This is a genomic window from Kribbella sp. NPDC051718 (assembly GCF_040681515.1).
GTDB lineage: Bacteria > Actinomycetota > Actinomycetes > Propionibacteriales > Kribbellaceae > Kribbella.
On record NZ_JBFAYZ010000005.1, the window covers coordinates 276565 to 334235 of the forward strand.

Genomic DNA, 57671 nt, shown 5'->3' on the forward strand with positions numbered 1-57671 from the left:
CGCGCTGGACCCGTCTGTCGCGGTCGTCGTCCCGGACGCGGCCGACGACACCTGGGCGAAGATCCGGTTCGACGCGCAGAGCCTGGGCAAGCTGCCGGCGGTGATGCCGAGGATCGAGGACGGCGTGACCCGCGCCGTCATCCTGAACAGCCTGCGCGACTCGACCGCCGACGCCGAGCTCGACCCGCGGCTCGGCTTCGACATCGTGCTCGCCGCGCTGGCGACCGAGACCAGTGACATCGCCCTCGGCGCCATGGCCGGATGGGCACGGCTGATGCTGGGCCGGTACCTCCCGGTCGAGCCGTATCGCGCGCGGCTGGCGGCGGTACTGACCGAGCGCCTTCAGTCCCTACCGGCCGGGAGCAGCCTGCAACTCGCCGTCGTGCGTGGCGTGGTCGGGGTCACCGATGACGTCGACCTGCTCAGCGGGTGGCTCGCGGGCAACGGCGTACCGGACGGTCTGGCCGTCGATGCCGACCTGCGCTGGGTCATCACCCTGCGGCTGGCGGCGCTGGGAGCCATCGACGACGCCGGGATCGACGCGGAACTCGCGCGCGACACCTCGTCGGAGGGCATCGTCCACGCGACCCGGTGCCGGGCGGCCCTGCCGACCGCCGAGGCCAAGGAACGGACCTGGGCGCAGATCACCACCGACGCGGAGATCGCCAACTACGAGCTGTACGCGGCCTGCGAGGGCTTCTGGCAGTACGGCCAGCTCGAGCTGACGGCGCCGTACGTGGACCGGTACTTCGCGGAGATCGCGGGCACCGAGAAGCTGCGGTCGGGCTGGGTGGTGGCGCAGAGCGCGGCGCTGGCCTTCCCGGTCTACGCGATCGACGAGCGGGTCGTCGGGCTGGCGGCCGGCCTGGTCGCGGACGAGGATGTCCCGGCGGGAATCCGGCGCAATGTCGGGGACCGGCACGACGACCTGGTACGCACGCTCGCGGTGCGGGCCGCCTACCCGGTGAACTGACCGGTTTCCGTCACGCCGGTGTCGTGATCACTCGCGGTTGTGACTAGTGTGACTGATGTGACGACAAGGACCCTTCTGAGCAGGCAGAATGGGGTTTTGTGACGCAACCTCCACACTGATCGGCGGGCACGGCGCGCCGGTCTTGGTCGAGGCGCAGGTATCGGGAGAGACTGTTCAGAACCGCACAGGAGAACATAGGCAATGCGCGAGGCGAGGCTCGTCGGTCTGAGCCAGGATGGCAAGCAGCTCATCCTGGCGCTGGCAGAGACGGGTGAGGAGTTCGCCGTCCCGGTCGACGACCGGTTGCGTGCGGCCCTGCGCGGCGACCGTGCCCGACTCGGCCAGCTGGAGATTCAAATGGAGAGCGCGCTCCGCCCACGAGACATCCAGGCCCGGATTCGGGCCGGCGAGAGTCCCGAGGCGGTCGCTGCCGTCGCGCAGATGCCGATGGAGCGGGTGATGGCGTTCGCCGGTCCCGTGCTGGCCGAGCGCGACCACGTCGCGAGCCTCGCCCAGCGCGCGTCCGTCCGCCGTCGTGGCGGTGGCGACGCTCCGACCCGCAACCTCGGTGCGTGGGTGACCGAGCGGCTGCGGATCCGCGGCGTCGACCCGGCGACGGCCGAGTGGGACGCCTGGCGGCGCGACGACGGCCGCTGGGCCGTTCGCGTCTCGTACTTCGTCGAGGAGAACGACGAGAAGGTCGCCATGTTCGCCTACGACGCTCCGGGCCGCTATGCGGTCCCGGACGACGACGAGGCGCGCTGGCTGGTCGGTGAGCAGGCGCAGGTGATCGCGCCGCAGCCGACGTCGGAGCGCCGGCTCACCGCGGTGGCCGACTTCGATCTGAGTCTGGCGCCCGATCACGGCGCGGACAGCTATGAGGCCGGCTTCGAGGACACGATCAGTCTCCCGCGCGGTCGCGCGGCCCAGGCGGATCGCGACGCGAACCGGGACACCGGACGTGGGTTCGGACGCGACCCGGAGTACGGGACCGCCCGCGACGTCGAGCGCGGCCCGCGACGGGTGCACTCGGTCCCCAGCCCCGACGAAGAGCCCACCCTGATCGACGTACCGATCGAGCCCCCACCAACCCTGCGCCCCGCCGTCCGCGCAGTAGAACGCCCCGCCCAACTCCCCGTCGAAGCCCCACCCCTGTCCCCACCGGAAGAACGCGCCGCCGCCCCGGAGAACCGCTTCACCGAACGCCGCATGCCACCTCCGGACCGTCAGCCGGAGCGCCAGGCACCCGTCGAGCAACGACCGGCTGCTCGCGAGCCAGGCGCGGCCGAAGGCCACGGCCCAGGCCAAGGCGCTGCGCGCACGGCTGAGCCTCGGCGCGAAGCGCCTCGCCCTGCGGACCCGCGGCAGGTTGCGCGCGAGTCTGGGCCGGCCGAAGGCCACGGCCCAGGTGGTGCGCGGCCGGCGGCTCCGAAGCCAGCGGATCCCCGGCGTTCAGCCGAGCCCGCGGGCGGGCAAGCACCCGGCAGTCAGGCGCCGGGCGGGCAAGCACCCGGCAGTCAGGCGCCGGGCGTGCAAGCCCCGGGCGGGCCGGCTGGGCAGGTGCCCGCGGCTGCCGAGCCGGCCGGTGCAGCTCCGGCTGGAGAAGCTGCTCCGGCGGCTGAGGAGAAGAAGAAGCCGGCCAAGCGGGGGTCCAAGCGGGCGAGCGTGCCGAGCTGGGACGAGATCATGTTCGGCAAGAAGGCTGACTAGTAGCTAGTAGAGGTGGAAGCCTCTGTAGTTGTCGGCTACGACGTCTGCGCAGAGTTGGCGGTATTGGGGTACGCCACCGAGGTAGACCAGGCAGACGCGTGGCTTGCTTTCGATGTTTGCGCCCATCCACCAGGAGTCGGTCCGAGGTAGCAGCGTCTGGCCGGCGATCGCGGCGGAGTGCTGACCGAACAGCCGGTGGGTCTGCCCGCCCGGATCTGCCTCACCAGGCAGATCCGGGCCGCCCTGCGGTGACACCAGGCGGACAGCTGTCTCAGATGGCGGGCGATGTTTGGCAGCGCCGGGTGCGGTCTGCCATAGTCTCCGCATGCGAATCCCGCTGTGTTGTCGCTGTTGTTGTCGCTGACGCGCGCCGTCTGAGGCGCACGAGGCCCTGCCCTTTTCCCAGGCCCGCCCGCCGACACCAGCCACACAGGATTCTTGCGATGAACCTCTCCGCTCTGTCCGATCTCCTTGCCGCCCGCGGTCTGCGACTGCTGCCCGGCTCCCACCCGGTGCCCGTCGAGCTGCTCGTTCAGTTGCCTGATGCAACGATCGCGCGGTTCACCGCCCGCGGTACGACGCTGCGGTTGCGGCACTACTCCCCCGACGCGCTGCGGTCGATCGTGATCGCGGCTGAGTGCGGCTGCGGTGACCACCACCCGCAGACCGGCCCGGATCGCGTCACCCTGAGCGCCTTCGCGAAGCCGTTGTCCGAGCACGTGCTGGACGGCGAACTGGTGTTCGGCTGGACCGGCTACGAGGCCGGCAGCCTTCGCCTGGCCGACGCGCTCCCCCACTTCTTCACTCTGCTGCCGCTGCTGGAGCCGACCCGCACCCTCGTCAGCGTCGCCTGAGCCTGGCCGACTACAGCGCCTTCTCGAACCAGTGGTCCTGGAACTTGCCCGGTGAGGCAGTCGGCGGCGCGATCTCGGTGAAGCCGGCGGAGGCGTAGAAGGCGCGCGCCTCGACGAGGTCATGGCGGGTATCCAGGAAGAGTCGCTTCAGACCTTGTGAGCGAGCCCAGTCTTCCGCGGCGGCGAGGAGTACCCGGCCGCCACCTCCGCGACGGTGATCGGGGTGGACGTAGAACCGGGTGAGCTCGCCGGTCGGGTAGACGCCGAGGTGGCCGGCTGCGACGCCGTCGGCGCGGAGTACGAGGAAGATGCCCAGGCCGGTGGTGGGGTACTCGGCGAGGGTGAGGTCGATCTCGGCCTCGTCGGTCGGGCGGTGGAAGTACCGGACCGTGAGCTCGGCGAAGTAGTCGCGGAGGAGCGCGTTGACGTCGGCGCGCTCAGGTTCCTCGCCTTGGACGGTCCACATCAGATTCGGTCCGAGATGGCTTGGGCGAGTTCGAGGCGCGCCTGCTCGTAGGGGTTGGCTTGTTGGGGGAAGGAGACGCTGGGACCGGCTTCGTCGAGGGCGGCGGGGACGAGTTGGGCGACTGTTCGGTCGACGAGGTGGTGGAGGCCGAGGTTGCGGGCCATGGTCAGGTACAGGTGGTCTTGGATGCCTCGGCGGAAGCTGGCCAGCTGGATGGTGGAGATGGGGCCGGCGATGCCTCGGGTCTGGTCGGGGTAGATGAGGTCTTCGCCGGGGTACATCAGGACGCCGTCCCCGTTGGCCCACCAGCCGCGCTTGTTGTAGAAGGTGACCGGGTCCACCCAGACGTTCTGGTTGCGCTCGCGCCCTGGCAGGGCCTGGCGGTTGTGGCGCCAGTGGTTGGTGTGCCAGTAAAAGTACGTCGAGACGTTGTGCTTGAACGCCGCCCAGAGGTTGGCGCGTGGATCGGTGGCCGGCGATTCGATCACCACTGAGCCGACGTTCGGGCGCTGGCCGTTGTAGAACCACATGTCCCGGCTTTCCTCGCGGAGCGCAGCAGCAGCCTTCGAGTCGTAGAGATCGGCGACTGTCGCCCAGATGTCGATCGCCTTGTCCGGCCCGTCCAGTACGGCGTCATAGGCGTGGGTGGCGAAGATCGGCAGGGGTGCGCCCGATGCACGCACCGCGGCCGACAATGAGCGGATGTATTCGTAATCCTCGGCGCTGGGTTCGTCGGGCATGTAGAGGAAGGTCTTCTTGCCCGGCAGGTTCTTGGTGAGCCAGTCGGTCCACAGCGGAGCGTTCGCCCTCGCCTTGTCGGGGGTGTCGAAGTCCGGCTCCGGGCCGTAGAAGGTGCGCGGGATCAGTCTGTTCCCGACGCCCTCGCCAGGGCCTTCGTACCCGTTCGCCTTGGTGAAGTCCGCGCCGGTGAAACGCGGCCGGGCGGCCGTGGCAGTCGCGATGTCGTAGGCGTCCACGAACTCGACCCGGTTGCGGTGGGCGAAGCGGTGGAACACCGGGTCGAGGTTGCGGCCGAACCGCAGTTCGACCTGTGAGCTCTCGTAGTAGAACATCGCGTTGATGCTGTTCTCGTCGGGCAGCATGAAGGGAAAGACCTTCAGCTCGACCGGCACCATCCGGACCTGATCATCGGCCCGTACCTCGATCCGCCCGCGATAGACGCCCGCCGGCGCATGCCGCGGAATGTAGATGTCGAACCAGAACGCCTGGTTGCGAGCGGCCGGTACGGCGAGCGGGAATCCACCCTGCGCCGCGTTCTCCGGGACGAGCTGGACCGGCTTGGGTCCGAGCGGGTCAGGTGGTTCGGCCGGTGAGTCGCGCAGGTAGATCCAGTCCGCGTTCGACCGCTCGGCGATGGTCATGTAGCGCTCGGAGAAGACCTGGATCTGACGACCGATCGTGTACGTCGGATCCGCGGCCGGCGGCGCATACCGGATCACTCCCGGCCCGCCGACCTGCCGTAGTACAGGCAGCCGCACCGACAGAGCGCCGATGCCAGCCGAACCGGCCTCCGCGACGAGCTGAAACGCGACCACCTCGTTGCCCGCGCCGAAAACGTGGACAGTCTGGCCGTCCCACGCGGAGTTGTGCCGCTTGTGCGGATTCGCGAGGTCGTCGGCGTCGACCTTCTCGCCGTCGTTCACCGCCCACAAGGCTGCAAGAGGCTTGGTGTGTGGCTTCACCACCAGTGGCACCGCCGCCGAGAGACCCGCTGCGAACAGCGACCGGCGGGACAGCGTCACTGGGCCGGCACTGTCTCGGGCAACGGCACCGACGGAGTAGAGGTCGCCACGTAGATCAGGCCGTCGTACTCCCGAGTCAGCAACGTCGGCGTGAACTGCATCCGGTACGTCCACCGCTGCACGTATGCGCCGAAGCTCCGGAACATCTGCGGCTCGGCCAGCCACCGCTTCACCGGCTCCGGCGCGTCCTCGGAGCCGCGCAGGTTCAGCCAGTGGTCGCCCGGACTCGCCGCCGCCAGCTGACCTTCGAGGGCGTTGAAGCCACCACGATCGATGCTGTTGGCAACGACCGGTCCGTCCATCGGCCCCGGCCACGGACCGGGCCGCAGCCGGCGAGCACGAAACGCACCGGACCCGAACAGCAACGCCAACGCGTAGTACTCCGCCCCGAACCGCTCCCTCAAGTGCTGTCCCATCGGCCGCAGCTCAGCAGACTGCCGACTGGCTGCGAGATGACCGTTGTGCGCCCAGACAGCGATCCGCCGCTTCGGGTCCTCGTCGGCCAGCCGCCCGATCGCCTCGGCCATGTAGGCATCGCGGACGGCGAACAGGGTCTCGGCCGGATCCTTGTTCTCCTTCGGCCGGCTCACCAGATCGCCGGCCCGCTCGAGGATCCGCGCATGGTTCAGCACTTCCGCTGATGCGCCCTTGGCCTCCAGGAACGGAATCAGCTGCTGAGCCTCCCGCACCACCAGCCGATCCTTGTCCGGCACCGAGCCCGGCTGCGCATCGGACAGATACCCGAAGCCCTCATCGAACGCGGCCAGCCGGTCAGGCACCGACGAGGCCAGAAACTCACGTACCGCCGCCACCGACGCCGAGCACCGCTGCGGATCGATCCCCGCGAAGCGAACCTGCTCAGCCGCCGGCCGTCCGGAGTTGTAGCTGCGCATCCACTCGACCAGCGCGACGACCTCCTCGGTCCGCCAGGTCCAGAAGCCGAGCCCGGCCACCGCGGTCGCCGCATCGCCGACGCCGTCGCGCACGTACGCATCGACGGCCGGCGCGGCCGATTCGCTCGCCTCCATCGCCAGCACCGTGTACCCGAGTTCGGTGACCAGGTACTCGAACAGCCGGTGCTTCAGTTGGAAGAACTCGCGTGTGCCGTGGGTGGCCTCCCCCAGTCCGAGCACCCTCACGTCAGCCAGCGCTTCGCCCAGTGGGGCCAGATCCTCGACGGGCGACCCCGCGACCAGGCTCGTCAGCGGGCGCGCAGTACCGGACAGCCACTGCTGGATCTCGGGGAAGCTTTCGTTGGGCACGGAAAAAGCCTATCCAGCCGACCGGAGTCACGGACTCTTGAATAAGTAACACGCATGGTTTAACTTACACGCACCCTTACTCCTGGGCCCGCCACCTGGAGGTTCCTGTCATGTCTTCTAGACGCCTGCTAGCGGGTCTGTTGCCCGCTCTTCTGCTGGGCGGAGCGCTTGTCGCGACCCCCGCACACGCGGCAACCATGTATCCGAGCGGTGTCGGCGCCGACCTCGGCGCGACACCCACCACGCTGGGCGTGAAGCCGTCCGCCGGTGCGGATCCGGCTGGTCTCAGGACCGGCACGGAGCAAGGCCGCACCTTCTGGCGTACCAACCAGGCCGCCGACACCAGCTACTTCACCTTCGATGTCGACGGCGACTACGTCGGCGAGCTGAACACCGACGACGTCGTGGTCACCGTGACCTACCTCGACAGCGGCACGGGCACCCTGCAGCTCCAGTACGACGCGGCCGCCGACCCGGCAGCGCGCGCCGACAACGTCCAGCTGAAGAACACCGGCACCTGGCAGACCGGCACCTTCGCCCTGAACGACATCGAGTTCGCCAACCGCCTCGGCGGCGGTGACCTGCGACTGCAGGGCAGCGAGGACATCACCGTCGCGGGCCTGCGGATCAGCACCGCGGGAGCAACCGTCAACCTCGGCGCATCGCCGGCCCAGAACGGCATCACCCCGCGGCCTGGTGACCGTGGGGAGAACCTGATCACCGGCGTCCAGGACGGCCGCGCCTACTGGCAGACCGACCGGACCGCGCCGTCGCCGGGCATGAACTTCTTCTACATGAACGTGTCCGACACGTACCTCTACGACAACCGCAACCTGGTGCTGATCAGCATCGACTACTTCGACGAGGGCAACGGCCAGTTCGGGCTGCACTACGACTCCCCCGGCACGACGATCCCGGAGATGTTCAAGAACTCGCCGGTCGTCACCTACGGCAACACCAAGACCTGGAAGACCTACACGTTCGCACTCACCGACGCCGTGATGACGAACCGGTCCAACGGGTCGGACTTCCGGATCCACATCGGTGACGGTGCGGTCGACCTCAAGGTCGCGGCGGTCCGGGTGGCGAAGGTGGCCACCGTCCTCGACGTCACCGAAGGGCTGAACGACCTGATCGACGAGGCGGCCCGGGTGCAGAAGGCCGCGCGGGAAGGGTCGCGCGACGGCCAGTTCCCGGTCGGCAGCCGCGCGAGCTTCCTGCGGGCGATCAACGATGCCCGTACGGTCGCGACGACGCCGGGCGTCACCGACGTACAGGTGAAGGCGGCGCTGCAGACTCTGCAGGCGAAGCTCACCGCCTTCAACGCCTCGATCGTCGACACCAACTTCACTGCAACCGGTACTGCGAGTGCCAGCAGCGGCGCCAATCCGGGCAACGCCAACGACGGCAACCACCAGAGCACCTGGACGAGCGGACCCGGAGACTCCTGGCTGCAGCTGGATCTGGGGCAGAAGCGTGCGGTCAACGACGTCCGGGTCGAATGGGGTCCGGTCTCGTCGCCCGACTACACGGTGCAGGTCTCGGATGACGGCTCGACCTTCACCACGGTCGGCCGGACAGGTTCGCCAGGTGCCAACCAGTTCAGCAAGACCCGGTTCGCGACCGTCCAGGCACGGTACGTCCGGGTCGCCCTGACCGGTGCCGACAACTACACGGTCAAGGAACTGCAGCTGCGTGAGTCGCCGGTCGTGGTGCCCAAGCCCAAGCTGATCAACACCGACAACCCGACGGAAGACCTGGTCGTCGCCGACTTCGACGCGACCGAGTTCGGCGCGGACCGTACCGGCGTGAAGGACTCGACCAAGGCGATCCAGAACGCGATCTACGCCTGCGTCGACGCCGGTGGCGGCACCGTCTGGCTCCCTGCGGGCAAGTACCGGGTGACCGACACCGTCGAGGTCCACGCGTTCTGCACCCTGCGCGGCGACCGTCGCGACCCGGACAAGCCCGGCAACCACCACGGGGACTACGGCACCACCGTCATCGCGGACCTTGCCTCAGGCAACGACGGTCCGGCGTTGTTCCGGATCGGCGGCTCGGCCGGCGTGATCGGCGTGACGACGTACTACCCGCGTCAGAGCGCGACGACGCCGATCCCGTACGGCTACACCTTCGAGATCCCCGGCGGCGCCTGGATCGGCAACGAGAACTACATGATGTCGACCGTCTCCGACGTCACGATGCTCAACTCGTACCGCGGGATCGGGATCAGCACCTTCCCCAACGACCACGGCAACGCACCGAGCTCCGGCCAGGTGCACGAGTCCACGACGATCCGGAACATCCGGGGTACCGCTCTCTTCGAAGGCGCCCGCGCCTACAACGGCGCCGACGTCGGTACCTGGGAGAACGTGACCTTCTGCAACGCGTACTGGGCGGCGGCGCGCGACTTCAATCCGCCGGCCCGCGCGACGCTCGACGCCTGGACCCGGGCCAACGGCACCGGCCTGGTGCTCGGTGACCTCGAGTGGGACCAGTTCCACAAGATCACGCTCTCCGACTACAAGGTCGGGATCCACGTCGTCGCCGGGCAGCGGGCGCAGTTCACCGGGAGCTTCCTGCAGCCCGATGTCCAGCGCACCGGCACTGCTTTGAAAGTCGATGTGATGGACGACCGGTGGGGTCTCACCCTGGCGGGCGGCCGTCTGGAGGGCGACCAGGCCATCCAGAACGACTCCCGTGGCTATGTGAAGGTCACTGGCACCACTCTCACCGGAACCGTTGCGGGCATCGTGCACCGGATGGCCGGGGTCGCTCCGACCTACACGTCGCGAGCATTGCCCAGTCCGGCTGAGGGGGTTCTGTACGTCGCTGACGCACCGCATGGAGTCGGCTACCTCCCGACGGCGGACGCGACGAGCGCCGTACAGAAGACGCTCGACAAGGCCGGGCGCGCCGGTGGCGGAATCGTGTATCTCCCGGCTGGCTGGTATCGGATCACCACGCATCTCACCGTCCCCGCCAAGGTCGAGCTGCGCGGCGCATCCGCTGTCCCGAACCGCGATCAGGGCGGGAACAGCGGCGGTACCGTCCTGCACGCCTTCGAGGGACGCGGCACCGCTGCTCCGGATACCGCGCCCGCGCTCGTGACGCTGGGTAAGAAGTCCGGGTTGCGCGGGCTCCGGGTGTTCTATCCCGAGCAGAATCCGGGCAAGGCCGAAGGTGTCGTTCCTTACCCGTATGCCGTTCGTGGCAACGGCGCCGGGACCTACGTGATCAACGCGGGCTTCCCGAACGCATGGAACGGCGTCGACTTCACCACCTTCCGCAACGACGGGTTCGTGGTCCGTAAGATCGCCGGCGCCTTCTTCGACCACGCGATCGCGGTCGGCCGTAGTACCGGCGGGCGGATCGAGGGCGTGCTGTCCAACGGCAACGCGGTCACCCGGATCGGCTATCAGCAGCCGAACTGGATGAACGAGGGCAGCATCTTCGAGCTGGTGATCGACAAGTACATGCGCAAGACGGCCAAGATCGTCACCGTCGACGGCGCGACCGAGCTGACGCTCTTCAACGTGTTCGCCTACGGCTTCCACGACGGGCTGGTCGTCAACGACGGCCAGGTGGATGCGTTCAACCTGGGCACCGACAACCTCGGTGGCGACGGCTTCACGGTCAAGGTGGTCAAGGGTGACGTCGAGGCGACCAACCTGGCCCGCTACAACGGCGCGACCAGCACCGGGCCGGTGACACTGCACAACGTGATGGTGATCAACGTCGTCCAGCGGCACGTCTCGGTCGCGGCGGCCGGGAACGGCACCGTACAGATCGCCGGGAACGAGTCCGAACCGGGAACGTACGAGGTCGGCGCGCAGGTGACCGTGACAGCCACTGCTGCGTCGGATAGCGTTTTCCAGAACTGGACCGTGGGCGGCGTGGTGGTCTCCACCGACGCGTCGTACTCCTTCGCCGTGGGCGCGGACCAGATACTGACCGCGAACTTCACAGCTAGGTAGCTTTGAAAGGGCGAGATGTCTGACTCGACGAACACACACCAGGTCGCCATCGTGGGCTGCGGGATCATCGGCCGCACCCACGCCGACACCATCGCGGCGCGACCGGACGCCATCGTGACCGCTTTGGTCGACGGTGACTCCGCGGCCGCCGAGGCCTTGGCCGCCCGGTTGCAAGAGGCCGGGCAGCCGGAGCCGAAGGTGTACGGCGATCTCGGTGCGGCCCTGTCGGGATCAGACATCTCGCTCGTCGCGATCTGCACGCCGAGCGGCACGCACGCCGCGCTCGCCGAGCAGGCGCTCAACGAGAAGAAGCACGTCGTGATCGAGAAGCCACTCGATGTCGACCTCACCCGGGCCCGCCGCCTCGGCGCGGCGGCCACCCGGGCGGCCGGCCACGGCGTCGTCTCGTCGGTGATCAGCCAGCACCGGTTCGACCCGGGCAGCGCCCAGGTCTCCGAGGCGATCAAGGCCGGCCGCTTCGGCCAGCTCACCTCTGCCGTCGCGACGGTCGCCTGGTGGCGGAGCGACGAGTACTACGCCTCCGCCGGCTGGCGTGGCACCTGGGCCCAGGACGGCGGCGGCGCCCTGATGAACCAAGGCGTCCACACAGTCGACCTGTTGCTGTGGTTCATGGGCCGCCCGGTGAACATCCAGGCCCAGGCGCTTCGCGCGGCTCACCACGAGATCGAGGTCGAGGACACGGTCGTCGCAACCCTGACCTTCGAGAACGGCTCGGTCGCCACCCTGCACGCGACGACGGCAGCCTTCCCGGGCGGTCGCACCCGAGTCTCGGTCCACGGCACCGAAGGCGGCGCCGAACTGGAAGACGACCAACTCCACCGCCTCAACGTAGACGGCTCACCCGACGACCAACCGCTGGACACCGACCGCCCATCCGGCCACGTAGCCCAGTACGAAGACATCCTCACCGCCATCACCAACGGCGCCCAGCCCGGTATCACCGTCCACGACGCCATCGACGCCCTGGCCACCGTCCGCGCGGTCTACATCGCCTCCACCCTCCAACGCCCGGTCAAATTCCTCGACGTCCTCGAAGGCCGCTACGACGACGTAGACGTCAGCCGCGGAATCCGGCTGCCACCGGCCTGACTGTCACACTTTCGGCGTCGGCACAGTCAGACAGGTGACTGTGCCGACGAGCTGAGGATGCTGATGAACGACGACGAGTGGCTGGCCGAGCGGTTCGAGGAGAAGCGGTCGCAACTGCGGGGTGTGGCCTATCGGATGCTGGGGTCGGGGGCCGAGGCGGATGACGCCGTGCAGGAGGCTTGGCTTCGGCTGAACCGCGCCGGTGCCGATGGGATCGACAACCTCGGCGGCTGGTTGACGACTGTGGTGTCGCGGATCTGCCTCGATCAGTTGCAGGCTCGGCGGGTGCGGCACGAGCGGTCGCTCGAGGAGGCGCCGCCGGCGCTCAGCGTGGTCGATCCGGAGCGGGAGGCGTTGCTGGCCGACTCCGTCGGGGTCGCGCTGCTGGTCGTACTGGAGACGCTGACTCCGGCTGAGCGGCTGACGTTCGTGTTGCATGACCTGTTCGCGGTGCCGTTCGAGGACATCGCGCCGATCGTGGACCGTACGCCGGTAGCAGCGAGGCAACTCGCCAGCCGGGCTCGCCGCCGGGTCCAGGGCCGGACGGCTGTAGCCGAGCCCGATCAGGTGGCGCAGCGAGAGGTCATCGAAGCGTTTCTGGCTGCTGCTCGCGAAGGGGACTTCGAGGCATTGCTCGAGGTGCTCGATCCTGAGGTAGTCGTGCGCACCGATCTCGGTGGAGTCACCCGTGCCATCCGCGGTGCGGCTAGTGCCGCCAATGGTGCGCTCGCTGCGGCCGCGGCCAGCGTCCCATCAGCTCACCTGGCACTGGTGAACGGCACGGTCGGCTTCGTGGTCGCGCCCGCGGGTCGGCTCGAGCGGGTCATCCGCTTCACCATCGAGGCGGGCACGATCCTCGAGATCGACATCGTGACCGAGCCCGCCCGGCTGGAGAAGCTGGAACTGGCGGTGCTGGCCGACTGATCAGGGCTTGGTGCCGGGGAGGCGCGTGTTGAGGATGCGCTGGAAGAGATGGCAGTCGCGCCAGGCGCCGTCGATGTGGAGGTAGTCGGGGGCGGTGCCGATCTGGTTGAAGCCGGCCTTCTTCAGCACCTTCTGGGACGGCAGGTTGTGGGTGAGGGTGCTGGCCTCGATCCGGTGCAGGAGGAGTTCCTTGTCGGCAGCCTCGGCCGCCGCCTGCACAGCGATCGTCGCGAGCCCCTTGCCCAGCAGCTCAGCATCGATCCAGTAGCCGAGGCTCGCGCTGCGGAAGGGTCCGGGCACGATGTCGGTCAGCGTCATCGCGCCCACCACGCGCGTGCCCTGGAACAGGAACCAGGGCACGACCTCGCTGCGCTGGTACCGCTCGAGCTGCTGGCTGAGCCGGTCCGCCTGCCCGGCGGTGGTGAACCAGCGGTCCGAACGGACCGGCTCCCACGGCTTCAGGTGCTCGCGATTGCGGACCTGTGCTTCGGCGAAGGCAGCGGCGTCGTCGAGCGTCGCCACCCGCATCTCGATGTCGTCTGTGAGGGGTCTGTCCAGGGTCACTTCGGCAGCCTACGAGCCTGGCTGGAGCCTCCGACCCGCGGGGTGAAGGCATCGTGGAAGATCGTCGAGGCGGCGCCGACCGCGGCCGCATCGGCCTGCAGCATCGACTCCTCCACCGCGACCGTCCGGGTGCCTTTCGCGATCGGGTGCGAATTCACCGCCCGGCTGATTTCGGAAAGCAGCACCTCGGCGATTTCCTTTTCGAACGCCGGGCCACCGAGCACGATCAAATCGATATCGAGCAGATCGACCAGGCCGACCGCACCCTGCGCAATCACCGATGCGACTTGCGTGACCGCCTTCTGGGCCGCTTCGTCGCCGTTCGCGGCGGCTTTGCAGACCGCTTTGTAGCGCTTTGCCTCGTCGTTCGCGGCCGGGTCGGTCTCGACATATCCGAAGCCGGCCGCGATCACCGGCAGCCCGGCGGTCGGATTGCATTCGGCCATCATCTTCGGGCCGGTCTGCTCGTCCCACTCCCCCATCTTCAGGGCGCACAGCTGACCGAACTCACCGGCGTTCGCGGTCAGCCCGCGGTAGATCGAGCCGTTCAGGATCAGCCCGCTGCCGACACCGGTACCGAGGTACAGATAAGCGAAGTCGCGGGCCCGCGCGGAGCGGCCGATCCAGCGCTCGCCGATCGCCGCGGCGGTGCCGTCCTTCTCGACCAGCACGGGGTGGTTCAGCTTGCCCTGCAGGAGGTGGCGGATCTCCAGTCCACGCCAGGCCGGCTGCAGCGGCAGGTCGAGCAACGTGCCATCGGCATTGATCGGCCCCGGCACCGCGACTCCCACGCCCAGCATGGAATTCGGGTCCACCTGGCTGATACTCAACGCCGCCGTCACGGTCGCCGCGGTCAGGTCGACCAGCCGCACCGCGTCGAGATCGGCAGGCAGGTCGACGGTCTCCCGTCGCACGATCGTGCCGTCCAGATCGACCACCGCGACGGTGAGCAGTTCGGGGTCGATATGGATGCCGACGGCATGGGCCGCGTTCGAGCGCAGCCGCACCGGAGTACGGGGTTTGCCGAGGCGTTCGGCGCGCTCCTGCGCCTCCTCGACGAGCAGTCCCTGCTGCAGCAGGACGCGCAGGATCCGCGACACCGACTGCTGGGTCAGCCCGGTCCGCCGGGAGATCTCCGTCCGGCTGATGATGCCGGCCAGCCGGATCGTCTCGATGATCACGGCCTCGTTGAAGGAGCCGAGGTCGTACTGGTTCGCGCCGGAACGCGTCGGCTCGTCGAGCACCGCCGAGTCAGTCTCTGGCGTGACCATCGCCCACCTCCTCTGTCTGCATTACTTTCCCCGTTCACCGAATTCCGCCCCGAACTAGCCGAGATCGTACCCCGCAGCCCTCGCCAGGCCGGTCAGGTATTCGAGGTTCGCCGCCGTTCTTTCGGCCAGTGGCAACGCGAGGGAGAAATCCTCGACCGTCACCCAGCCGTCATAGCCGGCCGCGGCCAGTGCCAGGAAGAATTCCGGCAACTGCGCCCGGCCTTCGCGCAGCGGCACCCATTTCGGCTCCCATCGCAGAGTGCCGTCGTTTTGCACTCCGGAGAGGTGAAATGCCACGTTTTTGACGTGTACGTGCGCAAGGTACTCACCCAGCAGGTCCAGCGCGTGGGCCGGCTCCTCCCAGCCCTCGATCACCGTGTTGCCGATGTCGTGCAGCACCCCGACGTACCGCGGATCGAGCCCCTCCACCAACCGCCGGGCCGCAGACGCGCTCGCGGTCAGGCTCTCGTGATGCAACTCGAGCAACGCCCGTACGCCGTGCTGCCGGGCCCGGTCCTCGAGCCACTCCCAATCAGCCCGGTACGCCGCGAACGCCTCCCGATACGACTGGCCCTTCTCCGTGTTCACCCCGAGAAACCGGACCTGCCCGGCGTCGAGCGCAGCGGCCGCAGCCAGCAGTCGCTCAGCGTCGTCCCGCTGCTTCGGCGTCACGTACCCACCGAGCGCGGGCATCGCCAACCCGGCCGACCGCGTGACCGCGCGAATGTCGTCCAGCCGGGACTCGAGCCCGGTCAGCGGCCAGGTCGCCCGGTTCCCGGCCCAGAATGTCGGCCGCGACGACTCCACCGGCTCGGTGATCCGCCACTCGATCCCCTGCCAGCCCTGCTCGGCCAGAATCTTCGCGGCCTCCTCAGGAGCCCACTCCGGCGTCGAATCGGTGAACACGGCGAACTTCACGGCGCCTCCAGGGCCCCGTCGATACGCCGTACGCCGGCCGCCCACTCGTCATGCCCGGACAGCTCCGCCGGGTACTTCGCCGCCGCCTCCAGATTGATGTCGATGCCCCAACCGGGCGTCTCGTTCGGCCGCAGCCAGCCGTCCTTGATCCGCAGCGTGCCCGGGAACACCTCGTGCGTGGCGTCGTTGTAGATGTGCCCCTCTTGGATGCCGAAGGCAACGGAACTGACGTCGAGCGCGACATTGGCGGCGGCACCGATCGGCGAGGTGTCCCCTGGCCCGTGCCAGGCCGTCTTGACCCCGCACAGCTCGACGAGATCCGCGACCTTGCGCGCTGCGGTGAGGCCGCCGATGTCGGAGACGTGCGAGCGGATGAAGTCGACGCCACCGTCGCGGACCAGGCGTACCGCGTCGCCCATCGACGTCGTCAGCTCACCGACGGCCAGTGGCACCGGCGACGCGGCGCGGACCTCCGGCAGCCGATCCCAGTGCTCGGGCGGGAGGACGTCTTCGAGGAAGAACAGCCGGTACGGTTCGAGCGACCGGGCCAGCAACACGGCTTCTTTGGGCGTCAGCCGCGAGTGCACGTCGTGCAGCAACTCGATGTTGTCCGGCAGCGACTGCCGAGCCGCCGCGAACAGGTCGGGCGTCGTACGGAGGTAGTCGCGGGCGCTCCAGCCGTTCCGGTAGGGCGCCTCCGGGTAGAGCGTTGCGAGTCGCGGAGCGCCGTACCCGCCGCCACCCGGCGTCGACACCTGCAGCCGGATGTGCCGCCAGCCCTGCGCGACGAACTCCTTCGCCTGCTCCAGCGTCTGCTCGATGGTGATGCCACCGGCATGGATGTAGGTGTCGGCAGCGGCGCGGACCTTGCCGCCGAGTAGCTCGTAGACGGGCATGCCGGCGCGCTTGCCCGCGATGTCCCACAGTGCTTGGTCGATACCGGAGATGGCGTTGTTGGTGACCGGCCCGCCACGCCAGTAGCCGGAGAACCCGGCCAGCCGGACCAAGTCGCCGATGTCACCGGGGTACCGGCCGATCAGCAGCCGGGCGAGGTGGTCGTCGACGAAGGTCTTGACGGCCTTCCAGCGTTGCGTGAAGGTCGCGCAGCCGAGTCCGTACAGGCCTGGCTCGGTGGTGTCGATCTTCACCACCACCAGCGGGATGCCCTGCGGCGCGGTGACGATCGCCTGCACCGCGCGGATCCGGAGGTCGTCGCGGACCGGCCAGGGCTGGGCGAAGGTGGCTGGGGTCTCTCGCGCCATTCAGATCTCCAGAGTTTTCGTGGGCAGGTCGAGCTCGTGGCGAGCCTGGAAGCCGAGCACGGTCCGGATCGCCGTGAGGTCGATCGGTACTTCACGCCCGACGAACCGCCGCAACCGCGGTACGCCGGGCGCGTACTTGTCGAGCAGAGCTTCGGTCTCGTAGGGCGCGTTGGTGGTGCTCGCCGCCGCGAAGAAGGTGTGGGCGCCGGACAGCTTCGCCGTCAGCCCCAGCTCGATCGCGTACGCCGCGTCGCGGGTGTCGAGATAGGACCAGCCTTCCCGTACTCCGCCCGATGGGTCCTGGACGAAGTCGTTCGCGACCCGCTCGATCACCTCGGGCGAGTTCACGTGCGGGAAGCGGAACGCCACCACGTCGATCCCCCAGCGGCGCCAGGCCATCCGGCAGGTGTTCTCGTCGTTCTGCTTCGACAACGAGTACCAGTCGGCCACATCGGCGGGGATCTTCTCGTCGAGCGGGTAGTACGCCGGCCGGATGTCAGCCGGGTTGAAAGGCACCCCGAACGCGTTGATGCTGCTCGCGACGACCGCCCGCTTGATGCCGAGCGCTCCCGCCTGGGCGAGCACGTTGAAGGTGGAGACGACGTTGATCGAGTAGACGTCGTACGGCGTACCGGCCGACGGGTGCGCCAGCGCGGCCAGGTGGACGACGGCGTCGACGCCCTCGAGCGCCTTCGCCACATCGCCCTCCGACCTGGTGTCCCCGATCACGATCCGGTCCGCCTTCAGGTCGTCGTTCTCGGCGATCTCCATCGCCGTCACCAACGCGCCTTGCTCCGTCAGATGGCGGGTCGCGACCAGACCGATCCTTCCGGCCGCACCCGTCACCAGCACCCGGCGCCCACTCAGTGATCCACTCACTCCTTGATTCCTCCCGACATCCCGACCCCACGCAGGAACTGCTTCTGGAAGATCAAGAACAGCACTACGGGGATGAGGACCGCCAGGAACAAAGCACTCATCTGCAAGGACAGATCAGTCGTCTTCTGTACTCTCGGCAGTGCGACCGAGATCGGCTGCAGCTTCGGGTCCGGCAGCACCAGCAGCGGCCAGAGATAGTCCTTCCACGAACCGATCACGGTGAGCAGCGCGACCACCCCGATGATCGGCTTCGACATCGGCAGGACCAGCGCCGTGAAGAGCCGCAGGTTGCTCGCCCCGTCGATCCGCGCCGCCTCGATCAGCTCGCGCGGGATCGCGTCGAAGTACCGCTTCATCACCAAGATGTTGAACGCTCCGGCCGCCTGTGGCAGCCAGACCGCCCAGAACGTGTTCTGCAGGTTCCAGCCGAACACCGGCATCTTGAGGATGGTCAGATACAACGGCACCAGCGAGATCACGCCGGGCAGGAACAAGGTGGCCAGCACCAGGCCGGTGATCACCGGTCCCCACTTCGGGCGCAGGACGCTGAGCACGAAGGCGCCCGTCGTACAGACGAACAACGTCGACAGCAGCGAGCCGATCGCGATGATCGCGGTGTTGCCGAGGTACGAGCCGATCTGCACCTGGTTCCAGGCATCCGGCACGTTGTGCCACTGGATCCCGCTCGGCCACAGTTGCATCGGTCCGCGCAGGATGTCCTGGCTGGTCGACAGCCCGGACTTCAGCAGCCACAGCAACGGGCCGACGCCGGCGATCACCACGCCGATGAACAACAGCACCTGGATGATCGGCAGCCCGTACCGGACCAGCGGCCGGCGCCGGTCCATGGACGAGATGATGCCGCGTTCCGGAGCCTCCGCCGTCATGTCGTGCTCCAACGTCTGGTGAGGAAGTGGTAGACGACCGACAGCACGCACAGCACCAGCGCGAGCAGCACGCTGAGCGCGGTGGCGGCACCGAAGTCGCCGTTGATGAACGCGTACCGGTAGATCAGCAGCAGGATCGTGGTGGTCGCGTTGTCCGGGCCGCCGCCGGTGAACAGGAACGGCTCGGTGAAGACCTGGAAGGTCCCGATCAGCTGCAGCAGCATCATGATCAGGATGATTCCGCGGATCTGCGGGATCGTGACGTGCCCGACCCGGCGCCAGATCCCGGCCCCGTCCAGCTCCGCCGCCTCGTACAGCTCGTTGCGTACGCCGGTGAGCGCGGCCAGGTAGATGATCGAGGTCGCCCCGGCCCCGGCCCAGGTCGCTTCCAGCACGATCGCCGGCATCGCCAGGTTCGGCGAGTTCAGCCAGGCGTACGGGCCGAGGCCGAACCAGCCGAGGATCGCGTTGAAGACGCCCGAGCCGGGGTCGTAGAAGTACTTCCACAGCAGGATCGCGACCACCGGCGGGACGACCGCCGGCAGGTACGAGATCACGTTGTAAAGCCACCCGGTCTTGCGCAGCTCGCTGATGAAGACCGCCAGGAACAGCGGCACCGGGAAGCCGAAGATCAACGCCAGCAACGCGAAGTACAGGGTGTTGATCGTTGCTTGCGGCAACTGCGGGTCGGTCAGCACGTAGCTGAAGTTGGACATCCCGACCCACTCGGCCGGGGTGACCAGGTTGGTCTTCTGGAACGACAGGACCAGCCCGCGCACGATCGGGCCCCAGGAGAAGTACAGGAAGGTCAGCACCAGGGGCAGGGCGAAGACGATGCTGCTCAGCCCGCCGGAGCGAAACCAGGTGGTCAGGCTCCGGCCGGACTGCGCGGTCGTCCGCGGGGCGACGGGGGTTCTCGTCAGGACAGCCATCGGACTACCTGGACAGGCGGGCGTCGATCTTCGAGGAGGCTTCGGAGAGTAACTTGTCGATGTCCGCGTCCTTCTTGGTCAGTACCTGCTGGACGACCGGGTCGAGCAGCGCGTAGACCTCCTGGCCCTTGTTCGACGGCTCCGGCAGCAGCTTGAGCGTCTTGGTCGAGTCGATGTAGCCCTGGAACTGCTGCACCGGCACGTTGTTGTAGGGCTCGCGCCACTTGTTGTACTGGTCGTAGGTCGCCTGGCTCAGCGGGGTCACCCCGGGCCGGCCGACGAAGCCCTTGTCGGCGATGGCGTTCTTGGCGTCCTGCACGGCCAGCGCCTCGGACGTGTACTTGTCGAACTCCTGCGACTTGATCCACTTCAGCGCGGCGACGATCTCGTTCTTGGTCGACTTCGGGTTGATCATCTTGATCGAGCCACCGGTCAGCGTGCCGAACGGGCCACCGTCCTGCGGCAGCGCGCCCTCACCGAAGTCGGCGGGCTTCATGCCGAAGTTCTTGACCGCCATGTCGTAGGCGTCCGGCGCCTGCATGATCATCCCGATCTTGCCGGCCGCGAAGTCCTGCCGCGCCTCCTCCTGGTTGTAGAGGAAGTTCGTGCCCATCGTGTTGTCGGTCCAGCGCATGTCCTTCAGCAGCTGCAGCGCCTTCTTGGTCGGGACGTCGTTGAAGACGCTCTTCTTGCCGTCGTCGCTCTGGACCTTGCCGCCCATGCTGTAGGTCATCGTGGTGAGCATCCAGCCACCGGTGTTGTCCTTGGTCAGCTGCGCGTAGCCGGCCTTACCGGTCTTCTCGGTGATCTGCTTGGCGTACTGACGAACCTCGTCCCAGGTCGTCGGCGGCTTGTCCGGGTCCAGACCGGCCTGCTTGAACAGTGCGCGGTTGTAGGCCAGGCCGACCGAGAAGGCCTCGAACGGGACACCGTAGATCCGGCCCTTGTCGTCCTGGACCAGCTTCAGCGTCTCGGGGTTGAGGTCCTTGGTCATGTCGACGAGCTTGAGCGCGTCGGTGATGTCGGGCAGCTGCTTGTTCGGGATCATGTTCAGCGGTTCGGTGAAGCTGATACTCATCACGGTCGGGAGCGAGCCACCTGCCACCTGAGCTTGGAAGGTCTGCGGATCCCACGACGTCTCGGTCGACTTCACCGTGATGTTCGGGTGTGCGTCGGTGAACTTCTTGACGTTGCGCTCGAAGGCGGCGACGTCGGCCGGCTTGTCCGGCTTGGGCTTGTTCCCCACCGTGATGGTGACGGGTGCGTTCTCGTCGATCGCGCCGCCGCTACTACTCGCCGACGGGTCGGTGCCGTCCGCGCAGGCTGCCGTCGCCAGCACCAGTGCGGCCGACGTCAGGGTCACGACAAACCGTGCCGTTCTCGTCATCGGAACTCCTCAGGTTTCCGGGTCACCCCCGTCCACCGGGCGGTTCAGGGGTGTGGTCTGGGCCACAGAAGCCCAATTCCGAGTAAGTTAAACCATGCGTGTTACTTTATCAATGCTCCGCTCGATCACGGTTCGGGAAAAGATGGCGAGGTGTTGATCAGACCAGCTACAGCCGAGGGTTCCTCGAGCGAATGCTGCTCGAGGCCTACAACTGGGACGGGCAGCCGCGCTTCACCCTCGAGCAACTGACAGCCGAAGACCACGCCTGGCGGTACGTCGACGGTTGGCCCCGGCCCGGTGACATCGGTGTCGTCGCCGAGGACGGACAACCGATCGGTGCCGCCTGGGCACGCTTGCTGACCGCAGACCGCCCGGGCAAGGCTCAGCCGGCGTCCCGGTCGACAGGACGTAGTCGGCCGCTCGACCGAGTTGCACGCTCGGCTCGGTGACAGCCGGCTGCGATGCGGGCACTATGTCCTGTCGAGCGGGACACGCTCCGCCGCACAGGCCAGATCGGGCACTGGCGTCGACCGGCGGCGGGGGCGTGGGGCTGTTAGGCGATGGGGCGGGTTGGGTCGGTGATCCATTCGGACCAGGAGCCGACGTAGACGGGGGCTTCGATGCCGGCTATCTGGAGAGCCAGGGCTTCGTGGGCTGCGGTTACGCCGGAGCCGCAGTACGCGCCGACCGGCGTGGAGCCGTCGGCGCCTAGGGTGGCGAAGCGGGCTTTCAGGTCGGCGGCGGGGAGGAAGTGGCCGTCGGGGGTGACGTTGGCGGTAGTGGGCGCGTTGACGGCGCCGGGGATGTGGCCGGCGACCTTGTCGATCGGTTCGACCTCGCCGGCGAAGCGTTCGGGGGCCCGGGCGTCGAGGAGGACGCCGGTGGAGGCCAGTTTGGCGGCGCTCTCGGCGTCCAGCATCGGCACATGGCCGGGTGAGGCGGTGAAGGAGCCGTCGCCATCCGACGGGACGTCGGTGCTCACCTCTCCCCCGGCCGCCCGCCAGGCCGCGAAGCCGCCGTCGAGGACGCGGACGTCGCGCACACCGAAGTACCGGAAGATCCACCAGGCGCGGGCGGCGGCCATCGAGTTGGCGGCGTCGTAGACGACCACCGGGGTGTCCTCGGAGACGCCGGCCCGGCGCAGCGCCGCCTCGACAGTTGTTGCTGAGGGCAACGGATGGCGCCCGCCTTCACCGGGCGGGCCGGCCAGTTCGGCGTCGAGGTCGACGTAGTGCGCGCCGGGGAGGTGACCAGCAGCGTAGGCGTCGCGGCCGGGAGGCGCGGGCGGTCCGGACGGTACCGAGAGATTCCAGGTGACGTCGATCAGCACTGGCCTGGTGGTAGCCGCGAGCAACGAGTCGGCAGAGATCAGCGGATTCACAGTGCGCCTCCGAACGGGAGTACCTCGGGTGACAGGGTGGCACGAGCGCGGGCGGCGGTCAGCCGGCGCCGGTGATGGCGACGGCAGAGCACCTCGTAGGCGACCTGGGCCGCGTTGGTGACCATGTCGCCGACGACCAGTTGCTCGCCTTCGGTGACCATCTCACCACCGACCGTACGGGCGTTGTGGGTGGCGCGCTCACCGCACCAGCACAACGCTTCGACCTGCAGCAGCTCCATCCGGTCCGCCAGCTCGACCAGCCGGGCCGAGCCCGGGAAGAGCGTCGCCCGGAAGTCGGTCAGGATGCCGAAGCAGAAGACATCGATCTGCAGTTCGTCGACCAGCCGGGCAAGCTGATCCACCTGCTCGGCCTGGTAGAACTGCGCCTCGTCGGCGACCACGTAGTCGATCCGGCCGCCCTGGGTCAGCTCGTCGACGACGTACTGCCAGAAGTCGAAGTCCGGCTTGACCTCGATCGCCTCGGCCTCCAGACCCAGTCGCGACGACAGGACGGACTCCCCCGCCCGGTCGTTGCTGGTGAAGATCTTCCCCAGCCGCCCACGCGCCGCATGGTTGTGATCCATCTGCAGCGCCAGCGTCGACTTGCCGCAGTCCATGGTCCCGGTGAAGTAGAGCAGCTCAGCCACGAGCGCCCATCCTGCCAAAGTCGTCTCCCCCGCAGGTATGCCGGGGTGCGTCGGCTTTTGTTCTGCGGCGTCGGCGGGGTCTACTTGGGCGTGCGCAAAGCTCTGGTTCTGGTTCTGACGGTGTTGCTGACTCTCGCTGCGACGAGTGTGCAGTCGGTGGCGGCTCCGGTGCGGGTCGAGGCGGGCCTGCGCGCGTACTTCGTGATCACCGCGCCCAAGCAGACCGCGGCGGTGGCGGCCGGGGTCGCGGCCAACGCGGGGACCATCTATGCGGCGTACGACGCCATCGGTGTGCTGGTCGTGCACTCGGCCAACGCCGGATTCGCCGGCGCGATGCGGACGGTGAAGGGTGTGCAGAAGGTCGGCGCGACCCGTACCTCCGACCTCCCGCCTGCGATCGCCAATCCGGCGATCCCGCCGGCACCGGTAGAGCATCCGGACAGCTCGCCTGACCAGGTCCGGCCGGATATGGCGATGATCGGCGCCGACAAGGCCTGGGCGGTGAACCCTGGATCGAAGTCGATCACGGTCGGCGTGCTGGATACCGGCGTCGACGATCAGCACCAGGATCTGAAGGCGAACTTCGACGCGAGCAAGTCGGCGTCCTGCGCGTACGGCAAGGCCGACACCAGACCAGGTGCCTGGCGGCCGGTCGCCGAGCACGGCACCCACGTGGCCGGCACGATCGCCGCGGCCAAGGACGGCAAGGGCATGACCGGCGTCGCGCCGGGCGTGAAGGTCTCGTCGATCCGGGTCGCCGAGCCCGAGGGCGACCAACTGTTCTTCCCCGAGAACACCGTCTGCGCGTTCGTTTTCGCCGCCGACAAAGGCGTCTCGGTCACCAACAACAGCTACTACGTCGACCCGTGGATGTTCCTCTGCCCGACCGACCCCGACCAGGACGCGATCCAGGAGGCCATAGGCCGCGCTGTCGCGTACGCCGACTCCAAGGGCGTCGTCAACGTGGCCGCCGCCGGCAACGAGAACACCGACCTCGCCAACAAGACCAGCGACTCGAGCAGCCCGAACGACTCGACCCCTGCCGCCCGCTCGGTCACCACACAGTGCATCAGCCTGCCGACCGAGCTGCCGAACGTAATCGTCGTCTCGGCGCTCAGCCCCCAGGGCACCAAGGCGGCCTTCTCCAACTACGGCGAAGGCAAGATCAAGATCGCGGCGCCCGGCCAGGACGTCTACTCGACCGTCCCGGGTGGCGGCTACCAATCCCTGGACGGTACGTCGATGGCGTCACCGCACGTCGCCGGCGTGGCCGCGTTGCTCCGCAGCGCGAATCCCAAGCTGACCCCCGAGCAGGTCCGCGCCAGACTCGCGGCGCAGGCCAACGACATTCCTTGCCCTGCGGCGGCAGCAGCTGTCTGCAAGGGGTCGGAGTCAGTCAACTCGTTCTACGGCGAAGGAGTCGTCGACGCGGCCGAGGCGGTCGGCGCGGCCACGAAGGCTCCGTCGTCCGGCGTGACCATCACCAAGCCCGGCGAGCAGATCGGGTTCGGCGGCGCACCGGCAGTTCCCTTGTTGCTCAAGGGGATGAGCAGCAAGGGCTCGATCAGCTACACCGCGACCGGGCTGCCGCCGGGGTTGAGCATCGACAGGGAACGCGGCTGGATCGTCGGCGTTCTCACCCCGGGCGCAGGGCGGTACAAGGTCACCGTGACCGCTCGGGACGCCGAGGCGAAGACGGCGCAGGCGAGCTTCTACTGGAACGTGTGGAGCTTCTAGCCCGCGTCGATGAGCAGCGGGATCAGCATCTCGTCGTCGGTGAGCGATCCGTGCAGGCCGATCAGGCCGGCCTCCTGTGGATAGCGTCGGCTGGCGACCAGCGCGACCGGTCCCAGCGAGGCGACGATGACGTCGCCGAGCCGTGGCTCGACGCGCTCCTCGACGGCGCCGAACCAGCCGCGTCCGACGGCTTCGTCCCGGCTGAGCACGAGGGCTTTGTCCCCCACGCGCTCCCGGTACGTCGCCAGTACGTCGTCGGCCGCGCCGTCGACGCAGTACAGGTGTCTGAACCGCGACTCCCCACCGATCACGCGCACGCCATCGGTCAGCGCCGGCTCGGCGTCGAGATCGACCCGGTTCTCGGGAGCGACGTCGATCATGCCGTGATCAGCGACGACGATCAGTACTGCGTCGCGCGGCAACGCCGACCTGACCTGGCTGGCGAAGGCGTCCGCCGCAGCGAGCTCCTTGCGCCACTGCCACGACTCACTCCCCTGCCCGTGGCCGGTGTAATCGAGTTGTGAGTCGTAGACGTAGACGAGTGAGGAAGAACCTTCGCGGCTGGCGAATCTGGTCGCGTCGAGGCGATCCTCGACGGTGTCTGCCCCGCGATGCTTGCTACCACGGAAGGCTGCCGCGGTCAGCCCGGAGCTGTCGAACCGCGCCTTGCTGACATTGCGGGTGGCGACACCGGCGGCCGCGACTCGCTCGAACACGGTCTGATGCGGTTGCCAGCGGCGTGGATCGACCGGAGCGTCCCATTGCAAGGCGTTCAGCAGGGCGCCCGTCTCGGGCACGATCGACGTGTAGCCGACGATTCCGTGCGCGCCGGGTGGGAGTCCGGTGCCGAGGCTGGTCAGGCTCGCGGCCGTTGTCGACGGGACTCCAGCGGTCAGGCTGCGGGAGGTCAGCGACGACAGGTAGGGAGCCGTCTCCGCGTTGCGGCGGAGGAGGTTCCAGCCGAGGCCGTCGAGGAGCAATACGGCGTACCGGGGTGCGGGTGGCAGGTCGAGCAGGTTCTGCTCGCCGGGGACCGCGAGGGCACCGGCGACTGAGGGCAGTACGTCTGCGAGCGACCCGCCGCCGTATGCAGGGAGGACGGGCGTCGGGTCGGCCACGGCTCTACCTGCTGGTCGTCGCGAACGAGAGCGCCGAGGCAAAGTCGAGCACCTGCTGGATTCCGGCCGGACCGTCCGCGGCGGCCGAGATCCGCAGCGAGATGTCGTCGGCGGCGACGGAACCGGTGTAGCCGTGGTCGGCCTCGCAGTTCGGGTCGGCGCAGACGGCCGGCTCGAGGTCGATCCGGTTCACCATGCCCCAGCCGATGGTCAGCACAACCTCGCCGCCGGCTGCCGGGTCACCCTTGCCGCCGGAGGCTCCGTAGCCGGCCGGATTCGGCACCACTCGGTTCACCACGACGGCGTTCACCCGGTTGAGTGGGATCGCCTCGGTCGAGGTGGACGCGTACGGCGCCCGGATCAGGTCGTCGGCGGCGTGCTCGTCGGTATGCCCGACGATCAGCCGGCTCGGGGTCAGCGCCAGGATGGTGATGTGGCGCCGGACCTCGTCGCGGTCGAAGGTCGGCTCGTGTTGCAGCACAAAAGCCCGGATCGGTTCGCCGGCGATGGCCACGGCGAGAGAGTCCGTCACAACGTCTGGGTAGTAGCCGCACCGGTCGATCGCGTCGCGAAGGTCGGACGCGACGTCCGCGAGCTCCGGGACCGGCGCATTCAGGTCACGCATGACCTCATCCTTGCATGCGCCGGGCCCGGAGCCCGATTGGTGCCTGTGGACAGCTGTGCGTTCGGGCTCAGCCGACGCTGGCTTTGCGCAGTACCGGCGCGCCGGCAGCTCCGGCGACGGCGACCAGAACGAGGCCGATGATCACCTGCGCACCGAGCAGGATCACGCCCGAGCTGCCCTTGGTGAGCACCTCGCCGCCGCTCAGCGCCAACCCGGTCAACGCTCCGAAACCGACGACCGGGAGACCGACGCCGACGACCGGTACCACGGCCGCGAGGCGGGCGGATCGCTCGATCACCTTGAGCGGTACTCCGGAGCGGCGCAACGCCTTCGCCGGGCCGGCCTGGTCCAGCGCCGTACCGACTGCACCAGCGGCCGTCGAGGCCGCGCCGGTGACGAACACCAGACCGAGCAGCAGTGCGACGCCGAGTCGGAGGTCCTTGTACATGCCGGCGTCCTGCTGGTCGCGCTCGGCGTTGGTCAGCGGGACCTTGCCGGGTACGAGGTTGTAGAGGGCTGTGCGGGCCTTCTCGTGGTCAGCAGCTGGAATGGAGATGATCACTGAGTGGTCGTCGGTGGTGACCTGACCGTTGATCTTCGCCTCGGACAGCAGTTGTTTGGCGTCGTTGGCGACGACGGCCACCTGGCCTTGCTTGGGGTTGAACTCGAACGCTTGGTCCGCGGCGGTGCTGTTCATCCCGTACGGCATGAACAGCGCCAGGAATCCGGTGACGAAGCCACTCAGGACCAGCGCGGCGACCGGGCGGAAGGCAGCTTTGGGGTCGTCGGCGAGGCGTCGGCCGGCCAGGAGGGCGACCGGGCCTCTCGCAGTACGGGCCATGAATCTGCCGATGACCTGTACTGCGAACGGGCCGACGATGCGGACCGCGAGAGCGGCCAGGCCGATGCCGATGAGCAGCGGGATGATCGCGCCGCCGGTACCGAGGATGGCGAGCATGATCGGGCCGATGACCAGCAGGCCTAGGCGGAGGGCGCTGGTTGCCTTTCGCGTCTGACCGCGGACTACGCCGAGCGGGGTGATGCTGACGCGGCCGAGGCCGATTAGCGCACTGATCACACTTAGCACTGGTACTGCGATGAGGACGATCAGGGCGACCCACCAGCTCGGGGTGAGGTCGTGGACGTACCAGCGGCCGCCGCCTAGTGGGATGCGGGCGATGAGTGGGGTGAGCAGGGTGTAGCCGATCAGGCCGGCGACGGCACCCAGCAGGCCGAGGACTGCTTGCTCGACTGCGCTCAGCCAGAGCACCTGGCTGCGGGTTGCGCCGGCGAGTCGGAGTGCGGCTAGGCGGTGTTCGCGACGCTTGGCGGCGACGCCGGCTGCTTGGCCGACCAGGCTGAGGAGTGGGAAGAGGACCAGGGTGATGCCGAAGGCGACGAGGACCAGCAGTACGGCCATCCGCTCGTCGAGAGCCTTGCCGTTCCAGCTGTCGAGGTACTTCGGGTGGTCGGCTGGGGCGACGCCGGGTGAGTTCTTCTCGACGCCGTGGATGATCACCCACTCGTCGGGTGAGGAGAGGCCTTTGTCGGTGATGACTCCGGTTGGCTTTGCTGTGTTGTAGCGCTTGGCCAGGTCGTCGGACCAGTGCTTGGCGACCTCTGGTGAGACGAAGACCTCGCCGGGCTTCGGCGCGGCGGCCAGGCCGGGTGGGGGCGGGACGTCCTTCTGCGGGTTGTTGACGGCGACGTCGTACCGGGTGATCGGTACGCCTCCGGCCATGTCGTCGATCTCGTTGACCACGCCGACGGCCGTCTTCTGATCACCGTCGTCGGTGGTACGCCAGCCGATGCGATCGGAGCGGTGGGTCAGCCCGAGCGAGCCGGCGATGAGAAAGGTGACGAGGAGCGCGACGATCGCGGTGGCCCCCAGAGCCGCCAGATTGGCCGCCCGCCCGCCAGGCCCCGGTCGACGGACGAAACGCAGCCCAAGATCAGTCATCGGGTTCATCGGTCGCTCACCCGGCCGTCGACGATGCGTAGTACGCGGTGGCAGCGGGCTGCGACTGCGTCGTCGTGGGTGACGACTACTACGGCGGCGCCTCGGTGGGTGGCGGCGCCGACCAGGAGGTCGATCACCTGGGCGCCGGTGGCGGCGTCGAGGGCACCGGTGGGTTCGTCGGCGAAGACGGCTTGTGGTTCGCCGACGAGGGCTCGGGCGATGGCTACGCGTTGGGCTTGGCCGCCGGAGAGTTCGCCGGGGCGGCGACCGGCTTCGTTGGCGAGGCCGACCTGGGCGAGGGTGGCGCGGGCCCGCTTGATGGCTTCGCGACGGGAGACGCCGTCGACCATGAGTGGGAGCGCGACGTTCTCGTCGGCCGGCAGCTCGGCAAGCAGCTGATTGTCCTGAAACACAAACCCCAGCCGCCGACGCCGGAGGATCGTCCGGGCAGCATCGTTCAACTGATCCACCCGATCGTTGCCCAGCCACACCTCACCTTGATCCGGACTGAGAATGCCGGCCAGCACGTGCAGCAGCGTCGTCTTGCCATTGCCGGACGGGCCCATCACAGCCAGGGCTTCACCGACCCGGACTTGGACGTCCACTCCGGCCAGACCGACCACATCGCCGTAGTACTTAACCAGCCCCCGCCCAGCCAGCACAGGTGGCTGGCCGGCCTGTGGTACCGGATGCTTGGGCTGCAACTGCAGAGTGCTGGGTTGAGGCTGCGGGTTCGTGGTGGGGACACCTGGGTGGCTCATACCCGATAGCTTTCCGGGACTCGCCTTCTGGGACGTCGGACCCGGGACCGGTCTTACGTGCGTCTTTCGACGTCAACACCGGGCCTCACGTAGTACCGGAGTCGTACGTGCCACCGCCGAGGAGTTGTGGCGACCTTGAACACCATCCGGCGACCTTGAACACGTTATTTCATGTCCACGGTCACCAAAGGGTGTTCGAGGTCGCCAGTTCGGGCGCTAGGTGGTCGGGAACGCTGAGGGGTAGGCGTCTCGGTAGCTGAGGGTGCGGCCGGCGGGGGTTTCTACCGTTTGGGCGGCTAGGACGGCGTGGGCGATGGCTCGGGTGAGGGTGCGGGCGCCGGCGGCGAAGATGGTTTCGAGTTGGAGCAGGGTGGTTGGGTCGGTGACAGTGAGGCGGGTCGGCGCCTTGCCGGTGGAGAGGGCGAAGATGCTGTCGCCGTCCACAAGGGTGTGGATCGGATCGATCGCGCGCGCCAGGCCGTCGTGGGCGATCATCGCCATTCGCTTGGTGGCCGCCTTGTCCAGTGAGGCGTCGGTGGCGACTACGGCGATGACCGTGTTCATGCCGGGGACACGGCCGGGGAGATCTGGGGGCGGGCCGGTGGGGGTGCGTAGTACGGGGAACTCGTTTGGAAGGCCGTAGCGCTCGGCTGAGAGGCGGCCTTGCGGGTCTACGGCAGAGCCGGCTGCGTTGACGATCACTAGGGCGCCGATCGTCGTACCGTCTGGCAGGCGCACACTCGCCGAGCCGACGCCGCCCTTGAGACCGCCGACATGAGCGCCGGCACCGGCGCCATGGTTGCCTTGAGCAACTGGTCCGTCGGTGGCTGCCTCGAGGGCCTGGCGTCCCCAGTCCGCGGTCGGCCTGGCCTGGAATCCGCCGCCGCGACCGAGGTCGAAGATCACCGCGGTCGGCACGATCGGTACGACGTCCTTCTCCCCCGCCCCGACACGCACACCCTGACCGCGCTCTTCGAGTGCCGCCATCACGCCCGTCGCCGCGTCGAGCCCGTACGCGCTGCCGCCGGTGAGCACGATCGCGTTCACGCCGGCATTGGAGTTGACCGGGTCGAGCAGGTCGGTCTCGCGGGTGCCGGGGGCGCCGCCGCGGACGTCCACGCCGGCCACTGCCGTGTCGGGGACGTGGATGACCGTAGTACCGGTCAGGTATGGCGCGTCGGTGCGTTCGACCTGCCCGACCAGTACGCCGGGGACGTCGGTGATCGCGTTGTGCGGACCGGGCTGCGGCTGCTCACTCGTCATGGGATCTGTCTAGCACCACGCCGAAATTCGGTTGCTGCCGACATTACGTTGGACTGTATGAATGCCGACCTGCTCTGTGGCTCCTTGGCCGAACCGTCGCGCCTGCGCACGTACTCCGCCGTCGTCCTCGGCGCCCGTACCCCGGACCAGATCGCAGCAGCCACCGGCCTCTCCCCCGCTGTCGTCGGCAAGTCGGCCCAGCGCCTGATCAAGACCGGTTTGCTCACGGCGTCCGCCGATGGTTTCCATGCGGTCGAGGACGTCTTCAAGGAGGTCGCTCGCAGCGGACGCCGCGAGGTCCAGCCTTTGGACCCGGATCCGGCCCGCGATTCCGTCCTCCGCGCCTTCATCCGCGACGGCCGGCTGACCCACTTCCCGACCTTCCCCGCCAAGACCCGGATCGTCCTCGAGTACCTGGTGAACTCCTTCGAGCCGGACCGCACCTATCCGGAGTCCGAGGTCAACACAATCCTCAACACCTGGCACGAAGACCACGCAGCCCTCCGCCGCCTACTGGTCGACAACCAGCTCCTCACTCGCACCGACGGCATCTACCGCCGACGGGCTTAGCTGGAGTGGACTGTGTTTGCGGCTTGCTCCAACTGGTCGAGGGTCGGGAGTGAGACCAGGAGGTCGGTGAGTTGGTGGGTGGCGAAGGTTCGGTGGTCTTCGGCGAGGGTGGGGTCGAGCGCGGCGCTGGCTTGGCCGTGGAGAAAGTTGAGGGAGATGGCTATGCCGGTGGCGAAGCCGGTGGGGCCGTCGAGGGTTGAGGTTCCGCCTGAGGCTCGGTAGGCGGTGACGATTCGGCGGAGGTTCTCGGGGTGGGCAGGTGGTGCATCAGCAATGCGCCCAGCTCTCGCCACGGGGCCAGGGTGCCGACGTTGTCCCAGTCGACCAGATAGGTGCGGTCGGCGGAGCGGAGTACGTTTGTGTTTTTGAGGTCCCGGTGACACCAGACCTGGTCGCCGATCGGGGCGGCGTTGACCAGGGTGGTCAGTTCGTCGAGGCGCGGGTGGAGTTTGGTGAGGGCTGCGGCCCACCCGACTTGTGCTGCCTCTGCGGCATCGAACAGCGACGGCCAGTCGACGTCGACTCGGTGGTACCAGGGCACTACCTCGCCTGTACCGCCGGGCCAGTCGAGAGCGTGGATCAACGCCATCTGCTCGGCAAGCCAACTGGTCGCGTCAACATCCCACTCATCCGGTACGTCGCCATCGACCCATTCGTAGAGCCGCCACCACCCACCACCCAGCCGTACGACGTACTCACCGTCGACGGCGGGCAATGGCGTCGGACTCGGTACGCCTGCGTCCGCGCAAGCCGTTCGGAAGGCGACCTCGGTTCGGACGGCGTCCAACCCACCGTCGAACCAGAACAACTCCTTCGCGGCAAACACCCTCGCCGCAGTCTTCAACTCCCAGACGGCACCCATCGCTCCGCGCGCCGCCTGCGACATTCGCGCGTGCTCTCCCACGTCGAACACCTCAGCCAGCTCTCGCGCGATAGCTGTCGCGCCGCTGTCCGACTCACCCATCAACCCCGCCTCGATCGACTGTCAAAGGTCCCGATCGTAGGGGGCACGGGCGTGGCGGGCGATTCCTTTTGGTGGTGGCCAGGGTCTACCCGACAGGAGGCCGGGCCGGTCTCTTTCTGTAGACCGAGGAAGAAGGACGGATCGCCGATGAGCATTCCCGCGACCATGCGCGCGCTGCAGCAGACCTCGCTCGACGGACCGCAGGACCTGCGCCTGATCACCGACGCGGCTGTCCCTGAACCCCGTGAGGGTGAGGTGCTGATCCGGGTCGCCGCCGCCGGTGTCAACTTCGCCGACGTCTCGAAGGCTCAGGGCACCTTCCGGGACGGCCCGCAGCCGCCGTACCTGGCCGGCTTCGAGGCTGCCGGCGAGATCGTCGCGGTGGGCGAGAAGGTGGGCGGCTTGCAACCGGGGGGCCGGGTTGTGGGTGTCGGCGACGGCGCGTTCGCTGAGTACATGGTGTTGCTCGCGGCCGCGACCATGCCGGTACCTCCGGGCTGGTCGGCGCAGGAGGCGCTCGGTCTGGTCGTGAACTGGCCGACTGCGCTGGCCGCGCTCAGGCCTCTGGGTGGCATCAGGGCGGGGCAGGTTGTGCTGGTCCACGCCGCCGCGGGCGCGACAGGCCAGGCCGCGGTCAGGTTGGCCAAGCATTACGGTGCGACGGTTGTCGCGACCGCCTCACCAGGCAAGCACGAGACGGTGCTGGGCTTGGGGGCCGACCACGTCCTCGACTCCTTGAGCGCCGACATTGCGACTGAGGTACTTCGGCTGACCAACGGCTCTGGTGCCGACGTGGTGCTCGAGTCGGCAGGCGGGGCCACCTTCGAGGCCAGCCTCACTGCCGCCAAGCGGGTCACCGGCCGCGTCGTCGTCTACGGAGTGGCGGGCGGCGACGCGTCGATCACCAACTGGGAGCTGGTCTACAAGCACCAGGTCCACGTCATAGGTCTCAACCTCGGAGCGCTGATCCAGGCCGCGCCGCAGATTTTCGGCGAGGTCATGGGTGAGTTGTCCGCGCTCATCGCCGCAGGCGTGATCACTCCCGGCCAGCCCACCACCTACGACCTGGCCAGCGGCCCGAAGGTACTAGCAGAGCTGCAAGCAAGAGCCACCATTGGCAAACTGGCACTAATCCCCTGAGAGGTCTCTGCTAACGATGGACCAAGACCGGTTCCCCGCCGATACCGAGCTGTACCGTAGGGAGCTGCTGGCGCACTGCTACCGGATGGTCGGCTCGGCACATGATGCAGAGGATCTGGTGCAGGAGACCTATCTGCGCGCCTGGCGGTCCTACGCAGGATTCGAGGGGCGGGCGTCGATCCGGTCCTGGCTCTACAAGATCGCCACCAATGTCTGCCTGACGGCGTCGAGGCCGCGCCCGATCCGGATGCTGCCCTCAGGTCTGACCGGCGCGTACGACGGGCCCGATCGGCCGCCGATTCCCGTTGCGGTGGGCGAGGTCTCGTGGCTGGAACCGCTGCCGGACGCCTGGATCACTCCACAAGCCGACGATCCGGCCGCCGTAGTGGTCGGCCGCGAATCGCTGCGGTTGGCGCTCATCGCCAGCCTGCAGCACCTGTCCTCCCGCCAGCGGGCGATCCTCCTGCTGCGGGACGTACTGGCATTCTCTGCGGTCGAAACGGCGCAGATGCTCGACACCACCACGACGGCGGTCAAGAGCGGTCTGCAGCGCGCCCGCGCACGACTCGAGGACCTCGACCTGGAGCCCGCCGAACTGCTCGAACCGACCGACGAGCGGGCGCTCGCGCTGCTCAAGGGCTACATCGCGGCCTTCGAGCACTCGGATGCCAGCCTGCTGGAACAGGTGCTGCGCACTGACGCCACGCTGGAGGCGACGCCGTTCCGCGACTGGCAGGCGGGCCGAGTCATGTGCATTCACATCCTCGACGCGTACGTACTGGGCGAACCAGGTGACTGGCGGATGATCGCCACCACCGCCAACGGCCAACCCGCTGCCGTTGTGTATCGCCGGGACGCGAGCGAGGTGCTCCGGGCCGACGGCGTCGTGGTGCTGACGGTCACCGCCGCTGGCGTCTCCCGCGTGATCAAGTTCCACGACCCCGCGCTGGTCGGGACGTTCGGCTTCCCGGACGTGCTCAACGGATGACCAAACGAACGGCCGCCTCGCCGTGAAGCTGTTCGTCAGGTGAGGCGGCGGGCGGGGGTGTCTTGGCGGGGTTTTTCGTTGGGGGCTATCCGGATGGTGGTGTCGAGGACCGTCGCGCCCTGCGCTGCCACCAGGACTGAACGAAGGTCGCAGCGGACTACCTCCTCGAGTTCCAGGGTCAGGCGGGAGACTCGGTGGAGGAGGTTTTCTATGGCTGGGATGTCTACCGGGTCGGAGCCTCGGTAGCCGTAGAGCAGTGGGGCTGCGCGAACCTCGCGGACCATCTCGGCGGCGTCGGCTGTGGTGAGGGGTGGCATGCGGTACGAACGGTCGCCCAGGAGGTCGGTGGCTACCCCGGAGAGACCGAAGGTGACGACCGGACCATAGGAGACGTCCTCCAGCGCGGAGATGACGACCGGTACGCCGGGTGGGGCCATCTTCTGCACGACGAACTGGGCCCGGGCGGGGTCGGACGCGACGCCGAAGGTGCGGGTCATCTCGGCCCAGGCTTCGCGCATGTCGTCTTCGTCGTGGATGTGGCGCCAGATGTCGGCGAGGTCGGGGCGCATCCGCCATTGCTCGGCCGTCGCTTTGAGGATGACCTCGAAGCCGAGGTCGGCCGCGCGGTCCACCGCTTCGTCCGCGGAGAGCACCGGGAACGCGGGCAGCACGCTGATGTCGTAGAAGCTCAGCAGACGCTGGCGGTCCGCGTCGTCCAGGTCGGCGCCATGCGGGTGCCGTTGCAGGAACTCGGCGACGAAGTCCTCCGCGCCGCCCGTGTCGACGCTCGGCAGGTCGGGGATCCGGCTGTCCGCGCGCCGTCGCCACTCGGCGTACGTCGTCGCCTTCGCCAAGGCGCCCACGGCGTACTGCGGTGAGGAGAACGACGGAATCGACCCGCGAGCAGCGCCGCCGTGCTCATCGGCCACCCGCAACTGCTCGGGAACGCTGCGCGACGCCAGGAACGTCGACACAACCGGCTTGTCGGACCCAGCGGCCGCGGCCGCCAGGACTCGCGCGACCTCGGCACCGTTCGACTGGACCGGTGGAGTGAAGATCACCACGACCGAGTGGACCCGATCGTCCGCGAACACCTCGTTCAGCGCCGCGCCGAAATCGGCAGCCGTCGCCTCCGCGTTGAGCGTGCGCGGCTCCCCCGCCATGTCGAGCCCGTAGCCCGCCATCGAGTCCAGAGCGAGCAGCGTCAAGGCGTCCGAGTTGCTCACGATCGCCACCCGGCGCCCCTTCGGCAACGGCTGGTGCGCGACGAGCTGGGCGACGTCGAACATCTCCCCCGGCGTGTCGACACCGATCAGGCCGCTCTGCCGGAACAGCGAGTCGACAGTTGCCGGGGGCAACGTGCTGCGGCGGACCGTGTGGCCGAGCGGAACGCCTTGAGTGGCGCGGCCCGACTTCAGCGCGATCACCGGCTTGCGACCGGCCAGCCGCCGCGCGACCCGGCTGAACTTGCGCGGGTTGCCCAACGACTCCAGGTAGAGCAGGACGACCTCGGTCGCCTCGTCGGAGTACCAGAACTGCATCAGGTCGTTGCCGGAGACATCGGCACGGTTGCCGGCCGAGACGAAGGTCGACAACCCGAGCCCCCGCCTGACCATGTCCGCCAGGATCGACACGCCGAGCGCACCGGACTGGCAGAAGAAGGCGACCCGGCCCGGGCTCGGCATCAACGGTGAGAGCGTCGCGTTCAGGCTGACTCCGGGGGCGGTGTTGATCACGCCGAGCGCGTTCGGCCCGATCACGCGCATCCCGTACGACCGGGCGAGCCCGACCAGGTACCGCTGCCGCTTGCGCCCCTCGTCACCGATCTCGGCGAACCCACTCGACACCACCACCAGCCCGCGCACGCCCTTGGCCGCGCAGTCCAGGATGACGTCGGCCACCATCTCCGCGCGCACCGCGACCACGGCCAGGTCGACCGGCCCGTCGACGTCCCGGATCGTCGGGTACGCCGGTACGCCGTCGATCTCGCTGGCCTGGGTGTCCGTGTTGACCGCGTACAGCCGCCCCGGGAAACCCCCGTCTCGCAGGTTGCGCAGCAACGCGTTGCCGATCGTGCCCTCACGCCGCGACGCGCCGATCACGGCGACCACGGCCGGAGTCAGCAGCCGGGCGATCGAGAGTGCCTCGGACCGCTGCTCACGAGCCTGCATCACGCCGAACGACGTGTCGGTCGGCGCGATGTCGAACTCGACCATGATCACGCCGTCCTCGAACTCCCGGGCGACCTTGTAGCCGGCCTCGGTGAAGACGGTGATCATCTTGCGGTTGTCCGGCAGCACCTCGGCGATGAACCGGGCGATGCCGTGCTCGCGGGCCGCCTGGGCGAGGTGCTCGAGCAACAGTTGCCCGAGGCCCCGGCCCTGGTGCGCGTCCTCGATCAGGAAGGCGACCTCGGCGGTCCGCCGGCCGGTGCGCTCGTAGCGGCCGACGCCGATCATGTCGTCGCCGACCGTCACGATCAGCGCGAGCCGGTCCACGTAGTCGACCTGGGTGAAGCGCGCCACGTCCCGGTCGGACAGTTGCGGATACGGCGCGAAGAACCGGTAGTACTTCGACTGCTCGGAGACGCGGCCGTAGAACGCCACCAGCAGATCCGCGTCACCAGGCGTGATCGGCCGCAAGTGCGCTGTCGCCCCGTCGCGCAGCACCACGTCCGCTTCGTACACCGCTGGATAGCCCTCTGGGTACTCCAGGACATACTGGGCCGGTCGCTGAGGCTGCTCCGGCATCGTCACGCGGCCAGCGTACTCACTCACCGGACTTCGGAGGACGGCAATTCCATGTGGTGGTTGAGTGCGCTCGGGGGTATCGCCGCGCTTGTCACCGGTCTGCTCGGCCCCGCGGACGCGCTCGATGTGCTCGAGCGGATCGCGCCGGTGCTCGTCTTTCTGGTGGCCGTCACGGTGATCGCCGGGCTCGCCGACGCTGCGAAGGTCTTCGATGTCGCCGCTCGTGAGGCGGCTCACCTCGCTCGCGGCCGGATGTGGCGGCTCTGGTTGCTCGTCGTCGTGCTCGCGACCGCGCTGACCATCGTGCTGTCGCTGGACACCTGTGCCGTGCTGCTCACCCCGGTGGTGCTCGCGATGGCGCGTCAGCTCGAGATCCCGCCGAAGCTGTTCGCGTTCACGACCGTCTGGCTGGCCGGCACCGCGTCGATGCTGCTGCCGGTGTCCAATCTCACCAATCTGCTCGCCCTGCATCAGTTCGACCGTCTCGGGCTGGGGCTTCGCGACTACGTCGGCCTCAGCTGGCGGCCGGCGATCGCGGCGATCTTGATCACGGTCGCCGTCCTGGCGGCGCTCTTCCACAAAGATCTGCGCCGGTCGTACGACGTGCCTGCGACGCCCGATCTGGACGACAAGGTGCTCTTCTGGGGCTCGGCGGCGGTGTGCCTGGCGCTCGGTCCGGCGTTCGTCACCGGTATCGACGTCGCCTGGCCGGCCAGCGTCGGCGCGCTCGCGCTCGTCGTGCTCTTCGCCGTCCGCCGCCGCGCGGAGCTCACCTGGGCCCTGGTGCCCTGGCGCCTCGTAATCACGGTGGTCGGACTGTTCCTCGTCGTCGGCGCCCTCACGGCACACGGACTCGAAGGCCTGCTCAGCGACATCGCCGGCACCGGGGAGAGCCTGGCCGCACAGCTGCGACTGACCGGCACGGCAGCGCTCGGCGCGAACGCGGTCGACAACCTTCCGGCGTACCTGGCGATGGAGCCGGTGGCCTCGGCGGACGGCACCCGGATGATCGCGCTCCTGATCGGGGTCAACTGCGGCTGCCTGCTCACCCTCTGGGGCTCGCTCGCCACTCTCCTGTGGCGGGATCGCTGCCGTGCCGCCGGAGTCCACATCTCCTGGTGGTCGTTCCTCTGGCGCGGGCTGGTCCTGACCCCGCTCGTCCTCACCGGCGCAGTGCTCGCCGTCACCCTCGGCTGACTGCCAGCTGAGCCACGGAAACGACGCCGGATCGAACATGCGTTCGACTTTAGTCACCTCGGGTGGCGTTTCGCAAACCGGATGTCGCGTTGCCGATCCCGGTCCGCTCGGCAATAGTGCGGACCATGAGCCAGGAACAGAGCACCTCGGACAACACCCGCACGTTCCGTGAGGCGCGCGACTTCCTGGTCGCCCATCGCGAGGACTACGACACCGCGTACCGCGAGTTCAACTGGCCCGCGTTCGACCACTTCAACTGGGCTCGCGACTGGTTCGACGCGCTCGCGGTCGAGCAGGCCGAGGTGGCCGCGCTCACCATCGTCGAGGAGGACGGCGAGGTCAATTCGCTGACCTACGCCGAGATGGCCGAACGATCCCGCCAGGTGGCCGGCTGGCTCACCGAAGCCGGGCTGCAGCCGGGTGACCGGGTGCTGATCGTGCTCGGCAACATCGTCCCGCTGTGGGAGGTGATGCTCGGCTGCATCCGGGCCGGCGCGGTGATGATCCCCGCCACCACACTGCTCACCGACGCCGATCTGGCCGACCGGATCACGCGCGGCGCAGTACGGGCCGTCGTCACAACAGCTCAAGACGCACCCAGGTACGAAGGTATCGCTGATCACTGCATCCGGGTCAGCGTCGGCGGAGCTGTGGACAACTGGCTCGACTATGAGGACTCCCACGAATACAGCGGCCCGGTCCCGGCGCCGGACACCAAGGCCGACGACTCGCTCCTGCTCTACTTCACCTCCGGTACGACGAGTCAGCCGAAGCTCGTCGAGCACACCCAGGTCAGCTACCCGGTCGGGCACCTCTCCACCATGTACTGGATCGGCCTGCAGCCCGGCGACGTGCACCTCAACGTCTCGTCCCCCGGCTGGGCCAAGCACTCGTGGAGCAACGTCTTCGCGCCCTGGAACGCCGGAGCGACCGTCTTCCTCTACAACTACACGCGCTTCGACGCCGAGAAGATGCTGCAGGTCCTGCAGACGTACGGCGTGACGACCTTCTGCGCCCCGCCGACCGTCTGGCGGATGCTGATCCAGGCCGACCTCTCCGCGGTACGGACCGCCATCCGCGAGTGCATCTCGGCCGGCGAGCCGCTCAACCCGGAGGTGATCGACCAGGTCCGCAACGCCTGGGAGATCACCATCCGCGACGGCTACGGGCAGACCGAGACGACCGCGCAGATCGGCAACCCGCCCGGCCAGCCGGTGAAGCTCGGCTCGATGGGTCGGCCGCTCCCGGGGTACAAGATCGCGTTGGTCGACCCGAGCACCGATGAGGTCGGTGACGACGGGGAGATCTGCATCGAGCTGGCTCCCGCGCCGGTCCCGTTGATGCGTGGCTACCGCGATGCGGAGGAGATGACGGCGGAGGCGATGCGCGGCGGTTTCTACCACACCGGTGACGTCGCGAGCCGGGACGAGGACGGCTACATCACGTATGTCGGCCGCTCCGACGACGTCTTCAAGGCGAGCGACTACCGGATCTCGCCGTTCGAGCTGGAGTCGGTACTGATCGAGCACCCGGCCGTGGCCGAGGCCGCCGTCGTGCCGTCGCCGGACCCGGTCCGGCTCTCGGTCCCGAAGGCGTACGTCGTCCTGGCGGCCGGGCGCGAGCCGTCACGGGAGCTGGCCAAGGACATCCTCGAGTTCTGCCGCGAGCACCTGGCGCCGTACAAGCGGATCCGGCGGATCGAGTTCGCGGAGCTGCCGAAGACGATCTCGGGCAAGATCCGCCGGGTCGAGCTGCGCGCGGACGAGGCCGCCAAGGTCGAGAAAGGCCAACCAACCGAGCACGCCTACGACGAGGCCGACTTCCGCGACACCTGAGCAGGGCGCCTGAGCAGGGCGCCGCGGGCGGTGTCGGCCAGGTTCGCTGATCCGGGCGGTGGGCGTGCTGCAATAGGCGGATGTCGCACGACACCGGCCTGGGACTCGCGGCAGTGGTAGTGCTGCCACTGCTCGTCGTGCTCGCCGTCGTGGCCTCCCGGCTGGCCTCGCTGCGGCACTCCAAGGGCATCGTCACCGCTGCTCTGCGGGCGACAGTTCAGCTCGCAGTGGTCGGTGCGATCGTCGGATTCGCGCTGCAGTCGATCTGGGGGACGCTCGGCTTCATCCTGGTGATGATGACCGTGGCAACCATCACCAGTGCGCGTCGCATCCGGCACGTCGCGGTCGTACCGGGCCAGTACGCACACTGCGCCGTCGCCATCGGCGGCGGGGCGGCCGTAGTACTTCTGATCCTGATCCTGCCCGGTGTGGTGCCGCGCAATCCGGAGAGCATCCTCCCGATGGGCGGCATCATCGTAGGCGGCGCAATGAACGCGACCACCCTTGCCGGCCGGCGCCTGATGGCGGAGTACGGAAACCGCTTCGGCGAGTTCGAGGCAGGCCTGTCCATCGGCTTGATGCCGCCCGACGCCTTCCGCCTCGTCGCCGGCCCGGTCGCCGGGGACGCCCTGCTGCCGGCCCTCGACCAGACCCGCACGGTCGGCCTCGTCACGCTTCCAGGCGCGTTCGTCGGCATGGTCCTCGGCGGCGCCTCCCCCACAGCCGCGGCCGCGCTGCAACTCGTCGTACTGATCGGATTACTCGCCGCCGGATCACTAGCCATCCTGATCACCACCGAGCTCCTCGCACGCTCACCGTTGCCCGACGGGCGTACGGTTTCTTCATGACCGACGACAAGAGCCTTTTCAGCCGGATCGACGAGCTTGTTGCCGAGGAGCATGAGCTGCGGAGCAAGCACGCTGCTGGTGACATCAATGACGCTGACGAGAAGGACCGCCTGCGCAAGCTCGAGGTCGAGCTGGATCAGTGCTGGGACCTGCTCCGGCAGCGCCGCGCCAAGCGTGAGTTCGGTGAGAACCCCGAGGACGCCCAGGCTCGCTCGGCCGACACGGTCGAGGGGTATCTCAACTGAGAAGACACCAGGGTGGGCCGACGGGCCCACCCTGGTGAGAAGTCAGAAGCCGCGGAGGCTGTCCGGGCGAATCCGGATCAGGACCGAGTAGTCGGCGTGGAACGCGTCGGCGGTCAGGTTCAGGCCGCTCATGCCGTCGGCGTACTTCGCGTTGTACGCCGCGAACTCCTCGTCCGTGGCCGGCTTGCCGTCGAGCACTGCCTCACCGGTGATCACGCCGACGTCGCCGCCGGAGTGGGTCGCGTTGAAGTTGAGCGCCACCCGGGACTGCCCGGCGATGTTGTGCAGCTTCGCCTTGCCGGGCTGGCTGAAGACGAGGATCTCCTCGCCGTTCCAGCTGAACCAGACCGGGTTCGGCTGCGGCGTACCGGACTTGCCGACCGTGGTCAGCCAGATGACCAGCTCGTCGTTCAGCTGGCGTTCGATCCGCGCGCCGAACTCGGTGGAATTGTCGATGCTGAACATATGGGCCCCTCAGGTCTCGCCGGAACGGGTCAGGACGGACCCAGCCGGCCCCACTCGATCGCCGGGCAGCGGTTCATCACCATCGTCAGACCCGCGGCCGTCGTCCGGGTGTAGGCATCCGGATCCACCACATCCAGCTGGAACCAGACCGCGCGCGCGTTGATTCCCACCGCCTGGTCCGCCACCGCGCCGGCCAGCTCGGACCGTACGAAGACGTCCACGCAGTCCACTCGGAACGGGATGTCGGCCAGCGACGCATATCCCTGCTCACGGTGCACGGTCTCCGCCGACGGGTGCACCGGCACGATCCGCTTCCCTCGGCTCTGCAGGAAGCGAGCCACCCCGTACGCCGCCCGCTGCGCGTTGTTCGACAACCCGACCACCGCCCAGGTCTCGCAGTCAGCAAGCACCTTGCGGATATCACTCTCGTCAGCCCACGTCACGGCTCAATCGTCCCTCGACGGACAAGTCAGCACGGACAAGTCAGCTCCGCAGATAAGTCAGTACCGCGGACACCCGACGATCCCGGCCGTCGTCCAACCGGAGCTTGGCGAAGATGTTGCCGACATGTTTGCGGACGGCCGCCTCACTGACGACGAGCTCCGAGGCGATCGACGAGTTGACCCGGCCCTCGGCCATCAGGGCCAGTACTTCGAGTTCGCGCGGCGTCAGCGCAGCCAACGGCCCGTCGTCCCGCCGGCGTGCCAGCAACTGGCGCACCACCTCGGGATCGACGACAGTCCCACCCTCGGCGACCCGATCGAGTGAGGCGAGGAACTCCGTGACGTGACCGACCCGGTCCTTCAGCAGGTACCCGATCCCGCCGGTCGTTGTCTCCAGCAACGACGAGAGGTACGCGTCGGCGACGTACTGCGAGAGCACCAAGATCCCGATCAGCGGCAACTCGGCGCGGATCGCGGCAGCCGCCCGCAGCCCCTCGTCGCTATGACCGGGTGGCATCCGTACGTCCGTGATGACCACGTCCGGCGGCTCCTTGCGGACGACGGCCAGCAACGTGTCCGCGTCGCCGACGGTGTCGCGGACCTCGTGGCCGGCCCGGTCCAGGATGCTGGCCAGTCCTTCGCGCAGCAGCAGTGAGTCTTCAGCCAGGACGATGCTCAGTCGTCGAGCCGGCACGGGCACTCCATCCTCAGTCGGGTCGGCCCACCGGGTGGGCTGGACAGGTCGAGTGTGCCTCCCAACGCGTCCAACCGCGTCACCAGCCCAGTCAATCCGGTCCCGTTCCGGTCTTCGAAGCTCGCGCCACCCACCCCGTCGTCGGTGATCGTGACGACCAGCCGGTCGCCGGCGATCCAGCCCTCGACCTCACACCGCGTCGCTTGGGCGTGCTTGGCCACGTTGCCGAGGGCCTCGCTCACGACGAAGTACGCCGCCGCCTCGATCGGCGTCGGGAGCCGGCCACGCAACGCCATCCGCACGCTCACCGGCAGCGGGCTACGGTCAGCGACCTCTCGTACCGCGGCCTCCAATCCGTGATCGACCAGGACCCGTGGGTGGATCCCGCGCACCGCCTCGCGCAGATCCGCCAGCGCGGCCTCGGCCTCACCGTGCGCCTTCACCACCAGCCTGCGCCCCTCCCCCTCGGGCAGGTCAAGCTCGGCCAGTCCCAGCGTCATCGTCAGCCCGACCAGGCGCTGCTGTACGCCGTCGTGCAGATGCCTCTCGATCCGCGCCCGCTCGGTCTCGAACGCGTCGACCAGATCCAGCCGCGACCGGCGCAGCTCGGCGACGTTGCGCCGCAACTCGTCCTCCCGCGGACCGAGCAACGCCTTCGCCAACTCCGCCTCGGCCCCGGCGAGCGCACCGAGGATGTAGGAGCTGACGACGTAGAAGGCCGGCCCGAACGCGACCAGGAAGACCCAGCCCTCAGCGGCAGTGTCCAGCGTCCACGGCCCCATCCCCATCTCTTCGTGCGCGGCGATCCACGGCGCGCCCACGCTGAGGACGAGCGCGGTCGCGCTGATACCGGCGAACATCGCGCTCAACGGCCAGACGAAGACACCCAGCAGGAGCCCGTACCCGAGCGCCCGTACCGACGCCTGTTCCCGGCGGCGGAAGGTCAGCCGGGCCCGGACCGTGAATCCCGGCGGCATCGCAGCATGCGGCGACCGCACACCGCCCGGGATCATCAGGCGCACCCGCCACCGCTCGACGATGCCGATCACCGTCCCGGCCAGCGGGAACGCCATCAGCATCATGATGCCGATGATCACCGGGCTGAACACCAGGCTCAGGCCGGCCGCAGCCATCAGCAGGACGATCGTGACGGCACCGAACGGAACCGAACTGAGCAGGTAGGCATAGCTGCGCCACGGCCAGGACGAGACGAGGAACCGCCTCGATGCCAGGGCGGCCCACGCCGTGTTCGGTTTCTCCACTCGCTCAACACTAGGTCCGCAACAGGCCCCAGGGCGGTAGCGTGCGCGCTACTCCAGGTGTCCCGCACAAGCCAGAGCCCAAAGCTCGAAAGGCACGTTTGCTGGAACCATGACCAGCACCGCGCCGATGCGCCCCTCCGTCGTACCGAGTGAACCGCCCGCCCTGCTGCTGGACGGGATCACCAAGACGTACCGCTCCAAGGCCGGCTCGGTCGAGGCGCTGCGGGGCGTCACGTACCACTTCGTCCGCGGCTCGTTCACCGCTGTCATGGGGCCGTCCGGCTCCGGCAAGTCGACCCTGCTGCAGTGCGCGGCCGGGCTCGACCAGCCGACGTCCGGCGAGGTGATGCTGGGCGGGACCAGTCTGCGCGGCCTCAACGAGGTGGCGCTCACCAAGCTGCGCAGGGAGCAGATGGGCTTCGTCTTCCAGGCCTACAACCTGCTCCCCTCGCTCACGGTCTACGACAACATCGCGCTACCGCTGCGGCTGACCGGCCGCAAGCCGCGCCGCGACGAAGTACATCGGGTACTCGACCAGGTCGGCCTCGAAGGCAAGGCCCGGCGCCGCCCGGCCGAACTGTCCGGCGGCCAGCAGCAGCGCGTGGCGATCGCACGGGCCCTGATCACCCAGCCGGCCGTCTTCTTCGCCGACGAGCCCACCGGCGCACTCGACAGCAGCACCAGCCGGCAGATCCTCGGGTTGTTGCGGGAGGCAACCGATCGAGCGGGCCAGACCGTCGTCATGGTCACCCACGACCCGGTCGCCGCGGCGTACGCCGAACGCGTCCTCTTCCTGTCCGACGGCCTGGTCGCCGGATCGATAGACCGCGGTACGCCCGCCCAGATCGCCGCTGCCATGAGCGAGCTGGAGCGCTGATGTTCTTCCTCAGCCGGCAGACGGTCCGCCGGCATCTGTCCCTGTACGCCGGTTCCTTCGTCGCCCTAGCCGTCGGTGTCTTCCTCCTCGGGCTGGCCGCGACCGCAACTGCGGCCACCATCGCCTACCACGGCCCCGGCATGGAATCCATCACCGTCAACCTGCCCAACGCCGACCCACCGACCACGGCGAAGGTGCTCATCTCGGGCGAGGACGCATCTGGGCTGCAAGTGGTCCTGAGCATGGTCGGAGTGATCTGCGGCTTCATCACCATCTTCGTCATCGCGAGCACTTTCGCCTTCGCCGTCGCATCACGGCGCCGCGAAGTCGGCCTGATCCGGCTCATCGGCGCGACTCCGAGGCAGGTCAAGCGGATGGTCCTCGGCGAGGCCCTGGTCGTCGCGCTCGCCGCCTCGATCACCGGCGCGGTACTGGCCCACCTGTTCACGCCACTCGTGCTGGCCAAGGCGTCGTACACGGAGCTGGCACCGGTGAAGCTCCAGCCGGCCAGCCCCTGGGTGCCGCTGGCGATCGCCGTCGCCGCCGGACTGATCGTCGCCATGCTCGGCGCCCGGTCGGCCGCCCGTCGCGCCGGCCGGGTCGGCGCTGTCGATGCCTTGCGTGAGGCGGCCCTCGAACCGCCCCGCATCGGGCCTGTCCGGGTGATCTTCGGCGTACTCGTCCTGGCCGGAGCCATCGTGCTCCTCGCCCTGATCCGCCCCGGCACGGGCGACGCAGTCGTCCCGCTGGCCATGTTCACGCCGATGCTGCTCGTCGTCGCCCTGACCCTGCTCGCACCTCTCGTCGTCCCGCTGATCGCCCGGCTGCTGGCGACGCCGTTGATCGCCTGGACCCAGGTGTCCGGCCGACTCGCCCGCAGCAACGTGACCGCGGCGCCCCGCCGGAGCGCGTCCCTCGCCGCCCCCATCCTGGCCATCTCGGCGATCGCCGGCTCGATGGTCCTCACCCTCAGCTTCGCCGCCGACGCCTCCACCGCGACCATCCAGGAGACCGTCCGCTCCCCCATCGTCATCACCGCGCCGCCGAACACCCCAGCAGTCGGACAGGGCATCCGGAGTACGCCGGGAGTCGCGCTCGCCGACGGTGCGATCCCGGTCCAGCTCATCCGCACCGACCTCGACAGCGCCGAACTCGAGGAGGCCGAGGCGATCGACCCGGCCGTCGCCACCAAGACCCGGGCGATCATCCCGATCGCCGGCGACCTCACCAAGCTGACCGGCAAAGCGGTTGCCGTGAGCAATGAGTCGGACGGCCACAAGTACCGGGTCGGCGACAAGATCAGCGTCACCTTCCTCGACCGGCGCACGGACCAGCTCGAGGTGGTCGCGATCCTCAAAGCCGCCCCAGAGGTGAACCCGCTGATGTTCGTGTCGCTCGACCTCGCGCGGGAGCACGCGCCGCAGGCCACGCCGAGTCGCTGGTTCGTCCAGCCCTCGGACGGGATCGGGGCCGCCGCGCTGATCGGAACTCTCGGCGAGAAGCTCACCGGCACCGGCGCGGCCGTAGTACCGGCTGCTGACTGGGAGCGGACGGAGAGCGAGGGGCTGCGCAAGGGCAACCAGCTCGGCCTGATCCTGCTACTAGGCCCGGCCGCGTTGTACAGCGCCATCGCGATCGCCAACACGCTCCTGATGGGCAGCCTCCAGCGCCGCCACGAGTTCGTCACCTCCCGACTCCTCGGCGCGACCCCGGCCCAGATCCGCCGCATGGTCCTATGGGAGTCGGCCCTGGTCGGCGCCGTCGCCCTCACCCTCGGCGCAGCGATCACGGCGACAGTCGGCCTACTGATCCGTCATGCGATGTCAGTAGGCCTGACCGACGTGCCGGTGACCGTCCCGTGGGGCACCCTGCTCTCAATCGGCACAGTCTGCCTCGCACTGGCAGTCGGGGCGGCGCTACTCCCCACAGCAGTAATCCTGCGCCGCTCCCAACCATCAGCCGCCGTTCAGTCCTGACCCAGCCTCCGCCGGGTCGCCCGGACAAGCTCGGCAAACTCCGGATCAAGTTCCTCCAGAGCCTGACCATGCCCGTCGCTCTCGAGCATGCGGATCACATAGTCGTGGATGAACCCCCACCGGAAGTCCCCGTCCACCTCCACGATCACCCGCCTGAGTACTGCGAGCGTCCGCTGGACGACGTCCGCTTGCTGCTCGGCGAGCGCCGTCCGCAGCACGTCGTAGACGACGCTCGTCACGTCGCCGTACAACGGGGCGCTCAGAAACCGCCCGTACTCGGCTGCGTCGGCCAACGCCTTGCTGGCCAGCGCCGCCAACGCGGCCCGAGCCTCGGGAACGACCATCCAGAGCAGATCGGCCAGCTCGCTGCCGAGACTCCACTGCATGCGCCCGAGGGCGAGCTGTGCCTGCCGCTCGGCGTCCGTTCGCGCCGGATCGAGCGCCGATGCGATCAGACTCCCTCGATGAACCCGCACCGGGCCGGCCGCGGTATCCACCGGGACCTCGTCGTCGTGCGTCACGCGGTCATGTCCTCCTTGCTCATCAGCAGTGGGGTAGCCATCCCACCAGGGCCGCACATGATCCCCACCGGATCGCTGGTCGCACACAAGCCACCGACGATCTTGTCACCGATCGTCGCACCAGGCTCGGTGGCTATCTTGGACAGGTCGATGATCATCGGCACGTAGGACAGCGCGCCCATGCCCTGCATCAGGCCCCGCTGCGTCGCCCCTTGGACCTTGTACGGCCGCTCGGTACCGTCCGGCGCTCTCGGATGCGGCTTGCGGTCCTCGAACTTGGCGTCGGTCACCATCGCGAACGCGGGCTTCTCCGAAGCGTTCCCGATCGCGGCCCGGAAATTCGCCTCCTTGTCCGGATCCGCGCTGATCCGGCGGCTGACCGCACCACTCGCGTCGTTCTGGCTGAACGCGTCCCACAGATCCCTCGCCTCATGGACGGCGATGTCGACCTCCAACTGGGTCAGCGGCTGGCCCTTGGCCAGCCCCAGCTTGATCTTGCGGTCCTCCTCGAGCAGGTCCACCAGTCCGCCGAAGTCGTTCGCCCCCGACGACCAGTGGTTCGATCCCTTTGTCTCGCGCCCGGTGGCGAGCTCGTTGCGAATCGCGTCGCTGGTCTTGCCGTTGCCGACCCACGACTTTTCCCCGTCGATGTATTGATGGTCGACGATGTCCTGGAGCTTCTTGTTCTGGATACCGCTCGGCTTGGTGGCCGGCTTGTCGGTCTTCGGGATGTCCGGCACCTGGGCCGTGCTGAAGGGGACACCGGGTTTGCAGCTGCAGTTCCCCTTGCCGGTGGAGACCTCGGTGCAGCCCTCGTCGGCGCAGTACTTCATGCCCGATGGGTCGGAAAAGGTGATCGGGCTGTTGTTGGCGTAGGCGTAGCCCTGCATCTGCTGGGGGTCCGTCGCGTCCATGACCGGGTCGACCGAGATGAAGCGGCCCGTGTCCGGGTCGTACTCTCGGGCGCCGATGTGGGTCAGGGCGGTTGTCGTGTCGTTGGTGCCGCCGACGAAGCCCTTGTCGTCGTGCCAGTTGGTGGTTTCGCCGCGAGGTGCGCCGAAGGGGGCTTGGCGACGTTTGGTCACTGCCTGGGTGTCGGCGTTGATGCTGACCTGCGCGGTGCCCTGATGGTCATCGGACAGCCAGGTGAGGCTGTCGGCGGTGCGGGCGGCGATGGTGGCGCCGCCGTGGCTGTAGTAGCGGGTGGTCTTGATCGTGCCGGTGGCGCGGTCGAGTTTCAGGTCCTGGCCGGGCAGGGTCAGCTTGGTCGTGGTCGGGTCGCGGCGGATGAGGCGGTTGCCGCTGTTGTCGTAGACGAAGGAGGTCTTGCGGCCGGCCTTGTCGGTGACCTCGGCCAGGCGGCCTTCGGGGTTCCAGCTCAGCTTGTCCTCGCGGGCGCCTACCTTGCGAGAGATGGTGTTGCCGGACGCGTCGTATGCATAGCTGTCCGTCCGGGTACCAGCGGTCACCGAGGTCAGGGAGTGCGGGCGAGCGGTGTCGGCAGCCGGGTAGGTGTAGTTCCGCGTTGTGTCGCCGCCGACCGCATGCTGGATCTCGGTGAGGCGGTTGCCGGACTTGTCGTAGCCGAACGACTGCCAGTACGGCGCGGGGCCGCTCAGCCCGGCAGTGGTCGGATCAGCCGAGCAATCGGCCCCAGGCGTCCAGGCCTCGGTCAGACGCTGCAGGTAGTCGTACCGGAAGCATTGCACGTCTCCGGTCTGGTCCTGCGGGGTATCCGAGATCGACGTGAGGTTGCCACTCGGGTCACGGGTGTACCGGACGTCGGACTGCATCGGCCGAGTCACCTCGGCGTCCACGATCTTCCGGTTCAGCTCGCGTGTGTGGTCGTCGTAGTAGTACGACAGCCACGCCCGCTGGCTCCCCTCCCCCAGATGCACGCGCTGGACCTCGCCGTACCGCGTGTACTCGGTGTTGAGGGCGTACTCGCCAGTCGAGCCGTCGAGCCCGCCGTAGGTCTGCAGGGCGCGGCCTGCGTCGTCATAGGTGTGGTTGACAGTCTCGGCGGGGAGGTCCCCAGCCGCGGGATACGTGGTGCTCAGCTGGCTGCCGTCGACGTTGTACTTGGTCGTCGTCGAGTAGGTACCGGCCAGCTCCCCTTCGTCCTCAGGGATCGTGAACTTGGTCTGCAGTGGCTGGTTCAGCGCGTTGTACGACGTGACCGCGCTCGTGTACGCCTTCCCGCCCTCGTACCGGGTCTCCGACGCAGGCAGGCCCTTGCCGAACGACGCGGTGTCGTAGGTCCACTTCGCCTGCACGGTGTCGCCGTCGCTCACCGACAGCTTCCGGCCCAGCACGTCGTAGCTGTTGGTCAGCGTGACCCCCCGGGCGTCGCCTTCGGTGAGGAGCCGCCCGGCCGCGTCGTAGGTCTTCGTCGAAACGCCCTTGTCCGGGTCGTCCACCTTCGTCTGACGGCCGGCCAGGTCGTACTCGAGCCGCCAACTGCTCCCGGCCGGGTTCTGGACGGAGGCGAGCTGGCCCGCCCGGTTGTAGGTGTACTTCGTCGCGTCGAACGCCCCGGTCGGCGTCGCGGCCTTGTACTGCCGCAGCTCGGTGGTCTGCCCGAACGCATCGCTGAGCGTGCTGGTCGGAGTGCCTCCAGCCGGAGGCGTGACGTCGACCCGGTCACCGCCGTAGCGGGTGCTGGTCCGCCACTTCTCATTCGTCCCGCCCTGGTAGATCTGCTCCACCGGGCGGCCCGCGCCGTCGTACTGCGTCACCGTGAGGCCGGGGATGTCCGCATCGCTGCTGGCCGTCCACAGCTGGTCGTCGACGGCCGCGTCGTTGAAGTAAGGCTGGGTCGACTTGTAGCTGCGGCCTTGCGAGTCGTACCGGGTGTCAGTGAGCAGCCGTCCGCCACCGGGGGCGGGTGATTGGATCTGGCGTACCCGCAGTAAGCCGTCGTACAGCTTGTTCGACGTGGTGTAGACGCCGTTCGGGCCCAGCCTGCTGCTACTGATCACTGACGGTCCGCTGTTGCGGATCGTGTAGGTGATCCGCTCGCTACCAGTCGGATTGGTACTGCGCAAGCGGTTGGGCAGCCACGTCTCGACTGCCCTGCCCAGCGCGTCGTACGTCGTCTCCGCCTTCCGCAGGTTCGCGTCGACGCTCATGACCGCGATACCCCAAGCGGGGTCGAGTGTCTCGGTCGACGTGTGGCCGGCGGCGTTCTTGGAGACGTACTGCGTGACTGCCCCGCCGGTGGCCGGTGTGTAGGCCGTCGACGAGGTGGCCCCGAGGACATCGGTCTCGGTGAGCTGCCGGCCGTAGACGTCGAAGGTGCGGATCGCGTCGGTGCGGTAGACCGGTCCCGTGGCCGGGTGCTTGTCCAGCACCTCGGACTTGGTGACGTTGCCCGCCGTGTCGTAGGTAAGCAGCGCGTCGGACAGGGCGTCGGCCGGGAACTCCGCGGTGGTGTCGCAGCCGACCGCGACTGCCTCGACCCTGGACGGCTGGTTCAGGATCCACTTGTCGGTGTTGCGCGAGTACGTCGTCCGGATGCACTTGTCGTCGTCCGAGCGGCTCAGGTCGCCCTGGTTGTCGCTCTCGGTCGGCAGGCCACGATCGTCGTACTTGCTGACGAGCCGGGTCTTCTGCCAGCCACGGCCGTTGTCGAGTGCGGTGTAGCTCGTAGCGGTACCCTGGTTGACGATGTACGCCTTGAAGTCGCCGCGGGTGGCGGTCGGCCCCTGCCAGACCGGCTCGGAGATCGACTTGGCGACGACGGTGTCGCTCTCGCCCAGGTACTGGATGGTCTCCAGCGGAGCGCTGTTCAGCCAGTCGTGGTCAGGGTGGCTGACGCCCTCGGAGTCGGTGACGTTGACCGTCCGCTTGCCGGTGGGCAGGTGATCGTCGTGCATGCCCCGGTAGAACCGCAGCTCGGACATCGTGACCGGGCCCGCCGGGTCGTTCGGTACGCCGCTGCGGACCCGGACCCGGCCGTAGCCGCGGTAGTCGTTCCACGTCTTCTTGTCGGCCGGGGTGAACTCGGAGTCGTCGTAGTGCCAGGCGGCGCCGTCGAGGTACTCGTAGCTGGTCTGCTGCTGCGGGTTGGCGCTGATCCGGTCGGACTGCACTACCGAGGCGACGACGTACTTGTTGAAGTAGTCGGTGCGCTCGGCGAAGTTCTTCTTGGTCCAGCGGACCGGGAAGCACCGCTTGGTGTTGGTCTCTGGGTTGGTGGGCGCCGACAGGCAGTCCGGGGCCGCGTAGTTGACCGTAGTGACGCCACCGGCCTCGGACACGATGCCGGTCAGCCGATAGCGGATCAGCGGGGACAGGTTGTCGCCGCCCTGGTACACCCGGTTGGCGAGCTTGGAGCCCTCGAAGGTGACCGGGTCCAGGGTGATCGGGCTGGTGCCCGCCAGGCCGGTGTGGGTGATCGACTTCAGCCAGAGCGCGGCCTTCTCGCCGTCACCGGGGTTGGGGAACTGGTGGTCGAGTGTCCAGCGATCCACCTCGGTGAAGCCGGCGGCACGTCGCACGCTCGTGGTGACCGAGGCGAGCCGCTTGGTGGTCCAGAAGGTCGGGACGTAGTGGTCCTTGCAGTCAGCCGCGCACTGCTCGTCCAGCGGGACGTCCGGGAAGTTGTCCTTCTTGTCCAGCGTGCAGGTGCTGCCCGGGACGCAGCGGTCCGCCACCGCGAAGTCGACCCGGCCGGTCGCCGGAGCGTCGACCGCGTCGTTCAGGCCGTACTCGATCGAGGACAGGTAGCCGCCGCGGGTGTAGGACACGGCGGTGTCCTTGAGGTTCTGCCCGTAGGTGCCCTTCTCCGGCACATAGTTGTAGATCATCACGTTGCCGAGCCGGTCGACGACCTTGTCGAGCTGCCAGCGCCAGGCCTGGGTGCAGGACGACGCCTCGAAGGTGGCGCCGTGGCAGGGCTCACCGGTGTCGTCGCCGTACACCGGTACGGTCCAGGTCGACTTCGACTCCTTCCGGGAGCCGAAGTAGTACTGCGTGCCGCCGACATCGGTGATCCGCCAGTACTCCTTGTCGGCGTCCCCGTTGTCCGCGCCGTTGAGCCGCTCCACCCGGGAGCCGTCGTCCTGCTTGGTCCGCCAGCCGTTCGCCCCGAGGATCAGCTGGCCGCCGCTCCCGCCGTAGGCGGCCGTCGCGTTGTCGGAGCGCCAGCACAGGTCCGGAGTGTTCTGACCCTTCGTACTGCCTTCCTTGTCGTCGGCGCAGCCGGAGTACGAGCGCTCGATGAACCCAGGCTCCAGCGACCAGCCGTCGCCGGCCCACGATGCCTGGTTGTTGGTGGCACTGGTCCGGCCGTCGACCGCCGCACTGGAGTACGACAAGGCGAGGCTCGGCTGGAGTCCACCCGGCGCAGGCGGCACCCGCAGCGGGTAGGACCACCTGAAGTCGCCGGACTGGGCTGAGACAGACCAGCTCGCCGACTGCGACAAGGAGGTGGCCGAGGAGGTCCCCGAGCCTTCCTTCGGGGCAGCGGACTTCTCCTGGTCACCATGCAGGGCTTGGCTGCTGGCCTGGTCCTCCGGCCGTGCCGACATCGTCTGCTTGGTCGACGGCACCGAGGTGGTGCCGGGTAACGGGACGGACGGACCGCTGGTGGCGGCCGCGACCGTCGGTGTGGCGACAGTGGTGGTCAGCGTCGCCGTCAGCACCAGCGCGGCCAGCACAGCCGCGGGTTTGCGGGCAGGACGAACTAGAGATCTACGCATCGGAGTCCTCCGCACTCAGGCGAACGTCGGGGTCACAGTGGGCAGGGCGGTGAGGGTGTAGCCGAGCGTGCGCTCCAGTGTTTGACCCTCGCAGCTGGTCGAGAGCGAGATGAAGCGCTGCCCGTTGAGGCTGCAGCGGACGACCGGCGTACTGGCCAGACCGTCAGGAACCTGGCTCCAGACGTTGCCGACGGCACCGAGTGCCAGCTTGCCTTCGCAGTCGGACTGGTTCGACAAGAAGTTGTCGACACCGTCCCGGCAGGAGTAGAGCGGCTGGGTACCGGCAACACCGCTCGCCTTGGTCAGCCATCCCTGAGCGCCCTCGTACCGGTAGCCGGCCGGTGGGTTGTCCGCTGTGGTCGTGTGGTCGGTCGCGATCGCGCTGTAGTAGCGGGCCATTCGTGCGTAGGCCAGCGCGTACCCGGCCAATTCCAGCTTGGTACCGCCCTCGCAGGCCACGTCGAGCGAGTCGAAGGCGTTGGCACCCTGCTTGCACCGGTACACCGGCTGTACCGGCACATTGGTCGGCCGGACTGAGTAGACCAGGCCGCCCTCGATCAGTGCGGTCGTGTTCTCGCCTGCCGGGACCGGCGCTCCCAACGACCGCTCATACCGGTAGCCGGGCCGAACGTTGGCAGAAGTGACCGCCGTGTAGCGTTCCCCCGTCGCGTCGTTCACGAAGCGCCCGAGCTGCCCGTCTGCCGGTCGCGGATAGCCGCCTCGCAGAGCCAGTTCGGTGTCCGGGACCATCCCGAGATCCGTCCGGACATCGTCCAGCTGACCGGTGAAGAAGTCACCGGCGACACCGTTCACCTTGGCGCGGCCGATGCTGAACGAACCCGATTTGTCGGCCAGGACCACGTCGTTCAGCGTTCCTGCCAGGGCTCCGTTCACGTACAGCCGCAACTGGTGTGCCGCGTAGTCGTGGACGCCGGCGACGTGCGTCCATCGACCCGCCACGGCGGGCTGGTTCGCCACGGCGTACCGCCACTTCGCGCCGTCTTCGTCACGGCCCGGCGCGCCGAACACCCACTTGCCCAGGGTCGGCCGGTACTGCAGGACGAAGGTACTCAGCTGGTCCCCGTCCTGGGCCGCGATGGTCGCGACCTTGTCCGTACGGTCCAGCTTCGCCCAACCGGACACGGTGAAGCTGTCCTGCGGCTGCGCGGCCCACCACTGCGAGGTGATCGCGGAAGAGCCGTCCAGCTGCAGCGCTTTACCAGCGATCGGGCTGGCCGGGTACGACACGGTCCCGGTCACCGTGCTGGCGTTGTTGCGCCAGGTCCAGTCGCGGGGGGTGTCGTCGTCGAAGCGCCAGAAACCCATCCCCGGGTAGCCGACGTCGTCATGCAGCTTGCGCATCTCACCGTCGGACAGCAGCCGGGTGAAGATCCGCACGTCGTCGACGCCACGTGGGAAGAAGTCCGTCGCACTGCCGTTCCACTTGCCCCGGCCGATCGTGGTCGGCCCGTTGGCGGGCGGCATCGTCACACCGGTCTGGGCAGCCGACAGCACACCGTTCACGTACAGCCTGAGCTGCCTCGAGTCGGGCAGGGAGTTGTAGACCACGCCGAGATGGACCCATTGGCCCACGGCCGCCTTCTGCGCGGACGTGAGTACCAGGTTGTTCTCCGGGTTGTCCTTGTCCGCGGACGGCACCACGACCGCCCACTTGCCCGACGCGCCGTTGAACTGCAGGAGGAAGCCGCTGGCCCGGTTGCCGTCCTGCGCGAGGACAGTCCGGCTCCCCTGGTCGGTCTGGGTCAGATAGACCCAGGCTCCGGCGGAGAAGCTGGCGGCGGTGTCGACCACCGGAGCAGCCGTCTCGGCGTACCCGCTGGTGCCGTCGAACCAAGCGCCCGCCCCCTGCCTGCCGGGGATCCAGCCGCTGCCACCCTTCATGGTGGCTGTGCGGCCGTGACCGGACGAGTCGGCGCCGACCGTGCCCTGGTTCTCGTCGAACTTCCAGTGCGCGGCCGTGTCGGTCGGCAGCACCGGAGTACCGCCTTGCTTCGGGTACGACGCGACCAGGCTCTCGATCCGGGACTTGTCGAGCGCACCGACGTACACCCGGACGTCATCGATCGCGCCGGGCCAGTACTCGGCAGCAGCGTTCGCCACCCGGCCCCGGCCGAGTTGCAGCCCGCCGGAGGCAGCCCAGGGCGTCTGGAGCGTGCCGTCGCCCTGACGGGTCGCGTTCACATACAGCCAGAGCCGGTGCGCCGGGGCGTCGTAAACGCCGACCAAGTGCACCCACTGGTCCACATCCGAATCCGTCGCGGACACAGAAGCCTTGGTGACCGTACCGTCGGCCTCTGGCATCTCGAACGTCCAGGCGCCGAACTGGTTGTTGTCGGTGTCGCGGACGTGACCCAGCCGGAACTTGCTGGTGGCACCGCCGTCGAGGCTGACAGCCGTCGTGTGACAGACCTGGTCCGCTCCGGGTTCACACAGCTCCCGCAGCTTGACCCAGGAGGACACCGTGAAGCTCTTGGCGGTATCGACGTCGACAGCGGCCGTACTGACCGTGTCGCTCGTGCCGTTGAAGCTCAGCGCGTTGCCAAGCCGGCCCGGTACCCGCGTGGGTCCGGCCAGGGTGCCCGCCCGGGCACCGACCGCGTCCGATGCGGTAGGACCGCTCGGCTCGTCCAGGCGCCAGTTGTGGGCCAGGGTCAGATCGCGGCCGGCCATGGTCCGGATCTCGTCGGCGAACAGCACCCGGTTGTAGACGGAGACGTCGTCGATCCCTCCCGTGAACAGGTCGACCCCATCGCCGTTGGACCAGGTCGCCCGGCCGACCCGCATGGTCGGCTCGGCCTGCGTTCCGGTGTGCCGATAGTCCTTGGTGCCGGCGAGCACGCCGTTCACGTACAGGGACAGCAGGCCGGCCGAGGCGTCGTACACGGCGGCCAAGTGGGTCCAGACGCCGGGCTGCGGCGCGGGACCAGCCGCTCGGGTTTCGGCGCAGTTCATGGCGGCGTCGCAGCTGCGCATCACCACCACCCACCGGTTGTCCCACGACGCGTGCAGGTTGAAGACGCTCAGCCCGCCGGCATCTTGCGAGACCACGGAGGCCCTGCCGGTGTCCGAGTCGAGCTTGACCCACGCGGCCACCGAGAAGCTGTTCCGCAGGTCCGGGAGCGGGCTCGGCGCCGACATGTGGGCGCCGTTGCCGATCAGCTTGAGGCCGAGGTCGGAGTCCGCCGGGACGTTCGTCTGGCCGCCGGTCCAGGCCGGCGTGCCGACCAGGGTGCCGGTCGACGCGGGCGTCCGGCCGGAGCTGTCGTCCGGGTTGCCGTCCAGCTTCCAGTTCGCGACCGTGACGTTGCTGCGAGCAACGATACCGGCGAGCTCGGCCTCGGACAGTTCGCGGTTGTAGGCGCGGACGTCGTCGATCAACCCCTTCCAGGGGTTGGTCTGGGTGCCCTCGTACTTGCCCCGGCCGATGGTCAGCGGTCCGGACGCGTTGTACCCGTTGTTCTGCGCCACGGTTCCGGCGAGCTTGCCGTTCACGTAGATCCGCAACTGGTGGGCGGGAGCGTCGTACACCGCGGCGAGGTGGGTCCAGGTGTTCAGGCTCGCGGCGACGTCGGAGCGAACCACGGCGTCGCCGAGTCTCGGCCTGACCTTGTCCTCGGACGGCATGTGGGCCTCCCACTTGCCGCCGTCCGCCGCGCGGTAGCCCAGGAAGAGCGCACTGTTGACGTCACCCTCCACGGACAGCGCCGTGCGGTTGTTACCGTCGGAAGGAGCCTCGGCCAGATTGACCCAGGCCGCAGTGGTGAAGCTCTGGTCGGTACGGACCACCGGCCCGCCGGAAGCGAAGTCCAGCGCGTCGCCGCCGGGCAGCCGCAGCCCACCGGCGAGTGCCCCACCCGTGGTCCCGGTGAACGCCGCCTTGCCGGACAGCACCAGGTCAGGGCTGCCGTCGACGTCGTTGCGGGCGGTCTTGCCGGTGAGCTCGTCGAACTTCCAGTGCGCGGTCCGGACGTTGTCCCGGCCGACGGAGGCTCGCACCTCGGCGTCGCTGAGCACCCGGTCGAAGACCTGGACCTCGTCGATCGCGCCCTGCCACGGGCTGCCGACCAGGCCGTTCCACTTCTCCCGGCCGACCGTCAGCGGTCCGGCCGCATGCCACGTGGTGAAGTTCGCGGCGAGCTGTGTGTCACCGACCTTCACCCCGTTGTGGTAGAGCCGGAGGCGGTTGGCCGGCTTGTCGTAGACACCGGTCACCTGGGTCCACACGCCACGCTGCAGCGCAGGCCCCTCGGCGGCGGCGGTTGCCGGGTTGTCCGTGTCCGAGGCGGCCAGCATGAAGGTGGTCTTCTTGGTGTCGCCGCGGTAGTTCAGGTAGAAGCCACTGGCCCGGTTGCCCTGCTGGGAGGCGATTGCCATCCCACGGGTGTCCGACTGCGACTCGGGCTTCACCCATGCCGAGATGCTGAAGCTGTTATCGGTTCGCGCTGCGCTCGGCGCGGTGAAGTAGTCGTTCACCCCGTCGAGCCGCAGTGCGTTGCCGACCGCGCCCGGTCCGTACGTCGGTACGCCCTGCAGCGTCCC

The 57671-nt window shown here is 68.4% G+C and carries 45 protein-coding genes (2 of these 45 only partly in view); 17 read left to right on the top strand and 28 right to left on the bottom strand.

The features are described 5' to 3' along the window. Positions 1-973 carry the 3' portion of an aminopeptidase N gene (gene pepN / locus AB0M15_RS20675; protein WP_363821087.1) on the top strand. It extends 1484 nt beyond the left edge of the window, so the window shows 973 of its 2457 coding nt (coding positions 1485-2457); the start codon falls outside the window, past its left edge; the stop codon is at positions 971-973. 201 nt (positions 974-1174) lie between these two features. Then, positions 1175-2683, top strand: a complete 1509-nt coding sequence (gene sepH / locus AB0M15_RS20680) for a septation protein SepH (protein WP_363821090.1) — start codon at positions 1175-1177, stop codon at positions 2681-2683. A gap of 3 nt (positions 2684-2686) precedes the next feature. Here the strand turns inward: sepH and AB0M15_RS20685 are convergent, their stop codons facing one another. Further along, entirely contained in the window at positions 2687-2938 is a 252-nt protein-coding gene (locus tag AB0M15_RS20685; protein ID WP_363821093.1) for a hypothetical protein, read from the bottom strand. Between the two features lie 188 nt (positions 2939-3126). Here AB0M15_RS20685 and AB0M15_RS20690 point away from each other — a divergent pair, with 188 nt between their 5' ends. After that, positions 3127-3537, top strand: a complete 411-nt coding sequence (locus tag AB0M15_RS20690; protein WP_363821099.1) for a hypothetical protein — start codon at positions 3127-3129, stop codon at positions 3535-3537. Between the two features lie 10 nt (positions 3538-3547). Here AB0M15_RS20690 and AB0M15_RS20695 read toward each other — a convergent pair whose 3' ends face one another. The 3 genes from AB0M15_RS20695 to AB0M15_RS20705 are packed head-to-tail and all read right to left on the bottom strand — an operon-like array spanning position 3548 to position 7028. Beyond that, complete coding sequence (locus AB0M15_RS20695) at positions 3548-4003, bottom strand: GNAT family N-acetyltransferase (RefSeq protein WP_363821102.1); 456 nt, start codon at positions 4001-4003, stop codon at positions 3548-3550. Further along, positions 4003-5766, bottom strand: a complete 1764-nt coding sequence (locus tag AB0M15_RS20700) for a glycoside hydrolase domain-containing protein (protein ID WP_363821105.1) — start codon at positions 5764-5766, stop codon at positions 4003-4005. The genes AB0M15_RS20695 and AB0M15_RS20700 overlap by 1 nt, the downstream gene beginning before the upstream one ends. Next, entirely contained in the window at positions 5763-7028 is a 1266-nt protein-coding gene (locus tag AB0M15_RS20705) for an erythromycin esterase family protein (protein ID WP_363821108.1), read from the bottom strand. Before AB0M15_RS20705 ends, AB0M15_RS20700 begins: the two co-directional genes overlap by 4 nt. Positions 7029-7138: 110 nt before the next feature. Here AB0M15_RS20705 and AB0M15_RS20710 point away from each other — a divergent pair, with 110 nt between their 5' ends. From AB0M15_RS20710 to AB0M15_RS20720, 3 genes are all read left to right on the top strand, one after another. Beyond that, positions 7139-11005 (top strand): discoidin domain-containing protein, encoded by a 3867-nt coding sequence (locus AB0M15_RS20710; RefSeq protein ID WP_363821111.1) that lies wholly within the window; start codon positions 7139-7141, stop codon positions 11003-11005. A 15-nt stretch (positions 11006-11020) separates the two neighbouring features. Further along, complete coding sequence (locus tag AB0M15_RS20715; RefSeq protein ID WP_363821114.1) at positions 11021-12115, top strand: Gfo/Idh/MocA family oxidoreductase; 1095 nt, start codon at positions 11021-11023, stop codon at positions 12113-12115. A gap of 63 nt (positions 12116-12178) precedes the next feature. Beyond that, positions 12179-13039 (top strand): sigma-70 family RNA polymerase sigma factor, encoded by an 861-nt coding sequence (locus AB0M15_RS20720; protein ID WP_363821117.1) that lies wholly within the window; start codon positions 12179-12181, stop codon positions 13037-13039. Here AB0M15_RS20720 and AB0M15_RS20725 read toward each other — a convergent pair whose 3' ends face one another. Genes AB0M15_RS20725 through AB0M15_RS20760 form a run of 8 tightly spaced genes read right to left on the bottom strand, consistent with a single transcriptional unit; the run spans position 13040 to position 21139 of the window. After that, positions 13040-13603 (bottom strand): GNAT family protein, encoded by a 564-nt coding sequence (locus AB0M15_RS20725; protein ID WP_363821120.1) that lies wholly within the window; start codon positions 13601-13603, stop codon positions 13040-13042. It lies immediately after the preceding gene. Then, positions 13600-14874: an ROK family transcriptional regulator gene (locus AB0M15_RS20730; protein ID WP_363821122.1), complete on the bottom strand. Its 1275-nt coding sequence runs from the start codon at positions 14872-14874 to the stop codon at positions 13600-13602. The genes AB0M15_RS20725 and AB0M15_RS20730 overlap by 4 nt, the downstream gene beginning before the upstream one ends. 54 nt (positions 14875-14928) lie before the next feature. After that, positions 14929-15792, bottom strand: a complete 864-nt coding sequence (locus tag AB0M15_RS20735) for a sugar phosphate isomerase/epimerase family protein (protein ID WP_363821125.1) — start codon at positions 15790-15792, stop codon at positions 14929-14931. Next, the gene (locus AB0M15_RS20740; RefSeq protein ID WP_363821128.1) at positions 15789-17054 is read right to left on the bottom strand and encodes an enolase C-terminal domain-like protein; all 1266 of its coding nucleotides are present in this window, start codon (positions 17052-17054) and stop codon (positions 15789-15791) included. Before AB0M15_RS20740 ends, AB0M15_RS20735 begins: the two co-directional genes overlap by 4 nt. Then, entirely contained in the window at positions 17055-17933 is an 879-nt protein-coding gene (locus tag AB0M15_RS20745; RefSeq protein ID WP_363821131.1) for an NAD(P)-dependent oxidoreductase, read from the bottom strand. After that, the gene (locus AB0M15_RS20750) at positions 17930-18820 is read right to left on the bottom strand and encodes a carbohydrate ABC transporter permease (RefSeq protein WP_363821133.1); all 891 of its coding nucleotides are present in this window, start codon (positions 18818-18820) and stop codon (positions 17930-17932) included. Before AB0M15_RS20750 ends, AB0M15_RS20745 begins: the two co-directional genes overlap by 4 nt. After that, positions 18817-19752, bottom strand: coding sequence for a sugar ABC transporter permease (locus AB0M15_RS20755; RefSeq protein ID WP_363821136.1), 936 nt, complete (start codon positions 19750-19752; stop codon positions 18817-18819). Before AB0M15_RS20755 ends, AB0M15_RS20750 begins: the two co-directional genes overlap by 4 nt. 4 nt (positions 19753-19756) lie before the next feature. Then, positions 19757-21139, bottom strand: a complete 1383-nt coding sequence (locus AB0M15_RS20760; protein WP_363821139.1) for an extracellular solute-binding protein — start codon at positions 21137-21139, stop codon at positions 19757-19759. A 191-nt stretch (positions 21140-21330) separates the two neighbouring features. Here AB0M15_RS20760 and AB0M15_RS20765 point away from each other — a divergent pair, with 191 nt between their 5' ends. Further along, on the top strand, positions 21331-21588 hold the full coding sequence (locus AB0M15_RS20765) for a hypothetical protein (RefSeq protein ID WP_363821143.1): 258 nt from the start codon (positions 21331-21333) through the stop codon (positions 21586-21588). Positions 21589-21692: 104 nt separating this feature from the next. Here AB0M15_RS20765 and AB0M15_RS20770 read toward each other — a convergent pair whose 3' ends face one another. Both AB0M15_RS20770 and AB0M15_RS20775 read right to left on the bottom strand, forming a co-directional pair. Continuing rightward, positions 21693-22520, bottom strand: coding sequence for a sulfurtransferase (locus AB0M15_RS20770; protein ID WP_363821146.1), 828 nt, complete (start codon positions 22518-22520; stop codon positions 21693-21695). Next, on the bottom strand, positions 22517-23167 hold the full coding sequence (locus AB0M15_RS20775; protein WP_363821149.1) for a thymidine kinase: 651 nt from the start codon (positions 23165-23167) through the stop codon (positions 22517-22519). Before AB0M15_RS20775 ends, AB0M15_RS20770 begins: the two co-directional genes overlap by 4 nt. 120 nt (positions 23168-23287) lie before the next feature. Between AB0M15_RS20775 and AB0M15_RS20780 the strand changes: the two genes are divergently transcribed. Further along, positions 23288-24904: a S8 family serine peptidase gene (locus AB0M15_RS20780; protein ID WP_363821152.1), complete on the top strand. Its 1617-nt coding sequence runs from the start codon at positions 23288-23290 to the stop codon at positions 24902-24904. Here AB0M15_RS20780 and AB0M15_RS20785 read toward each other — a convergent pair. The 5 genes from AB0M15_RS20785 to AB0M15_RS20805 form a co-directional block, all read right to left on the bottom strand. Further along, entirely contained in the window at positions 24901-26022 is a 1122-nt protein-coding gene (locus AB0M15_RS20785) for a nucleotide pyrophosphatase/phosphodiesterase family protein (protein WP_363821154.1), read from the bottom strand. The genes AB0M15_RS20780 and AB0M15_RS20785 overlap by 4 nt on opposite strands. Positions 26023-26026: 4 nt before the next feature. Further along, on the bottom strand, positions 26027-26647 hold the full coding sequence (locus AB0M15_RS20790) for a DUF5998 family protein (RefSeq protein ID WP_363821158.1): 621 nt from the start codon (positions 26645-26647) through the stop codon (positions 26027-26029). A gap of 67 nt (positions 26648-26714) precedes the next feature. Next, the gene (locus AB0M15_RS20795; protein WP_363821160.1) at positions 26715-28607 is read right to left on the bottom strand and encodes an FtsX-like permease family protein; all 1893 of its coding nucleotides are present in this window, start codon (positions 28605-28607) and stop codon (positions 26715-26717) included. Positions 28608-28612: 5 nt separating this feature from the next. Next, positions 28613-29368, bottom strand: coding sequence for an ABC transporter ATP-binding protein (locus AB0M15_RS20800; RefSeq protein ID WP_363821162.1), 756 nt, complete (start codon positions 29366-29368; stop codon positions 28613-28615). 216 nt (positions 29369-29584) lie between these two features. After that, entirely contained in the window at positions 29585-30631 is a 1047-nt protein-coding gene (locus tag AB0M15_RS20805; protein WP_363821165.1) for a P1 family peptidase, read from the bottom strand. Positions 30632-30688: 57 nt separating this feature from the next. On the opposite strand from AB0M15_RS20805, the gene AB0M15_RS20810 reads away from it, so the two are divergent. Next, on the top strand, positions 30689-31201 hold the full coding sequence (locus tag AB0M15_RS20810; protein WP_363821167.1) for a DUF2087 domain-containing protein: 513 nt from the start codon (positions 30689-30691) through the stop codon (positions 31199-31201). Positions 31202-31361: 160 nt separating this feature from the next. On the opposite strand, the gene AB0M15_RS20815 is transcribed toward AB0M15_RS20810, so the two are convergent. Then, positions 31362-32165: a phosphotransferase gene (locus tag AB0M15_RS20815; protein ID WP_363821170.1), complete on the bottom strand. Its 804-nt coding sequence runs from the start codon at positions 32163-32165 to the stop codon at positions 31362-31364. A 147-nt stretch (positions 32166-32312) separates the two neighbouring features. Here AB0M15_RS20815 and AB0M15_RS20820 point away from each other — a divergent pair, with 147 nt between their 5' ends. Together AB0M15_RS20820 and AB0M15_RS20825 are read left to right on the top strand one after the other, a co-directional pair. Continuing rightward, entirely contained in the window at positions 32313-33305 is a 993-nt protein-coding gene (locus tag AB0M15_RS20820; protein ID WP_363821173.1) for a zinc-binding dehydrogenase, read from the top strand. 16 nt (positions 33306-33321) lie between these two features. Further along, the gene (locus tag AB0M15_RS20825) at positions 33322-34293 is read left to right on the top strand and encodes an RNA polymerase subunit sigma-70 (RefSeq protein WP_363821176.1); all 972 of its coding nucleotides are present in this window, start codon (positions 33322-33324) and stop codon (positions 34291-34293) included. Positions 34294-34328: 35 nt separating this feature from the next. Here the strand turns inward: AB0M15_RS20825 and AB0M15_RS20830 are convergent, their stop codons facing one another. Then, positions 34329-37043: a GNAT family N-acetyltransferase gene (locus AB0M15_RS20830; RefSeq protein ID WP_363822293.1), complete on the bottom strand. Its 2715-nt coding sequence runs from the start codon at positions 37041-37043 to the stop codon at positions 34329-34331. Between the two features lie 51 nt (positions 37044-37094). On the opposite strand from AB0M15_RS20830, the gene AB0M15_RS20835 reads away from it, so the two are divergent. The 4 genes from AB0M15_RS20835 (at position 37095) to AB0M15_RS20850 (ending at position 41168) form a co-directional block, all read left to right on the top strand. After that, positions 37095-38240 carry an SLC13 family permease gene (locus tag AB0M15_RS20835; RefSeq protein WP_363821178.1) on the top strand — a complete coding sequence of 382 codons (1146 nt, stop codon included), beginning with the start codon at positions 37095-37097 and terminating at the stop codon, positions 38238-38240. Between the two features lie 125 nt (positions 38241-38365). Then, complete coding sequence (locus AB0M15_RS20840) at positions 38366-40075, top strand: AMP-binding protein (RefSeq protein WP_363821181.1); 1710 nt, start codon at positions 38366-38368, stop codon at positions 40073-40075. An 80-nt stretch (positions 40076-40155) separates the two neighbouring features. Beyond that, positions 40156-40923 carry an ABC transporter permease gene (locus AB0M15_RS20845; protein WP_363821183.1) on the top strand — a complete coding sequence of 256 codons (768 nt, stop codon included), beginning with the start codon at positions 40156-40158 and terminating at the stop codon, positions 40921-40923. Then, the gene (locus AB0M15_RS20850) at positions 40920-41168 is read left to right on the top strand and encodes a DUF2630 family protein (RefSeq protein ID WP_363821186.1); all 249 of its coding nucleotides are present in this window, start codon (positions 40920-40922) and stop codon (positions 41166-41168) included. The genes AB0M15_RS20845 and AB0M15_RS20850 overlap by 4 nt, the downstream gene beginning before the upstream one ends. 42 nt (positions 41169-41210) lie before the next feature. On the opposite strand, the gene AB0M15_RS20855 is transcribed toward AB0M15_RS20850, so the two are convergent. From AB0M15_RS20855 to AB0M15_RS20870, 4 genes are read right to left on the bottom strand one after another with little or no spacing between them, the layout of a single operon-like run. Then, a complete protein-coding gene (locus AB0M15_RS20855) occupies positions 41211-41633 on the bottom strand; it encodes a TIGR03667 family PPOX class F420-dependent oxidoreductase (protein ID WP_363821188.1) in 423 nt (140 codons plus the stop codon). Between the two features lie 29 nt (positions 41634-41662). Continuing rightward, positions 41663-42076 (bottom strand): CoA-binding protein, encoded by a 414-nt coding sequence (locus tag AB0M15_RS20860; protein ID WP_363821192.1) that lies wholly within the window; start codon positions 42074-42076, stop codon positions 41663-41665. A 40-nt stretch (positions 42077-42116) separates the two neighbouring features. Continuing rightward, positions 42117-42770: a response regulator transcription factor gene (locus tag AB0M15_RS20865; RefSeq protein WP_363821194.1), complete on the bottom strand. Its 654-nt coding sequence runs from the start codon at positions 42768-42770 to the stop codon at positions 42117-42119. Beyond that, entirely contained in the window at positions 42752-44032 is a 1281-nt protein-coding gene (locus AB0M15_RS20870) for a sensor domain-containing protein (protein WP_363821197.1), read from the bottom strand. Before AB0M15_RS20870 ends, AB0M15_RS20865 begins: the two co-directional genes overlap by 19 nt. A 109-nt stretch (positions 44033-44141) precedes the next feature. Between AB0M15_RS20870 and AB0M15_RS20875 the strand changes: the two genes are divergently transcribed. Both AB0M15_RS20875 and AB0M15_RS20880 read left to right on the top strand, forming a co-directional pair. Beyond that, positions 44142-44909, top strand: a complete 768-nt coding sequence (locus AB0M15_RS20875) for an ABC transporter ATP-binding protein (RefSeq protein WP_363821200.1) — start codon at positions 44142-44144, stop codon at positions 44907-44909. Further along, positions 44909-46885: an FtsX-like permease family protein gene (locus AB0M15_RS20880; RefSeq protein WP_363821202.1), complete on the top strand. Its 1977-nt coding sequence runs from the start codon at positions 44909-44911 to the stop codon at positions 46883-46885. Before AB0M15_RS20875 ends, AB0M15_RS20880 begins: the two co-directional genes overlap by 1 nt. On the opposite strand, the gene AB0M15_RS20885 is transcribed toward AB0M15_RS20880, so the two are convergent. The 3 genes in view from AB0M15_RS20885 to AB0M15_RS20895 are tightly spaced (at most 15 nt apart) and all read right to left on the bottom strand, a layout consistent with a single transcriptional unit that may run on beyond the window. Continuing rightward, positions 46876-47406 (bottom strand): hypothetical protein, encoded by a 531-nt coding sequence (locus tag AB0M15_RS20885; RefSeq protein ID WP_363821205.1) that lies wholly within the window; start codon positions 47404-47406, stop codon positions 46876-46878. The two genes, AB0M15_RS20880 and AB0M15_RS20885, sit on opposite strands and share 10 nt — an antisense overlap. Continuing rightward, positions 47403-53111 (bottom strand): RHS repeat-associated core domain-containing protein, encoded by a 5709-nt coding sequence (locus tag AB0M15_RS20890; RefSeq protein ID WP_363821207.1) that lies wholly within the window; start codon positions 53109-53111, stop codon positions 47403-47405. The genes AB0M15_RS20885 and AB0M15_RS20890 overlap by 4 nt, the downstream gene beginning before the upstream one ends. A 15-nt stretch (positions 53112-53126) precedes the next feature. Continuing rightward, positions 53127-57671, bottom strand: partial view of a LamG domain-containing protein gene (locus AB0M15_RS20895; protein ID WP_363821210.1) — the 3' portion only. 2151 nt of this gene lie beyond the right edge of the window; the window shows 4545 of its 6696 coding nt (coding positions 2152-6696); its start codon lies off the right edge, out of view; its stop codon occupies positions 53127-53129.

Coding starts and splice junctions, on each gene's coding strand:
- sepH (WP_363821090.1), top strand. CDS start 1,175: ATGCGCGAGGCGAGGCTCGTCGGTCTGAGCCAGGATGGCAAGCAGCTC.
- AB0M15_RS20690 (WP_363821099.1), top strand. CDS start 3,127: ATGAACCTCTCCGCTCTGTCCGATCTCCTTGCCGCCCGCGGTCTGCGA.
- AB0M15_RS20695 (WP_363821102.1), bottom strand. CDS start 4,003: ATGTGGACCGTCCAAGGCGAGGAACCTGAGCGCGCCGACGTCAACGCG.
- AB0M15_RS20710 (WP_363821111.1), top strand. CDS start 7,139: ATGTCTTCTAGACGCCTGCTAGCGGGTCTGTTGCCCGCTCTTCTGCTG.
- AB0M15_RS20715 (WP_363821114.1), top strand. CDS start 11,021: ATGTCTGACTCGACGAACACACACCAGGTCGCCATCGTGGGCTGCGGG.
- AB0M15_RS20720 (WP_363821117.1), top strand. CDS start 12,179: ATGAACGACGACGAGTGGCTGGCCGAGCGGTTCGAGGAGAAGCGGTCG.
- AB0M15_RS20730 (WP_363821122.1), bottom strand. CDS start 14,874: ATGGTCACGCCAGAGACTGACTCGGCGGTGCTCGACGAGCCGACGCGT.
- AB0M15_RS20740 (WP_363821128.1), bottom strand. CDS start 17,054: ATGGCGCGAGAGACCCCAGCCACCTTCGCCCAGCCCTGGCCGGTCCGC.
- AB0M15_RS20750 (WP_363821133.1), bottom strand. CDS start 18,820: ATGACGGCGGAGGCTCCGGAACGCGGCATCATCTCGTCCATGGACCGG.
- AB0M15_RS20755 (WP_363821136.1), bottom strand. CDS start 19,752: ATGGCTGTCCTGACGAGAACCCCCGTCGCCCCGCGGACGACCGCGCAG.
- AB0M15_RS20760 (WP_363821139.1), bottom strand. CDS start 21,139: ATGACGAGAACGGCACGGTTTGTCGTGACCCTGACGTCGGCCGCACTG.
- AB0M15_RS20765 (WP_363821143.1), top strand. CDS start 21,331: ATGCTGCTCGAGGCCTACAACTGGGACGGGCAGCCGCGCTTCACCCTC.
- AB0M15_RS20790 (WP_363821158.1), bottom strand. CDS start 26,647: ATGCGTGACCTGAATGCGCCGGTCCCGGAGCTCGCGGACGTCGCGTCC.
- AB0M15_RS20795 (WP_363821160.1), bottom strand. CDS start 28,607: ATGACTGATCTTGGGCTGCGTTTCGTCCGTCGACCGGGGCCTGGCGGG.
- AB0M15_RS20800 (WP_363821162.1), bottom strand. CDS start 29,368: ATGAGCCACCCAGGTGTCCCCACCACGAACCCGCAGCCTCAACCCAGC.
- AB0M15_RS20805 (WP_363821165.1), bottom strand. CDS start 30,631: ATGACGAGTGAGCAGCCGCAGCCCGGTCCGCACAACGCGATCACCGAC.
- AB0M15_RS20810 (WP_363821167.1), top strand. CDS start 30,689: ATGAATGCCGACCTGCTCTGTGGCTCCTTGGCCGAACCGTCGCGCCTG.
- AB0M15_RS20815 (WP_363821170.1), bottom strand. CDS start 32,165: ATGGGTGAGTCGGACAGCGGCGCGACAGCTATCGCGCGAGAGCTGGCT.
- AB0M15_RS20820 (WP_363821173.1), top strand. CDS start 32,313: ATGAGCATTCCCGCGACCATGCGCGCGCTGCAGCAGACCTCGCTCGAC.
- AB0M15_RS20825 (WP_363821176.1), top strand. CDS start 33,322: ATGGACCAAGACCGGTTCCCCGCCGATACCGAGCTGTACCGTAGGGAG.
- AB0M15_RS20830 (WP_363822293.1), bottom strand. CDS start 37,043: ATGCCGGAGCAGCCTCAGCGACCGGCCCAGTATGTCCTGGAGTACCCA.
- AB0M15_RS20835 (WP_363821178.1), top strand. CDS start 37,095: ATGTGGTGGTTGAGTGCGCTCGGGGGTATCGCCGCGCTTGTCACCGGT.
- AB0M15_RS20840 (WP_363821181.1), top strand. CDS start 38,366: ATGAGCCAGGAACAGAGCACCTCGGACAACACCCGCACGTTCCGTGAG.
- AB0M15_RS20845 (WP_363821183.1), top strand. CDS start 40,156: ATGTCGCACGACACCGGCCTGGGACTCGCGGCAGTGGTAGTGCTGCCA.
- AB0M15_RS20850 (WP_363821186.1), top strand. CDS start 40,920: ATGACCGACGACAAGAGCCTTTTCAGCCGGATCGACGAGCTTGTTGCC.
- AB0M15_RS20855 (WP_363821188.1), bottom strand. CDS start 41,633: ATGTTCAGCATCGACAATTCCACCGAGTTCGGCGCGCGGATCGAACGC.
- AB0M15_RS20875 (WP_363821200.1), top strand. CDS start 44,142: ATGACCAGCACCGCGCCGATGCGCCCCTCCGTCGTACCGAGTGAACCG.
- AB0M15_RS20880 (WP_363821202.1), top strand. CDS start 44,909: ATGTTCTTCCTCAGCCGGCAGACGGTCCGCCGGCATCTGTCCCTGTAC.
- AB0M15_RS20890 (WP_363821207.1), bottom strand. CDS start 53,111: ATGCGTAGATCTCTAGTTCGTCCTGCCCGCAAACCCGCGGCTGTGCTG.